At 63.1% G+C, this 55,491-nt stretch carries 51 protein-coding genes, 4 tRNA genes and 3 pseudogenes; 19 read left to right on the forward strand and 39 right to left on the reverse strand.

Going from position 1 to position 55,491, the window contains the following annotated elements:
• The first annotated feature begins 20 nt into the window (after window positions 1–20).
• On the forward strand, window positions 21–1,097 hold the full coding sequence (locus ACIP02_RS14545; RefSeq protein WP_201207636.1) for a 3-deoxy-7-phosphoheptulonate synthase: 1,077 nt from the start codon (window positions 21–23) through the stop codon (window positions 1,095–1,097).
• Between the two features lie 52 nt (window positions 1,098–1,149).
• On the opposite strand, the gene ACIP02_RS14550 is transcribed toward ACIP02_RS14545, so the two are convergent.
• Entirely contained in the window at window positions 1,150–1,431 is a 282-nt protein-coding gene (locus ACIP02_RS14550; protein ID WP_016500542.1) for a GNAT family N-acetyltransferase, read from the reverse strand.
• A 508-nt stretch (window positions 1,432–1,939) separates the two neighbouring features.
• Between ACIP02_RS14550 and oprI the strand changes: the two genes are divergently transcribed.
• Entirely contained in the window at window positions 1,940–2,191 is a 252-nt protein-coding gene (oprI, locus tag ACIP02_RS14555) for an outer membrane lipoprotei OprI (RefSeq protein WP_003259780.1), read from the forward strand.
• 132 nt (window positions 2,192–2,323) lie between these two features.
• On the opposite strand, the gene ACIP02_RS14560 is transcribed toward oprI, so the two are convergent.
• The 3 genes from ACIP02_RS14560 to ACIP02_RS14570 form a co-directional block, all read right to left on the reverse strand.
• The gene (locus tag ACIP02_RS14560; RefSeq protein ID WP_400617489.1) at window positions 2,324–3,301 is read right to left on the reverse strand and encodes a L,D-transpeptidase family protein; all 978 of its coding nucleotides are present in this window, start codon (window positions 3,299–3,301) and stop codon (window positions 2,324–2,326) included.
• Window positions 3,302–3,414: 113 nt separating this feature from the next.
• Entirely contained in the window at window positions 3,415–3,705 is a 291-nt protein-coding gene (locus ACIP02_RS14565) for a hypothetical protein (protein ID WP_110745001.1), read from the reverse strand.
• Window positions 3,706–3,763: 58 nt separating this feature from the next.
• Window positions 3,764–4,369 carry an arylesterase gene (locus ACIP02_RS14570; RefSeq protein WP_400617490.1) on the reverse strand — a complete coding sequence of 202 codons (606 nt, stop codon included), beginning with the start codon at window positions 4,367–4,369 and terminating at the stop codon, window positions 3,764–3,766.
• Between the two features lie 10 nt (window positions 4,370–4,379).
• Here ACIP02_RS14570 and ACIP02_RS14575 point away from each other — a divergent pair, with 10 nt between their 5' ends.
• Window positions 4,380–5,063 carry an ABC transporter ATP-binding protein gene (locus ACIP02_RS14575; RefSeq protein ID WP_400617491.1) on the forward strand — a complete coding sequence of 228 codons (684 nt, stop codon included), beginning with the start codon at window positions 4,380–4,382 and terminating at the stop codon, window positions 5,061–5,063.
• Entirely contained in the window at window positions 5,063–7,570 is a 2,508-nt protein-coding gene (locus ACIP02_RS14580) for an ABC transporter permease (protein WP_400617492.1), read from the forward strand. The genes ACIP02_RS14575 and ACIP02_RS14580 overlap by 1 nt, the downstream gene beginning before the upstream one ends.
• Before the next feature lie 127 nt (window positions 7,571–7,697).
• Here ACIP02_RS14580 and greB read toward each other — a convergent pair whose 3' ends face one another.
• From greB to ACIP02_RS14600, 4 genes are all read right to left on the reverse strand, one after another.
• Window positions 7,698–8,171 (reverse strand): transcription elongation factor GreB, encoded by a 474-nt coding sequence (greB, locus tag ACIP02_RS14585; RefSeq protein WP_400617493.1) that lies wholly within the window; start codon window positions 8,169–8,171, stop codon window positions 7,698–7,700.
• A 10-nt stretch (window positions 8,172–8,181) separates the two neighbouring features.
• On the reverse strand, window positions 8,182–8,490 hold the full coding sequence (locus tag ACIP02_RS14590) for a hypothetical protein (protein ID WP_400617494.1): 309 nt from the start codon (window positions 8,488–8,490) through the stop codon (window positions 8,182–8,184).
• A 213-nt stretch (window positions 8,491–8,703) separates the two neighbouring features.
• Window positions 8,704–9,141 carry a DoxX family protein gene (locus ACIP02_RS14595; protein WP_400617495.1) on the reverse strand — a complete coding sequence of 146 codons (438 nt, stop codon included), beginning with the start codon at window positions 9,139–9,141 and terminating at the stop codon, window positions 8,704–8,706.
• A 112-nt stretch (window positions 9,142–9,253) separates the two neighbouring features.
• Window positions 9,254–10,660, reverse strand: a complete 1,407-nt coding sequence (locus ACIP02_RS14600) for a transglycosylase SLT domain-containing protein (protein WP_400617496.1) — start codon at window positions 10,658–10,660, stop codon at window positions 9,254–9,256.
• A 156-nt stretch (window positions 10,661–10,816) separates the two neighbouring features.
• Here ACIP02_RS14600 and ACIP02_RS14605 point away from each other — a divergent pair, with 156 nt between their 5' ends.
• The 3 genes from ACIP02_RS14605 (at window position 10,817) to ACIP02_RS14615 (ending at window position 13,777) form a co-directional block, all read left to right on the forward strand.
• Window positions 10,817–11,611: a TatD family hydrolase gene (locus ACIP02_RS14605; protein ID WP_400617497.1), complete on the forward strand. Its 795-nt coding sequence runs from the start codon at window positions 10,817–10,819 to the stop codon at window positions 11,609–11,611.
• Window positions 11,612–11,854: 243 nt separating this feature from the next.
• A complete protein-coding gene (locus ACIP02_RS14610) occupies window positions 11,855–13,333 on the forward strand; it encodes a methyl-accepting chemotaxis protein (RefSeq protein ID WP_400617498.1) in 1,479 nt (492 codons plus the stop codon).
• Between the two features lie 75 nt (window positions 13,334–13,408).
• Complete coding sequence (locus ACIP02_RS14615; RefSeq protein WP_400617499.1) at window positions 13,409–13,777, forward strand: Mpo1-like protein; 369 nt, start codon at window positions 13,409–13,411, stop codon at window positions 13,775–13,777.
• Between the two features lie 157 nt (window positions 13,778–13,934).
• Here the strand turns inward: ACIP02_RS14615 and ACIP02_RS14620 are convergent, their stop codons facing one another.
• The 3 genes from ACIP02_RS14620 to ACIP02_RS14630 all read right to left on the reverse strand — a co-directional run bounded on the left by ACIP02_RS14620 (window position 13,935) and on the right by ACIP02_RS14630 (window position 15,882).
• Entirely contained in the window at window positions 13,935–14,732 is a 798-nt protein-coding gene (locus ACIP02_RS14620) for an acyl-CoA thioesterase (protein WP_400617500.1), read from the reverse strand.
• A gap of 89 nt (window positions 14,733–14,821) precedes the next feature.
• Window positions 14,822–15,589 carry a CHAD domain-containing protein gene (locus ACIP02_RS14625; protein WP_400617501.1) on the reverse strand — a complete coding sequence of 256 codons (768 nt, stop codon included), beginning with the start codon at window positions 15,587–15,589 and terminating at the stop codon, window positions 14,822–14,824.
• A gap of 14 nt (window positions 15,590–15,603) precedes the next feature.
• Window positions 15,604–15,882 (reverse strand): hypothetical protein, encoded by a 279-nt coding sequence (locus tag ACIP02_RS14630; RefSeq protein ID WP_056800193.1) that lies wholly within the window; start codon window positions 15,880–15,882, stop codon window positions 15,604–15,606.
• Between the two features lie 177 nt (window positions 15,883–16,059).
• Here ACIP02_RS14630 and ACIP02_RS14635 point away from each other — a divergent pair, with 177 nt between their 5' ends.
• The gene (locus tag ACIP02_RS14635) at window positions 16,060–17,100 is read left to right on the forward strand and encodes a patatin-like phospholipase family protein (protein WP_400617502.1); all 1,041 of its coding nucleotides are present in this window, start codon (window positions 16,060–16,062) and stop codon (window positions 17,098–17,100) included.
• A gap of 165 nt (window positions 17,101–17,265) precedes the next feature.
• On the opposite strand, the gene ACIP02_RS14640 is transcribed toward ACIP02_RS14635, so the two are convergent.
• From ACIP02_RS14640 to ACIP02_RS14690, 11 genes are all read right to left on the reverse strand, one after another.
• Window positions 17,266–19,137 (reverse strand): SurA N-terminal domain-containing protein, encoded by a 1,872-nt coding sequence (locus ACIP02_RS14640; RefSeq protein WP_400617503.1) that lies wholly within the window; start codon window positions 19,135–19,137, stop codon window positions 17,266–17,268.
• Between the two features lie 181 nt (window positions 19,138–19,318).
• The gene (locus tag ACIP02_RS14645; RefSeq protein WP_016485887.1) at window positions 19,319–19,591 is read right to left on the reverse strand and encodes an HU family DNA-binding protein; all 273 of its coding nucleotides are present in this window, start codon (window positions 19,589–19,591) and stop codon (window positions 19,319–19,321) included.
• 153 nt (window positions 19,592–19,744) lie between these two features.
• The gene (gene lon, locus ACIP02_RS14650) at window positions 19,745–22,141 is read right to left on the reverse strand and encodes an endopeptidase La (protein WP_400617504.1); all 2,397 of its coding nucleotides are present in this window, start codon (window positions 22,139–22,141) and stop codon (window positions 19,745–19,747) included.
• Window positions 22,142–22,304: 163 nt separating this feature from the next.
• Window positions 22,305–23,588, reverse strand: a complete 1,284-nt coding sequence (clpX, locus tag ACIP02_RS14655; RefSeq protein ID WP_110744985.1) for an ATP-dependent Clp protease ATP-binding subunit ClpX — start codon at window positions 23,586–23,588, stop codon at window positions 22,305–22,307.
• 108 nt (window positions 23,589–23,696) lie between these two features.
• Entirely contained in the window at window positions 23,697–24,338 is a 642-nt protein-coding gene (gene clpP, locus ACIP02_RS14660; RefSeq protein WP_027593952.1) for an ATP-dependent Clp endopeptidase proteolytic subunit ClpP, read from the reverse strand.
• Between the two features lie 91 nt (window positions 24,339–24,429).
• Entirely contained in the window at window positions 24,430–25,743 is a 1,314-nt protein-coding gene (tig, locus tag ACIP02_RS14665) for a trigger factor (RefSeq protein WP_400617505.1), read from the reverse strand.
• A 247-nt stretch (window positions 25,744–25,990) separates the two neighbouring features.
• Complete coding sequence (locus ACIP02_RS14670) at window positions 25,991–26,290, reverse strand: DUF6388 family protein (RefSeq protein ID WP_400617506.1); 300 nt, start codon at window positions 26,288–26,290, stop codon at window positions 25,991–25,993.
• Window positions 26,291–26,779: 489 nt separating this feature from the next.
• A tRNA-His gene (locus ACIP02_RS14675) sits at window positions 26,780–26,855 on the reverse strand.
• A 36-nt stretch (window positions 26,856–26,891) separates the two neighbouring features.
• Window positions 26,892–26,976 (reverse strand) — tRNA-Leu (locus ACIP02_RS14680).
• Between the two features lie 52 nt (window positions 26,977–27,028).
• Window positions 27,029–27,104, reverse strand: a tRNA-His gene (locus ACIP02_RS14685).
• A 42-nt stretch (window positions 27,105–27,146) separates the two neighbouring features.
• Window positions 27,147–27,223, reverse strand: a tRNA-Arg gene (locus ACIP02_RS14690).
• 270 nt (window positions 27,224–27,493) lie between these two features.
• Between ACIP02_RS14690 and folD the strand changes: the two genes are divergently transcribed.
• Window positions 27,494–28,348 carry a bifunctional methylenetetrahydrofolate dehydrogenase/methenyltetrahydrofolate cyclohydrolase FolD gene (gene folD / locus ACIP02_RS14695; protein WP_201207662.1) on the forward strand — a complete coding sequence of 285 codons (855 nt, stop codon included), beginning with the start codon at window positions 27,494–27,496 and terminating at the stop codon, window positions 28,346–28,348.
• Between the two features lie 133 nt (window positions 28,349–28,481).
• Here the strand turns inward: folD and ACIP02_RS14700 are convergent, their stop codons facing one another.
• The 6 genes from ACIP02_RS14700 to ACIP02_RS14725 are packed head-to-tail and all read right to left on the reverse strand — an operon-like array spanning window position 28,482 to window position 34,401.
• Window positions 28,482–30,221 (reverse strand): carbohydrate ABC transporter substrate-binding protein, encoded by a 1,740-nt coding sequence (locus tag ACIP02_RS14700; RefSeq protein WP_400617507.1) that lies wholly within the window; start codon window positions 30,219–30,221, stop codon window positions 28,482–28,484.
• 39 nt (window positions 30,222–30,260) lie between these two features.
• The gene (locus tag ACIP02_RS14705) at window positions 30,261–30,533 is read right to left on the reverse strand and encodes a DUF2160 domain-containing protein (RefSeq protein WP_400617508.1); all 273 of its coding nucleotides are present in this window, start codon (window positions 30,531–30,533) and stop codon (window positions 30,261–30,263) included.
• Between the two features lie 12 nt (window positions 30,534–30,545).
• Window positions 30,546–31,346, reverse strand: coding sequence for a carbohydrate ABC transporter permease (locus ACIP02_RS14710; RefSeq protein WP_400617509.1), 801 nt, complete (start codon window positions 31,344–31,346; stop codon window positions 30,546–30,548).
• Window positions 31,347–31,349: 3 nt separating this feature from the next.
• Window positions 31,350–32,213, reverse strand: a complete 864-nt coding sequence (locus tag ACIP02_RS14715; RefSeq protein WP_400617510.1) for a carbohydrate ABC transporter permease — start codon at window positions 32,211–32,213, stop codon at window positions 31,350–31,352.
• Window positions 32,210–33,307 carry an ABC transporter ATP-binding protein gene (locus tag ACIP02_RS14720; protein ID WP_400617511.1) on the reverse strand — a complete coding sequence of 366 codons (1,098 nt, stop codon included), beginning with the start codon at window positions 33,305–33,307 and terminating at the stop codon, window positions 32,210–32,212. The genes ACIP02_RS14715 and ACIP02_RS14720 overlap by 4 nt, the downstream gene beginning before the upstream one ends.
• Window positions 33,307–34,401: an ABC transporter ATP-binding protein gene (locus ACIP02_RS14725; protein WP_400617512.1), complete on the reverse strand. Its 1,095-nt coding sequence runs from the start codon at window positions 34,399–34,401 to the stop codon at window positions 33,307–33,309. The genes ACIP02_RS14720 and ACIP02_RS14725 overlap by 1 nt, the downstream gene beginning before the upstream one ends.
• Before the next feature lie 223 nt (window positions 34,402–34,624).
• Here ACIP02_RS14725 and ACIP02_RS14730 point away from each other — a divergent pair, with 223 nt between their 5' ends.
• Entirely contained in the window at window positions 34,625–36,373 is a 1,749-nt protein-coding gene (locus ACIP02_RS14730; RefSeq protein ID WP_400617513.1) for a sigma-54-dependent Fis family transcriptional regulator, read from the forward strand.
• Between the two features lie 104 nt (window positions 36,374–36,477).
• Here the strand turns inward: ACIP02_RS14730 and ACIP02_RS14735 are convergent, their stop codons facing one another.
• From ACIP02_RS14735 to ACIP02_RS14745, 3 genes and pseudogenes are all read right to left on the reverse strand, one after another.
• Window positions 36,478–38,220, reverse strand: coding sequence for a putative bifunctional diguanylate cyclase/phosphodiesterase (locus tag ACIP02_RS14735; protein ID WP_400617514.1), 1,743 nt, complete (start codon window positions 38,218–38,220; stop codon window positions 36,478–36,480).
• A gap of 13 nt (window positions 38,221–38,233) precedes the next feature.
• Window positions 38,234–39,109, reverse strand: a complete 876-nt coding sequence (locus ACIP02_RS14740) for a methyl-accepting chemotaxis protein (RefSeq protein WP_400617543.1) — start codon at window positions 39,107–39,109, stop codon at window positions 38,234–38,236.
• Window positions 39,110–39,469: 360 nt separating this feature from the next.
• Window positions 39,470–39,799: pseudogene (locus tag ACIP02_RS14745) on the reverse strand (PAS domain-containing protein); the annotation flags it as partial.
• Window positions 39,800–40,301: 502 nt separating this feature from the next.
• Between ACIP02_RS14745 and ACIP02_RS14750 the strand changes: the two are divergent.
• From ACIP02_RS14750 to ACIP02_RS14765, 4 genes are all read left to right on the forward strand, one after another.
• Complete coding sequence (locus ACIP02_RS14750; protein WP_400617515.1) at window positions 40,302–41,612, forward strand: C4-dicarboxylate transporter DctA; 1,311 nt, start codon at window positions 40,302–40,304, stop codon at window positions 41,610–41,612.
• Between the two features lie 44 nt (window positions 41,613–41,656).
• Window positions 41,657–42,361: a FadR/GntR family transcriptional regulator gene (locus tag ACIP02_RS14755; RefSeq protein ID WP_201206585.1), complete on the forward strand. Its 705-nt coding sequence runs from the start codon at window positions 41,657–41,659 to the stop codon at window positions 42,359–42,361.
• 16 nt (window positions 42,362–42,377) lie between these two features.
• Entirely contained in the window at window positions 42,378–43,046 is a 669-nt protein-coding gene (locus ACIP02_RS14760) for a GntR family transcriptional regulator (RefSeq protein ID WP_400617516.1), read from the forward strand.
• Between the two features lie 239 nt (window positions 43,047–43,285).
• On the forward strand, window positions 43,286–44,347 hold the full coding sequence (locus tag ACIP02_RS14765; RefSeq protein WP_400617517.1) for a hypothetical protein: 1,062 nt from the start codon (window positions 43,286–43,288) through the stop codon (window positions 44,345–44,347).
• A gap of 105 nt (window positions 44,348–44,452) precedes the next feature.
• Here the strand turns inward: ACIP02_RS14765 and ACIP02_RS14770 are convergent, their stop codons facing one another.
• Window positions 44,453–44,881 (reverse strand): PACE efflux transporter, encoded by a 429-nt coding sequence (locus ACIP02_RS14770; RefSeq protein ID WP_400617518.1) that lies wholly within the window; start codon window positions 44,879–44,881, stop codon window positions 44,453–44,455.
• 104 nt (window positions 44,882–44,985) lie between these two features.
• Here ACIP02_RS14770 and ACIP02_RS14775 point away from each other — a divergent pair, with 104 nt between their 5' ends.
• The 3 genes and pseudogenes from ACIP02_RS14775 to mcpA (ACIP02_RS14785) all read left to right on the forward strand — a co-directional run.
• A complete protein-coding gene (locus ACIP02_RS14775; protein ID WP_400617519.1) occupies window positions 44,986–45,888 on the forward strand; it encodes a LysR family transcriptional regulator in 903 nt (300 codons plus the stop codon).
• Window positions 45,889–46,005: 117 nt separating this feature from the next.
• A pseudogene (gene mcpA / locus ACIP02_RS14780) lies at window positions 46,006–47,037 on the forward strand (methyl-accepting chemotaxis protein McpA); the annotation flags it as partial.
• A 258-nt stretch (window positions 47,038–47,295) separates the two neighbouring features.
• Window positions 47,296–47,892 (forward strand): annotated as a pseudogene (gene mcpA / locus ACIP02_RS14785) (methyl-accepting chemotaxis protein McpA); the annotation flags it as partial.
• A 71-nt stretch (window positions 47,893–47,963) separates the two neighbouring features.
• On the opposite strand, the gene ACIP02_RS14790 reads toward mcpA (ACIP02_RS14785), so the two are convergent.
• From ACIP02_RS14790 to ACIP02_RS14800, 3 genes are all read right to left on the reverse strand, one after another.
• Complete coding sequence (locus ACIP02_RS14790) at window positions 47,964–49,037, reverse strand: hypothetical protein (protein ID WP_400617520.1); 1,074 nt, start codon at window positions 49,035–49,037, stop codon at window positions 47,964–47,966.
• 175 nt (window positions 49,038–49,212) lie between these two features.
• Window positions 49,213–49,590, reverse strand: coding sequence for a RidA family protein (locus ACIP02_RS14795; protein ID WP_400617521.1), 378 nt, complete (start codon window positions 49,588–49,590; stop codon window positions 49,213–49,215).
• A gap of 12 nt (window positions 49,591–49,602) precedes the next feature.
• The gene (locus ACIP02_RS14800; protein WP_400617522.1) at window positions 49,603–50,739 is read right to left on the reverse strand and encodes an NAD(P)/FAD-dependent oxidoreductase; all 1,137 of its coding nucleotides are present in this window, start codon (window positions 50,737–50,739) and stop codon (window positions 49,603–49,605) included.
• A 115-nt stretch (window positions 50,740–50,854) separates the two neighbouring features.
• On the opposite strand from ACIP02_RS14800, the gene ACIP02_RS14805 reads away from it, so the two are divergent.
• Window positions 50,855–51,448, forward strand: a complete 594-nt coding sequence (locus tag ACIP02_RS14805) for a helix-turn-helix domain-containing protein (protein WP_400617523.1) — start codon at window positions 50,855–50,857, stop codon at window positions 51,446–51,448.
• A 187-nt stretch (window positions 51,449–51,635) separates the two neighbouring features.
• Window positions 51,636–52,421, forward strand: coding sequence for a sulfite exporter TauE/SafE family protein (locus ACIP02_RS14810; RefSeq protein ID WP_400617524.1), 786 nt, complete (start codon window positions 51,636–51,638; stop codon window positions 52,419–52,421).
• Window positions 52,422–52,424: 3 nt separating this feature from the next.
• Here ACIP02_RS14810 and ACIP02_RS14815 read toward each other — a convergent pair whose 3' ends face one another.
• From ACIP02_RS14815 to ACIP02_RS14830, 4 genes are all read right to left on the reverse strand, one after another.
• A complete protein-coding gene (locus tag ACIP02_RS14815; protein WP_400617525.1) occupies window positions 52,425–52,964 on the reverse strand; it encodes a histidine phosphatase family protein in 540 nt (179 codons plus the stop codon).
• A gap of 269 nt (window positions 52,965–53,233) precedes the next feature.
• Window positions 53,234–53,566: a DUF3325 domain-containing protein gene (locus ACIP02_RS14820; RefSeq protein WP_400617526.1), complete on the reverse strand. Its 333-nt coding sequence runs from the start codon at window positions 53,564–53,566 to the stop codon at window positions 53,234–53,236.
• Window positions 53,563–55,083 (reverse strand): PepSY-associated TM helix domain-containing protein, encoded by a 1,521-nt coding sequence (locus tag ACIP02_RS14825; RefSeq protein WP_400617527.1) that lies wholly within the window; start codon window positions 55,081–55,083, stop codon window positions 53,563–53,565. The genes ACIP02_RS14820 and ACIP02_RS14825 overlap by 4 nt, the downstream gene beginning before the upstream one ends.
• Window positions 55,080–55,367, reverse strand: a complete 288-nt coding sequence (locus ACIP02_RS14830) for an iron transporter (protein WP_400617528.1) — start codon at window positions 55,365–55,367, stop codon at window positions 55,080–55,082. The genes ACIP02_RS14825 and ACIP02_RS14830 overlap by 4 nt, the downstream gene beginning before the upstream one ends.
• Window positions 55,368–55,491 lie beyond the last annotated feature (124 nt).

Raw genomic sequence — 55,491 nt, forward strand, 5'->3', positions numbered from 1 at the left:
GTGACCTGACGAGTAACACGATGGCTGATTTACCGATCGATGACTTGAACGTTGCCTCCAACGAGACCCTGATCACCCCAGATCAGCTCAAGAAGGAAATCCCCCTCAGCGCCAAGGCCCTGCAGACCGTGACTGCCGGCCGTGAAGTGGTGCGCAATATTCTCGACGGCAAGGACCATCGCCTGTTTGTCGTGGTCGGCCCTTGCTCTATCCATGACATCAAAGCCGCCCACGAATACGCCGAGCGCCTGAAAGTCCTGGCCGCGGAAGTGTCCGATACACTGTACCTGGTCATGCGCGTGTACTTCGAAAAACCGCGTACCACCGTCGGCTGGAAAGGCCTGATCAACGACCCGTACCTGGATGACTCGTTCAAGATCCAGGACGGCCTGCACATTGGCCGCCAGTTGCTGCTGGACCTGGCCGAAATGGGCCTGCCGACCGCCACTGAAGCGCTCGACCCGATCTCCCCGCAATACCTGCAGGACCTGATCAGCTGGTCGGCCATCGGCGCCCGCACCACCGAATCGCAAACCCACCGCGAGATGGCCTCCGGCCTGTCCTCTGCGGTTGGTTTCAAGAACGGCACCGACGGCGGCCTGACTGTTGCCATCAATGCCCTGCAGTCGGTGTCCAAGCCGCACCGCTTCCTGGGTATCAACCAGGAAGGCGGCGTGTCGATCGTCACCACCAAGGGCAACCCTTACGGCCACGTGGTACTGCGCGGCGGCAACGGCAAGCCGAACTATGACTCGGTCAGCGTTGCCCTGTGCGAACAGGACCTGGCCAAGGCCAAGATCAAGGCCAACATCATGGTCGATTGCAGCCACGCCAACTCCAACAAGGACCCGGCCCTGCAACCGCTGGTGATGGAAAACGTCGCCAACCAGATCCTCGAAGGCAACCAGTCGATCATCGGGCTGATGGTCGAAAGCCACCTGAACTGGGGCTGCCAGTCGATTCCAAAGAACCTGGAAGAGCTGCAGTACGGCGTGTCGATTACCGATTCCTGCATCGACTGGTCGGCGACCGAGAAGACCCTGCGCAGCATGCATGCCAAGTTGAAGGATGTGCTGCCGCAGCGTAAACGCGGCTGATTGCTGTAATAAAAAGCGGGGCCGCTACGCGCCCCGTTCTTTATTTACAGATTCAGGCCTTGCTCGAATGCCGCTGCTGGCGCTCCATGTAGCGCTCCACATACGAGCAGGAAGGGATCACCGTATAGCCCATCTGCTCGGCATACTCCAGCGCCCGCTCGGTCAGCGCAGCAGCAATTCCGCGGCCGCGAAGGGCGTTGGGCACGAAGGTGCGATAGATGTCCAGCGTCTGCTTGCCCAGATCCATGTACGTCAGATAGGCACGATGACCGTCCACAGTGGTCTCGAACTGATGACCGGCCTGGTCATGGTGGATGGTCAACGCTTCGCTCATCACTACTCCTCGCAGGTCTTCTTGGCAGACCCATACCTTCACCGATGGTGGTTAATCCGGCACAGAATCCTCTACGCCACCTGTTGCCCCTTCGACCACTGGACGATTGCAATCGTTCGGGTCTTCTGGCACTCACAAGATAGTAGGCGCGGCAAGCGGGATTGCTCAAGGTGGCAGCGGTTAAAAATGGCCAGAACGCCATCAGGGCGACTTTCCCCTGCCCGCCCTAACAGGCGCCGGATGCTCTAGGGCTTAAGACGCCAGAGGACAGTTAAAGTCACCCTTAGTTCACCAAAAAAGTTCCTGTACTACAATCGCTTGCGCACCCTGTACGTTTTTTTCACACCTACGTCGCAAATCTTGTCGGCGCGACGTCAAGCAACATTTTTTTTGCAGTTCTTGCGCTCAGTCAGTTTACTTACTACAAGTAATGAGTACTATGTACGCCGGCCAGTTTCTCTTTTCCGAGAGATGGCTATTTAATAGAAAGTCCTTGAAGGGGAACACGATGAACAACGTTCTGAAATTCTCTGCTCTGGCTCTGGCCGCAGTTCTGGCTACCGGTTGCAGCAGCGTATCCAAAGAAACCGAAGCTCGTCTGACTGCGACTGAAGACGCAGCAGCTCGCGCTCAAGCTCGTGCAGATGAAGCCTACCGTAAGGCTGACGACGCACTGGCAGCCGCTCAGAAGGCTCAGCAGACCGCTGACGAAGCCAACGAGCGCGCTCTGCGTATGCTGGACAAAGCCAGCCGCAAGTAATAATCCTCCCGGATTGTTATGAAGCCGACCCACTTGTGGGTCGGCTTTTTTATTGCCTGCGAACAACACCGGCGCACCTGGCAGATACGAAAAGGCCCGCACTAAGGCGGGCCTGGGTGTGTCGCAAATAGCTTACTGCAGTTCTGGCGGCATACTCGAAACCATCGGCGCAGCCCCCGGGTTCTCGACCGGCACGGCAATTTCTACCGGCATGCCATCTTCGGCTGCCACCACATCACGCACCATGTCCCAGTTCATACGCAGGTTGTTGGCCAGGTCCTCACGCTTGAGCAAGGCATTGATAACTGCTGTGTGCTTGTCGACCACCGACGGGTTGCCCTGGTCGTCCAGTGGCGTGTGCGCCTCCAGGTAGACCTTGCCGCCACTGATGCCGAACTTGTAAGGCTCGTTGATGATGCGCACTGGCGTACCCACCGGCACCATCTTCGACAGCTCCAGCACGTTGTTGTTGAGCATGCGGAAGCAACCGTGGCTAGTGCGCATGCCAATACCGAACTTCTTGTTCGAACCGTGGATCAGGTAGCCCGGCACGCCCAGGGTGAACTTGAACGGCCCCAGTGGGTTGTCCGGGCCTGCCGGCACCACCGCAGGCAGGATGTCACCGTCTGCCGCGTGCTCTTTGCGGATGGATGCGGGCGGCGTCCAGGTCGGGTTAGGCGTTTTGGCGGTGATCTTGGTGTTGGCGATCGGCGAGCCCCAGCCTTCGCGACCGATGCCCAGCGGGAAGGTGTACACCACGTTCTGGCCTTTCGGGTAGTAGTACAGGCGGTACTCGGCCAGGTTGATGACCACACCTTCACGCGGCCCTGGCGGCAGGATATAGCGGGTCGGCAGGATGATTTCGGTACCGGCGCCCGGCAGCCATGGGTCGACGCCCGGGTTGGCCGCGATCATTTCCAGGTAGCCGAGGTCGTTGGCTGTGCCGATGTCGGCGAAGGTGTCCTCGTACTTTGCCTGGATCGTATGCACCTGGCCGACGATGTCTTCACCGGGCGGTGGCAGTGGCAGCTCCAGCGCAGCAGCGGGGCCCGCTACCAGCAGGGCGGCCAGGGTCAGGCTACGGGTGACGGCAGGAAAGCGCGGCAACATCCGGTAAATCCTTCGAAAGGTGGGTCAAGAGGACCGATTGTACACCCACGCCGATGCAAGCGGGAGGCATTGGCGTGAAGCAAGCGTTTCAGTTGATGAAAGGTGGCTGGCGTTCAGCTGCCGTGCAGCTCCGGCCACACCGGGCGCATGCCGCGCCGCTGGGCATCGAGGATGGCACGGCACAGGTCGCACAGGCGGCCATCGCGGTAAATCGAACGCGGCACCCCCGACCAGCGCGGCTGCGCCGGCAGCAGGCCACCGCACAGGGTGCGATCGACCGGCACGCCCAGCTCAAGCTGGCGGGCCACGAGGTGGACGCGGATTTCCTGGCAGGCAAACAGGTCGAGCTGTTCATCAGGCTCGATCAGTTGGTAGGCGTACAGGGACCAGGCAGGGCGCGGCATCGGGGGCACTCGAAACGGGGGGCGCAACATTAGCCGAAAGCGGCCCCCGTTTAAAGCGTCAGAGCAAGGGTTTTATCGCCGGCCAGGCATTTTCCAGCAGTCGCTGCTGGGCACCCTGGGCCGGGTGGATGCCGTCGGCCTGCATCAGCTCGGGTACGCCCCCTACCCCGTCGAGAAAAAACGGCACCAACGGCACCTTCTGCTCTGCCGCCAACTGTTCATACACCTTGGCAAACGCCGTGGTGTAGCGCACGCCATAATTAGGTGGCAGGCGCATGCCCAGCAGCAGCACCTTGGCACCCGCCTGGCGGGCGCTTTCGATCATCGAGGCAAGATTTTGTTGCAATTGCGCCGGCGGCTGCCCGCGCAGGCCATCATTACCGCCCAGCTCCAGCACCACCAGGCTTGGCTTATGCGCTGCAAGCAGCGCCGGTAGCCGCGCCTGGCCACCTGCACTGGTATCGCCGCTGATCGACGCATTGATCACTTTATCGTCGAAACCTTCGTCCTTGAGCCGGGTCTGCAACAGAGACACCCAACCCTGGCGGCTATCCAGGCCAAAACCGGCGCTGATACTATCGCCAACAACCAGCAGTGTTCCCGCCGCCGCGCTCTGGGCCAGGCAATACAGGGCCAGACCGGCACTCAACCACCACACTCGCATCGGATTCTCCATGGGCCCCAGCATTCTCGTTGCGCAGAACCTTAGCAAAGTGGTCCCCAGCGCGGAAGGTGACCTGACCATCCTTCACGCACTCTCCCTTGACCTGGCCGAGGGCGACAGCCTGGCTATCGTCGGCGCCTCGGGCTCGGGCAAGTCGACCCTGCTCGGCCTGCTCGCAGGCCTCGACCAGCCCAGCGCCGGCAAGGTCATCCTTGCCGGCCACGACCTGGGGCCACTGGATGAAGACCAGCGCGCCCGGATACGCGCCGAGCATGTGGGCTTCGTGTTCCAGTCGTTCCAGCTGCTCGACAGCCTCAATGCCCTGGAAAACGTCATGCTGCCACTGGAGCTGGACGGCCGCCGCGATGCCCGCGAGCAGGCACGCACCCTGCTGGAGCGGGTCGGCCTGGGCAAGCGGCTGAGCCACACCCCGCGCCAGTTGTCGGGCGGCGAGCAGCAGCGGGTTGCCATCGCTCGCGCCTTTGCCGCCCAGCCCGCCGTGCTGTTCGCCGACGAGCCCACCGGCAACCTCGACAGCCATACCGGCGAGCGCATCAGTGACTTGCTGTTCGAGCTTAACAAGGAGCGCGGTACCACCCTGGTGCTGGTCACCCATGACGAACGCCTGGCCCGCCGCTGCCGGCGCCAGATCCGCCTGGACGCAGGCCGCCTCGTGGCGCCGGTGGAGGCCTGATGACCCACATGCCGCTGTCCCGCCTGTGCGGCCTGGCCCTGCGCCAGTTGCTGCGCGACATACGCGCCAGCGAAGTGCGCGTGCTGTTCTTTGCCCTGCTGGTGGCCGTGGCGGCCAGCACTGCCATCGGCTATTTCGGGGCGCGCCTCAATGGTGCCATGCAATTGCGCGCCAGCGAATTCCTCGGCGCCGACCTGGTGCTGCAGGGCAGCGCCCCGGCCCGTGAGCAACAGCTTGATGCCGGCAAGGCGCTGGGCTTGCGCCATGCTCAGGTGGTCGAGTTCACCAGCGTGGTCGGTGGTGACAATGGCATCCAGCTGTCCAGCGTCAAGGCGGCCGACGGCGCCTACCCGCTGCGTGGGCAAGTGCGCAGCGCCCCGGCGCCGTATGCCGCAGAAACCCCGGGTGGCGGCCCGGCGCCTGGCGAGGCGTGGGTCGAGCCACGCCTGCTGGCGGCACTGGGGCTGGCGATTGGCGACAGCATAGACGTCGGCATGAAAACCCTGCGCATGAGCCGCGTGCTCACCTATGAACCGGACCGCGCCAATAATTTCTACAGCCTCACCCCCCGGGTCATGATCAACCTGGCCGACCTGCAAGCCACCGGCGTGATCCAGCCCGGCAGCCGCGTAACCTACCGCGACCTGTGGCGGGGCGATACCGAAGCGCTGGCGCAGTACCGCCAGGCCGTGGAAAAAGACCTGGCGGCCAACCAGCGCTTGCGCGACACCCGCGATGGCAACCAGCAGATCGGCAGCGCCTTGGGCAAGGCCGAACGCTACCTGAACATGGCCAGCCTGGTGGCTGTGTTGCTGGCCGGCGTCGCCGTGGCCCTGTCGGCCAGCCGCTACGCCGCACGCCGCCTGGACGCCAGCGCCCTGCTGCGCTGCCTGGGCCTGTCGCGGCGCCAGGCCTTGGGCCTGTATTGCCTGCAACTGGCCATGCTCGGCTTGGTCGCCGCACTGGCCGGCGCCTTGCTCGGCTGGCTGGCCCAACTGGGCCTGTTCCGCCTGCTGCACGGCCTGTTACCCAGCGTGGTGCCTGCCGGTGGGGTTGTGCCGGCTTTGGCCGGTATCGCTACCGGGCTGGTGGCGCTGGCCGGTTTCGCCCTGCCGCCGATCGCGGCACTGGGCCAGGTGCCACCACTGCGCGTACTGCGCCGTGACCTGTTGCCGATACCGCCAAGCAGCTGGCTGGTTTATGGCGCTGCCCTGTTTGCCCTGGGCCTGATCATGTGGCGCCTGAGCCTCGACTTGCTGCTCACTTTTGCCTTGCTCGCTGGCGGCCTGGTCGCTGCGCTGCTGCTCGGCGGCCTGCTGTTGCTCGGCTTGCGCAGCCTGCGCCAACTGCTGGCCGGGGCGCCACTCACCTGGCGCCTGGGGCTGGGCCAACTGCTGCGCCACCCCATGGCGGCTGCTGGCCAGGCACTGGCCTTCGGCCTGATCCTGCTGGCCATGGCCCTGGTCGCCCTGCTGCGCGCAGAACTGCTCGACACCTGGCAAGCGCAGTTACCCAAGGATGCACCCAACCATTTCGCCCTGAATATTCTCCCGGATGACCGTGAACCGTTCGCTCGGCACCTGCAGCAAGTCAACGCCACGGCGGCGCCGCTGTACCCGGTGACACCCGGGCGCCTGGTGCAGATCAACCAGCAACCGGTACAACAGATCGTCAGCAAGGACTCTGCGGGTGAACGCGCCGTGCAGCGCGACCTCAGCCTGACCTGGGCCGCCGAATTGCCCGAGGGCAACCAACTGACTGCGGGTGACTGGTGGCAAGCCCTGCCAAGCGGGGACGAAATCCCCGGCGTGTCGGTAGAGGCAGAATTGGCCAGCAGCCTGAAACTGCAAATGGGCGACCTGCTCACCTTCGACATCGGCGGCCAGCAGCGCCAGGCGCGGGTCAGCAGCCTGCGCAGCGTGCACTGGGACAGCTTCCAGCCGAACTTCTACATGATCTTCCAGCCCGGCACGCTGCAAGGGCTGCCGACCACCTACCTCACCAGCTTCTACCTGGCAGCAGGGCATGACCTGGATGTGGTGGCACTGTCACGGGCATTCCCGGCGGTGACCATCCTGCAGGTGGACGCGCTGCTAGACCAGCTGCGCAGCATCCTCGCCCAGGTGACCCTGGCGGTGGAGTATGTGTTGCTGTTCGTGCTGGCGGCCGGGCTGGCGGTGCTGTTCGCCGGCTTGCAGGCGACACTGGACGAGCGCATTCGCCAGGGCGCCCTGCTGCGAGCACTGGGCGCCGCGCGGCCACTGCTGGTCAGGGCGCGACGGATCGAGTTCGGTTTGCTGGGGGCGGCTAGCGGGCTGTTGGCGGCGGTGGGGTGTGAGCTGATTACCCTGGTGCTGTACCGCTATGCGTTCGATTTGCAGTGGAGCCCGCATCCTTGGTTGCTGGTGCTGCCGCTGGCGGGGGCGCTGCTGGTGGGCGGCGCGGGAGTGCTGGGGACGCGGCGGGCGTTGAATGCCAGCCCGTTGGCAGTGTTGCGGGAAAGTTGAGGGGGTACCTGTGCGGGCCTCTTCGCGGGTAAACCCGCTCCCACAGGAGTTGTACAACCGTCGAGGATGATGCAGCACCTGTGGGAGCGGGTTTACCCGCGAAGAGGCCCGCACAGGCAACATCAATTCACTGGTCGTAAGTGATGCTGTTCACATACCAGGTCGCCTCACCGGTAGGCGTGTGCACCACCACCTCATCGCCCTCCTCCTTTTTCAGCAAGGCGCGGGCCATGGGCGAATCGATCGAGATGTAGTCGTTGCGCCCGTAGATCTCGTCATAGCCGACGATGCGAAACTTCATGGCCTCGCCCTCGTCGTTCTCGATTTCGACCCAGGCGCCGAAAAACACTTTGCCTTCCTGCTCCGGCGAGTAGGCCACCACCTTCACATCCTCAAGGCGCTTGCGCAGGTACCGCACCCGGCGGTCGATCTCGCGCAGCAGCTTCTTGTTGTACTGGTAGTCGGCGTTCTCACTGCGATCACCCAGCGACGCCGCCCAGGCTACCTTCTGGGTGATTTCCGGGCGATACACCCGCCACAGGTGGTCGAGTTCTTTCTTCAGCGCCTCATGGCCTTCCGTGGTGATGATGTTGGTGCTCAACAGGCGCTCCTCAGCGGCGGGTAATCAAGCCCTGGCGCGCGATGCGGGTAAGGTGGCCGATGACTTCGGCGGCCTCTTGCGGTGCCGGCGCCTGGATGACGGCGAGGTCGAAACGATCATTGCCATACTGCGCCAGATTGCAGGCGCTATCGGCGAACTGAATCAGAAACGCGCGCGCCTGGCCCTTGCGCCGTGACAGGCCTTCGAGGTGACGTAAAAGAGTGGGCTGATGCTGGCCGCCGAGCAGGATGCGCGGTGTGCGGGATGCCTGGCTGGCAGGCAAAGGGCTTAGACAGACACTGGTACGTGGGCAACTCATGGAGCTATTCTCCGCCTCGCGAATCCCGCTGGGCAGCGGTGGGAGGCGTCACCGAACCAGCGCTTTAGCGGTATTTCGGATGACCCAGAGGTGGGGCTTTCCTGCGCCCCGCAAGTAGCTGTTTAAATCGGCGCAGGCGGTATGCTAGAGCTACAAGCGGCAAGATACAAGCCTCAATCGGTATGAGGCTTGTATCTTGACATCGGCGGCTTATCAGCGGGCGATCAGGCGGTCCAGCGAGAAGCGGCCAGCGCCTTCGATCATCACCGCAACCGTACCGGCCAGCAGCGCCAAGGCGAACTCGTAGCCGTTGTTGGACATGAACAGGCCATTGCCAATGTGCACCGAGAAGATCGCCACCACCAAGGTCACGCTCAGCGCCAGGGCCGCCGGGCGAGCCAACAGGCCTACCACCAGCGCCAGGCCACCGAAGAATTCGGCGCTACCGGACAACAGGGCCATCAGGTAACCCGGGGCCAGGCCGATGCTTTCCATCCACTGGCCGGTACCTTCCAGGCCATAGCCGCCGAACAGGCCGAACAGTTTTTGTGCGCCATGCGCCATGAAGATGATGCCGACCAGGATGCGGATAACGCTGAGGCCAGCGCCAGCACGGGTGGAGAACGGGGCGTTGAGGGAGCTGTTGTTCATGTAGAAGTGTCCTTGAAGCGAAGCAGTTGTGTTGGGATGGCGCCATCATAATCAATTATGTAGATATGAAAATCGCAAAAAACCCAACATAACAATCGATAGAATCGATTTGTCAGCGCCTGGCGACACGCTCCAGCACGGCACGCTCGCGGTTGAACGCGAGGTAGTACTTGTTGACGCTGTTGACGAAGTTGACCGGCCCCATGCCCACCTGCTCCATGGCAATGCGCTCGGTCTGGAAGAACCACTGGTTGCCATTGAGCCCGCGCCGCCGGGCCTCGGCGCGCATGGCCTGCACGCGCTCGGGGCCAAGGTTGTACGCGGCGAGCACAAAGGCCATGCGCTCTCGCTCATTGATCTTGGCACTGGCAAAGAACTTGCGCCGGATCAGCGCCAGGTAGCGGGCGCTGGCCAGGACATTACCATCCACCGTGGCGGTATTGCTCACCCCCACGCGCTGGGCCGCCGAAGGGGTGATCTGCATCAGGCCGTGGGCGCCCCCGCTACCGCGAGCGCCCGGGTTCAGCGTTGACTCCTTGAACGCCAGCGCGGCCAGGTTGAGCCAGTCGATCTGCTGCGCCTCACCATGCTTCTGCAATACCGCCCGCACCGATGCCAGGCGCTGGCGGTCCTTGCTGGCCAACGGGTTGTGCACCCGGTACTGGCGGCGGTAGATGCGCTCGAACGCGGCATCCTGGTTGTCCGGCGCGCGATAACCCTTCAGGAAGTGATCGACCGCAGCCAGCAACTGCGGCGCATCCTGCCCGACATACCAGCGCATGGCTTGCGGTGCCCCCAGACTCACCCGGCTGTCCAGGCGCAGCCGCGGCATCACCCGCGCCCAACGCCGCGCAATGGGCTGCTCGACCACGGTCAGGTGATAGATGCCGGCCTGCACCATTTCCAGCACATCTTCCACGGCCAGCGTCGCGTCGACCCATTCCACCTTGATAGGTGGCCGCTTGCGCAACGCCAGTTGCTGATTGGCCTGCTGGATCAGCGGGCCAGCGGCACTGGCACTGGTCAACGCCACGGTGCGCCCGGACAGCTGTTCGAGCTTGCTGAAGCTGCGTTCGCCTTTGCGCCCCACCAACGTCAGTGGCACCTGATCAACAATCGGTGCACTGCCGCTGACACCACGCACAGTACCGGGGTCGAGCAATTCGCCCGGCGCAGCCAGGTCACCCTCGCCTCGTGCCAGGGCGCCCAGCAATTGCTCCTTGGCCCGCGGGATCAGCTTCAGCTGGATCTGCTGATCGTCATCGCTGCGGGCATTGAGAAAATGCTCCAGGGCCCGCAGGCGATAGTATTCGATGCCGACCGGTTCGCCTTTGACCTCACCTGAGCTGTTGCGGCTCTGGTTGACCAGTACCCGCAGCACCTTGCTGCTGCGAACCTGCTGCAAGTCACGGACCTTGGCGGGCGGTATGTTCTGCTGCGGCCCCGGGACTCGCGCCTGGGCCGGGGCAGGCAAGGCCAACCCAAGCGTGAGCAAAAAAGTGAGCCAGAATCGCGGCATGCGAAAGCGTGTCCATGGTCGGTGGCGGCATCCATGGGTTGCACCGCCAAGTGATAAATGACGGCAAAAGACCACGGCAACAGCATGAAGTTCTTGGTTTTTTCAGAAAAACCCGGTTTTTGCTATGCTGGCCGCCCCGCGGCACGAGATAACACCATGCAACTGATCGATATCGGCGTCAACCTGACCAACAGCAGTTTCCACGACCAACAGGCAGCCATTGTCGAGCGCGCCATCGAGGCCGGGGTGACGCAAATGGTGCTGACGGGCACCAGCCTGGCCGTCAGCGAACAGGCTCTGGAGCTGTGCCAGCAACTGGATGCCAGCGGCGAACACCTGTTCGCCACAGCGGGTGTACACCCCCATGATGCCAAGGCCTGGGATGCCGGCAGCGAGCGCCAGCTGCGCCAACTGCTGAGCGAGCCGCGGGTACGTGCCGTGGGCGAATGCGGCCTGGATTTCAACCGCGACTTCTCCCCTCGCCCGCTCCAGGAAAAAGCCCTGGAGGCCCAGCTGGCCCTGGCCGTCGAGCTGGGCCTGCCGGTGTTCCTGCATGAACGCGATGCCAGCGAACGCTTGCTGGCGATTCTGAAGGATTACCGCGACCAGCTGACCGCTGCGGTGGTGCACTGCTTTACCGGGGAGCGCGAGGCGTTGTTCGCCTACCTCGACATGGACCTGCACATCGGCATTACCGGGTGGATCTGCGATGAACGCCGTGGCACCCACCTGCATCCGCTGGTGGGCAACATTGCCGAAGGCCGGCTGATGCTGGAAAGCGATGCGCCCTACCTGCTCCCGCGCAGCCTGCGGCCGAAGCCGAAGAGCGGGCGCAACGAGCCGGCGTTCCTGCCGGAGGTGCTGCGCGAGGTGGCCTTGCACCGGGGTGAAACGGCCGAGCACACGGCGGCGCATACCACCGCCACCGCGCGGGCGTTTTTCCAGCTCTGAAGCTGACATCATTCTTTGTAGGAGCGGGCTTGCCCGCGAACCAGGCGCCGCGGTAGATGGCACCGGCTGTGCCGGTGTTCGCGGCTAAAGCCGCTCCTACAAGGGTTTGGGCAAGCCATTGGATATCGCGCATGAAGTGGGGAGATCTTTCTTGATACATATCAAGAAACAACCTGGCTTTGGCTGGCACAATGATGGCACCTTGCCAATATTGTTTCCGCTCAACTCAGAGAAGACCTGCCCATGGGTGCCTGGCTTAGCAATGTTTCCCTGAAGTACAAATTCTGGGCCGTCAACGCGGTGGCCTTTGTCACAACCCTGTTGCTGGTGCTCTACGCCGTGCACCTGGAGCAACGCGCCCGCGCCGAGGCGGCACAAGCCCAGGCCGCCGCGCAAGCCCAGCTGCTGGCTGCCTGGCCAGGCGGGCAAGCGCTGCCGCGCCCGGCCAATGTCATCAGCTGGCCAGCCGGGCAAACCCCGAGCTTCGCCGGCGAACCCCTCGATACCCTGCGCAATGCCCAAGGCTGGGTCGAACTGCCAAGCGCCTGGATTCTTGGCGACAACCCGTTACGCGGTGCGCAGGTACTGCGCAGCGGCGATCAGCAAATGGCCGTGTTGGCCCAGTCGCCCAGCCTGCGCCAGGTGTTCTTCGACCGTTTCAGCAATTACGCGGTGTGTGTGCTGATCCTGATGCTGGCCATGCTCGGCGCCTCGCAACTGCTGATCCGCTTCTTGCTCACCCAGCTCAATACTCTGAAGGATGTCATGCTGCACGTGGAAAAGACCGGCGACCTGGCTGCCCGCGTGCCCTTGGCCTGTGGCGACGAAGTCGGCCAGATGGCCGGCGCTTTCAACGCCATGCAGGCTACCTACCACCGGGTCGTCAGCACCGTCGCCCACACCGCGGCACAGCTTGACTCGGGTGCCGCACGCCTGGCCGCCAGCATGAATGACGTGCGCCACGGCATGCTTGGCCAGCAAAGCGAGACCGACCAGGCCGCCACCGCCATCAACGAAATGTCGGCGACCGTGCACCACATCGCCCAGCATGCCGGCGCCACCCGTGACCTGTCACAAACCGCCGATACCCTCGCCGGCAGCGGCAAAGAGGTGGTCAGCCGCGTGCAGGATTCAATTTCCGGTTTGTCCAGCGGCGTGCAGCAAACCGCCGAAATGATTCGCCAGCTGGCTGAAGACAGCCAGAAAATCAACGGCGTGGTCAGCGTGATCCACAGCATCGCCGAACAGACCAACCTGCTGGCCCTGAACGCGGCCATCGAAGCGGCGCGCGCCGGCGACCTGGGCCGCGGCTTTGCCGTGGTAGCCGACGAGGTGCGCAACCTGGCCAAGCGTGTGCAAACCTCGACCGATGAAATCACCACCATGGTCTCGGCGCTGCAGTTGGGCACCCGCGATGCAGTGGAGTTCATGCAGGAAAGCTCGTACAAGGCCGACAACTGCGTGCGCCAGGCACAGGAAGCCGGCGAAGCGCTGGCAGAAATTACCGGCGCGGTGGCGCAAATGCGCGAAAGCAACACCCAGATCGCCGTCGCGGCGGAACAGCAAAGCCAGGTGGCCGAGGAAATGAACCGCGCCGTGGTGAGCATTCGCGATGTCACCGAGCAGACCGTGCAGCAGACCGTGTGCTCAGCCACCACCAGCAGTGAACTGGCGACCCTGGCCGGCGAGCTGAGCAAGGCGATTGGCCAGCTCAAGCTATAGTCGCCATAGCCAGCCTCGATTGGCCCCTTGACGGGGGCCGCACTAAGCTTTGGGCATGACGATGAGGAACTGCCCATGAGCAAACGCCTGCCCAACCTGCCCGCCTGGCAATGGCGCGGCTACCACCATAACCACCGCCACCCGGCCAACCTGGTGCTGCACCTGATCGCCGTGCCGTTGTTCATCCTGGGTGCGCTGCTGATGCTGTCCGGCCTGTTCGGCCTTGATCTGGGCCAGATCGCGGTGGGTATCATTGCCTTGATTGCCGGTCTTGGCCTGCAGCGCCACGGGCACCGGCTGGAAGCCGAACAACCCGAGCCGTTCGCCAACCGCCAGGATGCCGTGCAACGGCTGCTGACCGAGCAGTTCATCACCTTCCCGCGCTTTGTGTTGAGCGGGGCCTGGTTAAAGGCCTGGCGGGAGCGGCATAAGCATCGGCGTTGATCCAGCAGCCTAGTGCGGTCCCTGTAGGAGCGGCCTTGCGTCGCGATAGGGCTGCGCAGCAGCCCCAGAACTGCAGCTTCGCAGTGGAGGTAGCTGCGGCCGCTATGCGGCCCTTTCGCGACACAAGGCCGCTCCTACAGGGAATTGTGGCTGCCCGTTAAGCAAACACGGTGACCGTCTGCCGACTCAGGGCCAGCAACTCGCCTTGTGCCGTCCACAACGCCGCCGCTGCATGCCCATAACCGTCCCGCGCATGCTCGGTTTCCACACAGTACTGGCACCAGTCCAGCGTCGACAGCGTGGCCGTGGGCTGAATGAACTCGATGGTCCAGGTCAGCGTACTGCCCGCAGCGGGCTGCTTGAGAAACGGCATCAGGCTCGGCGGCCAGGCATCGACCAGCGCCAGCAGGTGCGCTTCGTTGACCTGCTCTTCGGCCACGTCGCGCAAGCGCACCCAGCCGCCCATCTTTCGCGATTGATTGCCACTGAACGGCAACCCACCCACTGCCCAGCGCAAAGCCACGTGGCGCATGAACTCCGGGGTCACGCCCTGGATACAGGGCAACTCGGGCGCCGCGTCTTCAAGCGCCTTCATTTTCATGGCCGGTAGCGCCGGCACCTCTACCACCGAAGGCCGCCCCGCACCGAAGTTGCCCTGTACCAGGGTCACCACCTGGCCATCCTGAACGGCACGACCGAGCAAGGTACTGACCGCTTTGCCTTCGCGCAGCACTTCGACCTCGAAACGGATGGGCACATCCGCAGCCGCCGGCGCTACAAAGCTGATGGCCAGCGAGCGCACCGGGCGGCTGTCGCAGAGTTTCAGGCGCATGGCCTCATACACCATGGCCGCCATCAGCCCGCCAAAAACAGCACGCCCCTGGGCCCAGCTGGGCGGAACACTGACGGCATTCGGGTTGGCCCGCACCGCGTCGAGCAATTGGTTGAAATTCATGGACCGGCTCCTGCCTGCAGCGAAAAGGGTCTGCCCATCCTAGCCAGCAAACCCCGGGCGATCAGCCCGCATTTCGGTCATTGTTCGGGCTAGCGTCGCGCCAACGCCTGTTGCAGGGCGTCCAGGGTCACATCCGACTTGCGCTCGGCCTCGTGCAACTCCTGCTCCCAATCGACCTTGCAGGGCGCCAGGTCGGCGTGGTCCCGAGCTTGCAGCAGCCATTGCAGGCGATCGTGCCAGTCACCCAGGTCGCCCTGGGCCTTTTTCAGCAAGCGTTGCAGCTTTTTCCCGGCGTGGTCGAGCTGCGGGTAGGCCTCATCGCCATAGCGCGCACGCTTGATCAGCAGGCGCAGGCGATGGCGATCGTGTGCCGGGTCCTGCAAGGCTTGGTGCAACTTGCGCCACTGTTTGACCAGGCGCTTGTCGATGCGTTTGTCCAGCGACTTGACCAAGCCTTCACGGCCCGCCGCACGCAGAAACAACGGAAATGCATCGACAATGGCCAACACCCGCGCCAGTTGCGGGCTGGCCGCGATACGGGCGAAGGTTCTGGCGCGCCCTTCCTGGCGCCGCTGACCGGCTTCGGTATAGCCGCGACTGATCAGTTCGCCCGCCAGCACCTCGCGGTCGCGCAGCGGCGTGGTCAGGGTGCCCAGCGAACTGGCAGCGTCCTCCAGCTGCTCCACGCCCGGCAACCCGCGCAGTGGCCGCAGCAGGCTGCGCAGGCGGCGCACGGCGATGCGCAGGTCGTGCAGCGCCTCGCTGTCAGTATCGGCTGCCAGGCGTTCGCGACAGGCCAGCAGGCGTACTTGCAAGGCCAGTATCTGGGCAACGACATGGTCGAGCATGGCAGACATAAGACGCTCCTTGGTCAGCGCCCGGCGCGGGACTCGCGAATGTAGAAGCGCGCCTTCTCGGCTTTGTTAGTGCAGCTTTCGTAACCTTCGAACTGCTGCTGGGTCTTGGCCCCGGTCAACAGCGACAAAGCCTTGGAGTAACTCACGGCACCGGCAAAGCCTTCTGCCTTGGCCAGGTCCAGTTCCTTCCAGGCGGCATCCAGCTGGGTAGCACAACTCTCTCGGTAGGCCGTCTTGCCCGCGCAGCCGGCAAGGGCCAGGGCAATCAGTGGAAGGCAGATCCAGGCTTTCATCAGTAATACCTCAATGGAAAAACGGTGGCTGTTCGACGCCCCGGTAGCAGAAAAGTGCCCTGTCCAGCCGGCTTTGCCTCACCGGCATTATTACAGTAGCTCAGCACGATCAACATTGAAGCACAGGCAGCGATGGGTGCATTGTAGGACCATGGTGGCACTGGCCGGGGAATGTTCATGAGTAAACGCGTGGCACTGGTACTGGGATCGGGCGGAGCCCGGGGGTATGCACATATTGGCGTGATTGAGGAAATAGAGCGCCGTGGCTACGACATCGCCTGCATCGCTGGCTGCTCCATGGGTGCCGTCATCGGCGGGATCTACGCCGCCGGCAAGCTCGACGACTACCGCAACTGGATCGAGAGCCTTGATTACCTCGACGTTTTGCGCCTGGTCGACGTCAGTTTTCGCCTCGGCGCGATACGCGGCGACAAGGTGTTCGGGCAGATTCGCAAGATTGTTGGCGAAATCAACATCGAACAACTGCGCATCCCCTACACGGCGGTGGCTGCCGACCTGACCAACCAGCAGGAAATCTGGTTTCAGGAAGGCTGCCTGCACCAGGCAATGCGCGCCTCGGCGGCCATCCCCAGCCTGTTCACCCCGGTGATGCAGGGCAACCGCATGCTGGTCGATGGTGGCATCCTCAACCCGTTGCCGATCGTGCCGGTGGTGTCCAGCCATTGCGACCTGATCATTGCGGTCAACCTCAACGCCACCAACCAGAAACAATACCAGTTACCGGTGATCGAACGGCCGGCAGCGTTCAAGATGCGCTTCGACGCCTTGCTCAGCTCACTGGGTTCACGCCTGCCGTTCCGGCGCAAGCCGGCGGAGGAGCTGATGCGCATCGAACAGGAAATCGTCGCCGAAGGGCTGGCACCGCCAAGCCCGTGGATGAGCGACGGCATTGCCCCGGAAGGCCAGCAGCCGGCAGCGGCACCGGAGCGCGAGGGCGCGCCGAAGTCGGCGACCGGTTCGTTCATCATCGACAACGTCGGGCCGGCCTCATTGCTGGACTTGATCAACCAGAGCTTCGAGGTCATGCAGACTTCGTTGGCGCAATACAAGATCGCCGGCTATCCGCCAGATGTGCTGATCAACGTGCCCAAGCGGGTGTGCCGGTTTTTCGAGTTCTACAAGGCGCCGGAGCTGATCGCCTTGGGGCGGGAGATTGCGCGGGATACGCTGGACAGTTATGAAGGGGTGAAGCGCTAGAGCTGTACTGCCTGCACTGGCCTCTTCGCGGGTAAACCCGCTCCTACAAGGCCCAGGGTTGACCCATTCCCTTGTAGGAGCGGGTTTACCCGCGAAGAGGCCCGTACAGGTTGCGCAAACGAAACAGGCCGCACAAGGCGGCCTGTTTGTCATGCAGCAATCACCTTAGTAACGGGTGATGTCCGCATTGGCTTCCAGCTGCTTGCGGTAGGCCGCGAAGTCCTGCTGGCCAGCACGCGATGCGAGGTAGCGGCGAATCTGCTGCTTCTCTTCATCGGTGGCGGTCGCGCCTTCGTTGACACCCTTGAGCTGCAGCACCACCAGGCTACCGTCACGCAGCACGACGCTGCCATACACCGGCTTGTCTTTGGCTTGCGGCTTGCCCAGGCGGAACAGCGCCTGCAGTTCGGCCGGGTCGATGCCGTCCTGACCACGGGTGACCGCTTCGTAGGCTTTCCAGCCCTGCCCTTCGTGCGCACTGCCCGCTGCGATGGAACCGTCACGCAGGCCGGCAATCAGCTTGTCCGCCTTGGTCTTGAGTTCGGCAGTCGCCTTCTCCTTGGCCAGGTGCTCACGGATATTCTGGGCTACGGCCTCCAGCGGCAGTTGCTCTGGCTTGCGGTGTTCCTTGACGCGCAGCACCACGGTGGTTTCCGGGTCAAGCTCGATGGCGGTGCTGTTGGCACCCTCGTCAAGCACTTCTTCGGAGAACGCAGCCTGCACCACCGAACGGTTGGCAGTAATGCCTTCACCACCCTCGCGGCCAAAGGCTGCGGAGGTGTGCACCTTGAGGTTCAGGTCCTGAGCCGGTTGGGCCAGGTCGGAAGCCTCGTAGGCAGCATCCTGCAACTGCTTGCTGGCGTCGACGTAACGCTGCTCGACCAGCGGGATCTTCAGGTCGCGGGTCAGCTTGTCTTTCAGGCTGGCGAAGCTCGGCACCTCAGGTGCCTCTACGCCCAGCAGCTTGATCAGGTGGTACCCGAACTCGGTGCGTACCGGCGCCGATACCTGACCATCCTGCAGCTTGTACAGTGCCTCTTCGAACGCCGGGTCGTAGACACCCGGGCCGGCGAAGCCAAGGTCACCACCGTTGCTGGCCGAACCTGGGTCCTGGGAGAATTCCTTGGCCAGTGCGGCAAAGTTTTCACCCTTGGCCAGGCGCTGTTCGATCTCTTCGGCACGGGCCTTGGCCTGGGCGTCGGTGACCTTGTCGTTGACTTCGATGAGGATGTGCGCCGCGTGGCGCTGCTCGGCAAGGTTGGCGATTTCCTTCTCGTACTGCGCCTTGAGCTCTTCATCGGTGACCTTGACCTGGTCGAAGTACGCCGACTTCTTCAGCTCGATGTAGTCGATCACCACCTGGTCAGGCGACATGAACTCCTTGGCGTGCTGGTCGTAGTGCGCCTTGACCTCCTCGTCGCTGACCTTGACCGCAGCCGGGTCGGCCTTGAAGGTCAAGGAGGCGAAGTCACGGGTCTGCTTCTCCAGGCGAGCAAAGGCATCGACCTGCTGGTCGGTGACGAAGCTGCTGCCGGCAAGGCCGGTGCGCAGCTGGCCGATGAGCATTTCCTCGGCGAGCATCTCGCGGAACTGCATGCGGCCGTAGCCCATCTGGCGGATGACCTGGTCAAAACGGTCGGCACTGAACTTGCCGTCCACCTGGAACTCTGGCGTCTGCAGGATCACCTGATCCAGCGCGGCCTCGGAGAAGGCAAACTTGGCGTCTTCGGCACCTTGCAGCAACAGCTTGCGGCTGATCAGGCCCTTGAGGGCCTCTTCACGCAGCAATTTGTCATCCAGCAGCGCCGGGTCGAAATCCTTGCCCAACTGTTGCATCAACTGACGGCGCTGCATGTCGGCCGCCTGGCTCAGCTCGTTCTGGCTGATGGTCTGGCCGTTCACCTTGGCGGCGTCCTGGCTATGGGTGGCGGCCTGGAAAATAGCTTCGAAACCGGTCAACGCCATCAACACGACGATAAGGCCGATGATGGTCTTGGCAATCCAACCTTGTGAATTGTCCCTGATATTTTGCAGCATGCGTCCCCCAGAAACGGCTGTACCACTGCGTCGACAACCGCGGAGCGTGGGTAGAATCCTGATAAAAGAAAGGCGCATCCGAGGATGCGCCTTTGCTTAGCAAACGTGTCAGGCGGGAACGTTTGCGCCCCGCCATCAGCGCGCTCGGACCTGGCCAGGCCGGGTCCGGCTGAAAGACGACTTAGTTGACGGCGTCTTTCAGGCCTTTGCCTGCCTTGAAACCTGGAACCTTGGCGGCTTCAATCTTGATCGCCTTGCCGGTTTGTGGGTTGCGGCCGGTGCGCTCGGCGCGATCCTTGACCGAGAAGGTACCGAAGCCAACCAGAACGACGTCGTCGCCTGCTTTCAGGGCACCGGTTACGGAGTCGATCACAGCGTCCAGAGCCTTACCTGCGGTAGCTTTGGAAATGTCAGCCGATGCAGCGATAGCGTCAATCAGTTCCGACTTGTTCACTCTAAGTCCCCTTATTTCTCTATTGAGTTTGTTTCTAAGTATGTAATGAAAAGCTTATGAAACGTACGTTGGGAGGCTTTGTTGACAATAACGTGCCGCTTTATAGCAAGGCCTCGAAAAAACTGTCAAGGAAAGCCCCCCAAGCAAAAACTACTAATGCGTGCTGATTCTTTCCTTGGCATCGCCGTCGCGCTTTTCTTCTTTCGCGACAATCTCAGGAGCCACATCTGGCAAGGGCTCCGGGGCGTATTGCAGCGCAATTTGCAGGACTTCGTCAATCCATTTGACCGGTTTGATCTGCAGATCCTGTTTGATGTTCTCCGGAATCTCCTTCAGATCGCGAACATTCTCCTCCGGAATGATCACCGTCTTGATCCCGCCACGGTGTGCTGCCAGCAGTTTTTCCTTCAGCCCGCCGATGGCCAGCACCTGGCCGCGCAGGGTAATTTCGCCGGTCATGGCCACGTCGGCACGCACCGGAATCTGCGTCAGCGCCGACACCAGCGCGGTGCACATGCCAATACCGGCACTTGGGCCGTCCTTTGGCGTGGCGCCCTCAGGCATATGGATGTGCACGTCGTGCTTCTCGTGGAAGTCGGCGGCGACCCCCAGGCTGCGGGCGCGGCTACGCACCACGGTCTGCGCGGCGGTAATCGACTCGACCATGACATCGCCCAGCGAGCCCGTCTTGATCAACTGACCCTTGCCGGGGATAACCACGGCTTCGATGGTCAGCAGTTCGCCGCCCACCTGGGTCCAGGCCAGGCCGGTAACCTGGCCGATCTGGTCTTGCTGCTCGGCCAGGCCGTAGCGGAACTTGCGTACCCCCAGCAGGTGCTCCAGCTGCTCGCTGGCCACCTTGACCTTGACCTGCTTCTGCCCGGTATGTTCCTTGACCACCTTGCGGCAGACCTTGGCGATTTGCCGCTCCAGGCCACGCACACCGGCTTCGCGGGTGTAGTAACGGATGATGTCGCGGATCGCCGAAACATCGACCTCCAGCTCTTCCTTCTTCAAACCGTTGGCCTTGACCTGCTTGGGCACCAGGTACTTTACCGCGATGTTGATCTTCTCGTCCTCGGTGTAGCCCGGCAGGCGGATGACTTCCATGCGGTCGAGCAGCGCCGGCGGGATGTTCATCGAGTTCGAGGTGCACAGGAACATCACGTCCGAGAGGTCGTAATCAACCTCCAGGTAGTGGTCGTTGAAGTTGTGGTTCTGCTCCGGGTCGAGCACTTCCAGCAGTGCCGAGGCCGGGTCGCCTCGCATGTCGCTGCCCATCTTGTCGATTTCGTCGAGCAGGAACAGCGGGTTGCGCACCCCCACCTTGGTCATCTTCTGGATCAGGCGGCCTGGCATCGAGCCGATGTAGGTACGGCGGTGGCCACGGATCTCGGCCTCGTCACGCACGCCACCCAAGGCCATGCGCACGAACTTGCGGTTGGTGGCCGCAGCGATCGACTCGGCCAGCGAGGTCTTGCCGACGCCAGGTGGACCGACCAGGCACAGCACCGGGCCACGGATTTTCTTCACGCGTTTCTGTACGGCAAGGTACTCGAGGATACGTTCCTTGACCTCTTCCAGACCATAATGGTCGGCATCAAGGATTTCCTCCGCCTTGGTCAGGTCAAGGCGCACCTTGCTCTGGGCCTTCCACGGCACTTGCACCAGCCAGTCGAGGTACGACCGCACCACGGTGGCTTCGGCTGACATCGGCGACATCTGCTTGAGCTTGTTCAGCTCGGCCTGGGCCTTGGTCAAGGCATCTTTGGGCAGGCCGGCAGCTTCGATGCGTTTTTTCAGCTCTTCGACTTCGTTGTGGCCTTCGTCGCCATCACCCAGCTCTTTCTGAATGGCCTTCATTTGCTCATTCAGGTAGTACTCGCGCTGGCTGCGCTCCATCTGCTTCTTGACCCGGCCGCGAATGCGCTTTTCAACCTGCAGCAGGTCGATTTCGGCATCCAGCAGCGCCAGCACGTGTTCGACACGCGTGGTCAGGTCGACGATTTCAAGGATTTCCTGCTTCTGTTCGATCTTCAGGGCCATGTGTGCGGCCATGGTGTCGACCAGGCGCCCCGGCTCTTCGATGCTGTTCAGCGACGACAGCACTTCGGCAGGGACCTTCTTGCCCAGCTGCACGTACTGCTCGAATTGCGACAGCAGCGTGCGCACGAACACTTCCGACTCGCGCTCGGCGGTGTCGGTTTCATCGATCAGGGAAACTTCGGCACGGATGTGCCCTTCTACTTCGGTGAAACGCTCAACGGCGCCACGCTGCTCGCCCTCGACCAGCACCTTGACGGTGCCATCAGGCAGCTTCAGCAGTTGCAGCACGGTGGCAACGGTACCGACGCGGTACAAGGCGTCCTCGCCCGGGTCGTCATCGGCTGGGTTCTTCTGGGCCAGCAGCAGAATCTGCTTTTCGCCCGTCATCGCTGCCTCGAGGGCTTCGATGGACTTTTCGCGCCCCACGAACAGCGGGATAACCATGTGCGGGTAAACAACGACATCGCGCAATGGCAAAAGAGGCAAGTCGAGGGTGGTCTTCATGATTTCGCCTCTACAGCGGCCTTGTGGCCGGAAACCGGTGGAAATGATGCTTGGACCTAATGTGGGGGCACGCTTGGGAAATTACAAGCGCTAGCGCAGGAAAAGCAGAAAGGGGCCCGTAGGCCCCTTCATGCTTGCAACCGCGAACCGGCCATTGCCTGTATCAGGCGTCTGGCGCGGCTTTGGCTTGCGGCTCGCTGTTCTCGTAGATCATCAGCGGCTGCGAGGTGCCTTCGATGACGCTCTCATCGATCACCACCTTGCTGACATCCTTCTGCGAAGGAATCTCGTACATGGTGTCGAGCAGCACGCCTTCGAGGATCGAACGCAGGCCACGAGCGCCGGTCTTGCGCTCCAGGGCCTTGCGTGCAACGGCCTTGAGTGCATCGCTGCGGAACTCGAGGTCGACGCTTTCCATCTCGAACAGCTTGGCATACTGCTTGGTCAGGGCGTTCTTCGGCTCGGTGAGGATCTGCATCAAAGCAGCCTCGTCCAGCTCGTCGAGGGTAGCCAGAACCGGCAGGCGGCCGACGAATTCCGGAATCAGGCCAAACTTGACCAGATCGTCCGGCTCGACCTCACGCAGGGACTCGCCAACCTTCTTGCCTTCTTCCTTGCTGCGCACTTCGGCGCCAAAACCGATACCACCCTTGGTGGAGCGGTTCTGGATGACCTTTTCCAGGCCCGAGAACGCGCCACCGCAAATGAACAGGATGTTGCGGGTATCAACCTGCAGGAATTCCTGTTGCGGGTGCTTACGGCCACCCTGCGGCGGTACCGAAGCCACGGTGCCTTCGATCAGTTTCAGCAACGCCTGCTGCACGCCCTCGCCCGAAACGTCACGGGTGATGGACGGGTTGTCCGACTTGCGCGAGATCTTGTCGATTTCGTCGATGTAGACAATGCCCATCTGGGCCTTTTCCACGTCGTAGTCGCACTTTTGCAACAGTTTCTGAATGATGTTCTCGACGTCTTCACCCACATAACCGGCTTCGGTCAGGGTGGTGGCGTCAGCAATGGTGAACGGTACGTTCAACAGGCGTGCCAGGGTTTCGGCGAGCAGGGTCTTACCCGAGCCGGTCGGCCCGATGAGCAGGATGTTGCTCTTGCCCAGTTCGACTTCGTCACCCTTCTTGTCACGCTGGTTCAGGCGCTTGTAGTGGTTGTACACCGCTACGGCCAGCACCTTCTTCGCGCGCTCCTGACCAATGACGTACTGGTCCAGGATGCCGCTGATTTCTTTCGGCGAAGGCAATTTGTGCGCGCTGCTCTCGGCCTGGGCTTCCTGCACCTCCTCACGGATGATGTCATTGCACAGGTCGACGCACTCGTCGCAGATAAATACCGAGGGCCCGGCAATCAATTTGCGCACTTCGTGCTGGCTTTTGCCGCAGAAGGAGCAATAGAGCAATTTGCCGCTGTCCTCGCCGTTACGGGTGTCAGTCATTCGATCGATCCAATCCGGTAGGCTTGCAACACAAGATGAAGGCAATTGCGGGCTTTTTCAAGTCCGCAGGTAGGCGCTTTCGGCGCCTACCTGCTCTGGCACCCCGGTTCAGGAGGCCAGTTGCCGCTTGTCGTAGACCGAGTCGATCAGGCCGTACTCGGCCGCGCGCGAGGCGCTCATGAAGTTGTCACGCTCGGTGTCGCGCTTGATGGTCTCGAGGTCCTGGCCGGTGTGGTAGGCCAGCAACTCGTTCAGACGCGCCTTGATATTGAGGATTTCCTGGGCATGGATCTCGATATCGGTGGCCTGGCCCTGGAAACCGCCCAGCGGCTGGTGGATCATCACGCGCGAGTTCGGCAGGCAGTGACGCTTGCCCTTGGCACCTGCGGTCAGCAGGAAGGCGCCCATGCTGCAGGCCTGGCCGATGCAGATGGTCGAGACGTCCGGCTTGATGAACTGCATGGTGTCGTAGATCGACATGCCGGCGGTGACGGAGCCACCCGGCGAGTTGATGTAGAGATGGATATCCTTGTCCGGGTTTTCCGCTTCGAGGAACAGCATCTGCGCGACGACGAGGTTGGCCATATAGTCTTCAACCGGGCCAACCAGGAAGATCACTCGCTCCTTCAACAGGCGCGAATAGATGTCGTACGCGCGCTCGCCACGGGCGGACTGCTCGATAACCATCGGGACCAGGCCGCCTGCGGCCTGGATGTCAGAGCTCTGCTGAATATAAGAATTGCGGGACATGTCCTGCGCTCACTCCCAAATAGTCATGGCTTGATAACGCACAAGCCAGCTCGAAGGCTGGCTTGTGGGGTTTCCTACGAGAGAAAACGTATTACTCGGCTTCGGCAGGTGCCTGGGCTGGTTTTACGGCATCTTCGTACGAGACCGACTTGTCGGTCACAGTCGCTTTCTGCAGAACAGTATCTACAACTTGCTCTTCCAGCACAACCGAACGCACTTCGTTCAGTTGCTGGTCGTTCTTGTAGTACCAAGCGATGACCTGCTCAGGCTCCTGGTAAGCCGAAGCCATTTCTTCGATCATCTCGCGAACCTTGGCGTCGTCCGGCTTCAGTTCGAACTGCTTGACCACTTCGGCGACGATCAGGCCCAGCACCACGCGGCGCTTGGCTTGCTCTTCGAACAGCTCGGCTGGCAGCTGCTCAGGCTTGATGTTGCCACCGAACTGCTGAACGGCCTGCACGCGCAGACGGTTGACTTCGTTTTCCAGCAAGGCTTTCGGCACTTCAATCGGGTTGGCGGCCAGCAGACCGTCCATGACCTGGTTCTTCACCTTGGTCTTGATTGCCTGACGCAGTTCACGCTCCATGTTCTTGCGAACTTCGGCGCGGAAGCCTTCCAGGGTCGATTCCTTGATGCCGAACTGGGCGAAGAACTCTTCGTTCAGTTCTGGCAGTACCGGGGCCGAAACGCTGTTGACGGTGATGGTGAACTCGGCAGCTTTGCCAGCCAGGTCCAGGTTCTGGTAGTCCTCTGGGAAGGTCACGTTGACAACGCGCTCTTCGCCAGCCTTGGCGCCAACCAGGCCGTCTTCGAAGCCTGGGATCATGCGGCCGGAACCCAGTACCAGCTGGGTGCCCTTGGCCGAACCACCGGCGAACTCTTCCCCGTCGACCTTGCCGACGAAATCGATGTTGACCTGGTCGTCGTTCTGCGCAGCGCGCTCAACGGCCTCGAAGCGGGTGTTCTGCTTGCGCAGCACTTCCAGCATGTTGTCCAGGTCGGCGTCAGCCACTTCAGCGGTCAGGCGCTCGACGTTGATCGACTCGAGGCCGGCAACGGTGAACTCCGGGAACACTTCGAAGATGGCGACGAACTCCAGGTCCTTGCCCTTTTCGAAGGACTTAGGCTCTACAGCCGGGGCGCCGGCCGGGTTCAGCTTCTGCTCGACGATGGCTTCGTAGAAGGAAGCCTGGACCAGATCACCGAAAGCCTCTTGACGGGCATCGGCCTCGAAGCGCTGACGGATCACGCTCATTGGCACCTTGCCTGGGCGGAAGCCGGCAACCTTGGCGCGCTTGGCAGTCTGTTGCAGACGCTTGTTGACTTCGTTCTCGACGCGCTCGGCCGGAACGGCGATGGTCATGCGGCGCTCGAGAGCGGAAGTGTTTTCAACAGAAACTTGCATGGATATTCCTCGTTGCACAGACGTTAGCCGGCGTTAGCCCGACTCCAGAATCAAGGGCAAGCATTCTAGTGAGTCGCGCAGCAGAAGTCACCCCACACGGGACGACGGGAAACCACGCCGGTCGATTAGCTTTCAAGGCCCGCACGGCTTGCCGCCGGACCTCCTTCATAAAGAGCCGCACCACGCCCATGGCGCAGTACAGCCGTAATAACTTGTCAAACAACTGCCAGTGGCGAATTCGCTTCCTTTATTCAGGATCGATTTCGTTGAACTGACAGTATTCTTCCCACTCCAGCCCCAGCGCCTCGGCCACCTCGCGGTGCGTTTCCAGGCGCATGGCCTGCAACTGTTCCGGGGTTTCGGCGATCAGCTGCAGCGCCAGTTCCCAGGGCTGAATACCCTGCTCGTCGGCCGCATCTTCGAACGCCCACGCGATCTGCTGGGCCTGCTCACGCGCATCCAGCTCGCGGATCTCCTCGAGCAGCTGCGGATTGGCTTCGGCAAAGCGCTGCAGCGCCAAGGCTTGACGGGCTTCTTTTGCAATCATTGGGTTGTTCCTCTGCCGGCCAACCGGGCCGGTATTTCAACCGGCTGAAATCTAACAGCTTTTATTGGGGTGCCACCAGAGGATTGCAAGGGGTGAGAGGTGATTTGGCCGGGAGGTGGTTAGCCTCAACATTTTCAGCGCCTGGGAGATCGAGCGCCGCCCGCGCGGCGCTTCGCGGGGCAAGCCCGCTCCCACATCTGTTTCAGGCCCATTATTCCTGCGCCAGAGGTGCTCGCACCCTTGGTGCATGGCTGCAGGCGGCGCCGATATCGAAGGGAGCAAACAAGGCGGGCATAGGCGACCTCACAGGGTTGACTGGCCCGAAACAAACTGTGGGAGCGGGCTTGCCCCGCGAAGCGCCGCGCGGGCGGCGCTCGATTTCACAGGCGCCAAATCTCTAAAGGCATGCACACTAAAACCACACACAAATCCAAAAATCCAAAAACAAAAAAGCGCCCGATCTCACGATCAAGGCGCCTTTCAAGAATATGGGGTGGACGATGGGAATCGAACCCACGACAACCGGAATCACAATCCGGCGCTCTACCAACTGAGCTACGCCCACCATATTGCGGTGTTTCGGTACAACCTTACAGAAGCATGGTGCGGACGAAGAGACTCGAACTCTTACAGCTTGCGCCGCTGGAACCTAAATCCAGTGTGTCTACCAATTTCACCACGTCCGCGTAACGCTTAAAACAAAGGCGCCAGATGCTATCGAGGCGCCTTCGAAAAATATGGGGTGGACGATGGGAATCGAACCCACGACAACTGGAATCACAATCCAGCGCTCTACCAACTGAGCTACGCCCACCATATTGCATTACCGCCCACTTGCTTGCCAAAGCTGCCTAAATGGCGCACCCGGCAGGACTCGAACCTGCGACCATCCGCTTAGAAGGCGGATGCTCTATCCAGCTGAGCTACGGGCGCTTAAGCGTGAAGCCTAACCGAACAAGCATTTAACAGGTAACTGCCAAACCACTCATTCTGCCCGACTTAGCCAACCAGTGCTAGGCTGTGCCCGACAAGTGCGGCGAATCTTATAGGCGACCCCGAAAGTCGTCAACACCTTTTTCAAAAAAATTTAAATTATTTAAGGGCTTAGGGGATTTGCCCGACCACCCGCCTTTGCCCTTGGCCCGTGTCGTGCGAGAATGCGCGTTCTTTATTGTTTCCTTCTCGATGGTTAATCACGCGTCTATGACTGCACACCTAATCGATGGCAAGGCAATCGCCGCCAGCCTGCGCCAGCAGATCGCTCAACGTGTCGTGGAGCGTCGCCAGCAAGGCCTGCGTACGCCGGGCCTGGCGGTGATCCTGGTCGGCACCGACCCCGCCTCCCAAGTCTATGTCTCGCACAAGCGCAAGGACTGCGAAGAGGTCGGTTTCATTTCGCAGGCTTTCGACCTGCCCAGCGAGACCACACAAGAAGCCCTGACCGAGCTGATCGACCGCCTCAACGACGACCAGGCTGTCGACGGCATCCTGCTGCAATTGCCGCTGCCGGCACACCTGGACGCCTCGCTGCTGCTGGAGCGCATTCGCCCAGACAAGGATGTGGACGGCTTCCACCCTTACAACATCGGCCGCCTGGCCCAGCGTATCCCGCTGCTGCGCCCGTGCACGCCAAAAGGCATCATGACCCTGCTGGAAAGCACCGGTCAGGACCTGTACGGCATGAACGCCGTCATCGTCGGCGCCTCCAACATCGTGGGTCGCCCGATGGCCATGGAGTTGCTGTTGGCCGGCTGCACCGTGACCGTCTGCCACCGCTTCACCAAGGACCTGGCCGGCCATGTCGGCCGCGCCGACCTGGTGGTGGTGGCCGCCGGCAAGCCGGGCCTGGTCAAGGGTGAGTGGGTCAAGGAAGGCGCCATCGTCATCGACGTGGGCATCAACCGGCAGGAAGACGGCAAGCTGGTTGGCGACGTAGTCTACGAGACCGCCCTGCCACGCGCTGGCTGGATCACCCCGGTGCCGGGTGGCGTCGGGCCGATGACCCGGGCATGCCTGCTGGAAAACACGCTGTATGCGGCGCAAGAGCTGCACAAGTAATAACGCGTGACATGAAAACGGCACCTCTGGCAGGTGCCGTTTTTTTTGCCTGGCGTGGGAGGTGTAGCGCCTGTGAGGTCGAGCGCCGCGCGGGCGGCGCTCGATTCACGCATCAACCTGAATCCTCAGCCGATCACTTCCTGGCCGCCTCCCAAGACTTCAGCAATTCGTTGTAGCTGACTGTCTCGCCCTTGGGCTTTTCGTTGGCCAGTTTGGGCTTGGGTGCACCGGGCTGGTCGAACCAGTACTGGGCATCTTTCTCCGGGTTCAGCTTCGGTGCGCAGGTGGCTTGGGCGTTGGAGCGCTGCAAGCGCTCCATCATCCGGTCCTGGTCGCGCGCCAGGCCGTCCAGGGCCTCCTGCGGTGTCTTCTCGCCACTGGCCACCTCGGCGATATGGCTCCACCACAACTGCGCCAGGCGTGGGTAGTCCGGCACGTTGGTGCCGGTCGGTGTCCACTGCACCCGCGCCGGGCTGCGGTAGAACTCCACCAGCCCACCCAGCTTGGGCGCCAGCTCGGTCATGGCCTGGGAATTGATGTCCGACTCGCGGATCGGGGTCAGGCCGACGATGGTCTTTTTCAGCGACACGGTCTTGGAGGTGACGAACTGGGCGTACAGCCACGCTGCCAGGCGCTGCTTTTCGGGGGTGGACTTGAAGAACGTCCACGAGCCGGTGTCCTGATACCCCAGCTTCATGCCCTCCTCCCAGTACGGCCCTTTCGGCGAAGGCGCCATGCGCCACTTCGGCGTGCCATCGGCATTGACCACCGGCAGCCCGGGCTTGGTCATGTCGGCAGTGAACGCGGTGTACCAGAAAATCTGCTGGGCAATGTTGCCCTGGGCCGGTACCGGGCCGGCTTCGGAGAAGGTCATGCCCTGGGCTTCTTTCGGTGCGTAGGCGCGCATCCAGTCCACGTACTTCTGCGTGGCATAGACTGCCGCCGGGCCGTTGGTATCGCCGCCCCGGGTCACGCTGGAACCCACCGGGTGGCAGTCCTCCACGCGAATCCCCCACTCATCAACCGGCAGGCCGTTGGGCAAGCCTTTGTCGCCACCGCCAGCCATCGAGAACCAGGCGTCGGTGAAGCGCCAGCCCAGCGACGGGTCTTTCTTGCCATAGTCCATGTGCCCGTAGACGCGCTTGCCGTCAATTTCCTTGACATCTTCGGTGAAGAATTTTGCGATGTCTTCATAGGCCGACCAGTTCACCGGCACACCCAGCTCGTAACCGTACTTTTCCTTGAATTTCGCCTTCAGGTCCGGCCGCTCGAACCAGTCGGCGCGGAACCAGTACAGGTTGGCGAACTGCTGGTCGGGCAGCTGGTAGACCTTGCCGTCGGGCGCGGTGGTGAAGGAAATGCCGATGAAGTCCTTCAGGTCCAGGGTCGGCGAGGTGTAGGCCTTGCCCTCGTTGGCCATCAGGTCGGTGATCGATTCCACCTTGCCGTAGCGAAAGTGCGTACCGATCAGGTCGGAGTCGTTGACCCAGCCGTCGTAGATGTTCTTGTCCGACTGCATCTGTGTTTGCAGTTTTTCCACCACGTCGCCTTCCTGCAGCAGGTCGTGGGTCAGCTGGATGCCGGTGATCTCGCTAAAGGCCTTGGCCAGCACCTTGGATTCATATTCATGGGTGGTGATGGTTTCCGACACCACGTTGATCTTCATGCCACGGAACGGCTCGGCCGCCTTGATGAACCACTGCAACTCGGCCAGTTGCTGTTCAGGGGTAAGGGTCGAAGGCTTGAACTCGCTGCCGATCCATTTTTTTGCCGCGTCCTCGTACTGGTCGGCCCAGGCAGTGCCCTGCACGCTGGCCAGCACCAGCAACGCGGCCAGGGTCAAATGTCGCCTGTTGTGCTTGTTATCGAACATTGTGATCTCCCGTTTCAGTTATCCCACAGGGCCGCTCGCTCAGCCCCAGCGCAGCACCAGCACCAGCCACGCCAGCGACAGCAGCGAGGCCCCCCACAACGGCCACTCGCTGACGCCGACCACCAGCAGGTGCAGGTAGGCGCTGGCCAGCAGGCCGATGAACAAGCGGTCACCACGGCTGGTGACCAGCGGCAGAAGGCCCCGCCGCTCCACGCAGGGGCGGCGCAGCTCAAGCAGGGTCATGCCCAGCAGCAGTACACCCACGGCGGCGAAGAACAGCGCCGTCGGCAAGGTCCAGGCCATCCACTCCATGCGTTGCCCTCCTTACACCCGGCCTAGGGCAAAGCCCTTGGCCACATGGTTGCGCACGAACCAGATCACCAGCATGCCCGGCAAAATGGTCAGTACCCCCGCCGCGGCCAGCACGCCCCAGTCGATGCCCGAGGCTGATACGGTGCGGGTCATTACCGCGGCAATCGGCTTGGCATTCACCGAGGTCAGGGTGCGCGCCAGCAGCAGTTCGACCCAGGAGAACATGAAGCAGAAAAATGCCGTGACGCCGATGCCCGAGCCAATCAGCGGAATGAAGATCTTCACGAAGAAGCGCGGGAAGCTGTAGCCGTCGATGTAGGCGGTTTCGTCGATCTCCTTCGGCACGCCAGACATGAAGCCCTCCAGAATCCACACCGCCAGCGGCACGTTGAACAGGCAGTGGGCCAGGGCCACGGCGATATGCGTATCGAACAGGCCGATCGATGAGTACAGCTGGAAGAACGGCAGCAGGAACACCGCCGGCGGCGCCATGCGGTTGGTCAGCAGCCAAAAGAACAGGTGCCGGTCACCAAGGAAACGGTAGCGCGAGAAGGCATACGCCGCCGGCAGCGCCACCAGCAGCGAAATCAGCGTGTTCAGGCACACGTAGTACAGCGAATTGATATAGCCGTTGTACCAGCTGGGGTCCGTGAAGATCACCCGGTAGTTGTCGAGGGTGAACGCCTGCGGCCATAGGGTCAGGCCGCCGAGGATCTCGGTGTTGCTCTTGAACGACATGTTCAGCAGCCAGTAGATCGGCACCAGCAGGAAGAAGAAGTACAGCAGCAGGGCCAGCGATTTGCGTGTGCTCATGGGCTAGTCCTTGTCGGCTTGGGTCATGGCTGTGTAAAAGAGCCACGACACCAGCAGGATGATCAGGAAGTACACCAGCGAAAACGCCGCCGCCGGGCCCAGGTCGAACTGCCCCACGGCCATGCGGGTGAGGGTCTGGCTGAGGAAAGTGGTGGCGTTGCCGGGGCCGCCACCGGTCAGCACGAACGGCTCGGTGTAGATCATGAAGCTGTCCATGAAGCGCAGCATTACCGCGATCAGCAGTACGTTCTTCAGCTTGGGCAACTGGATATGGCGGAACACCGCCCAGCCCGAGGCACGGTCGATGCGCGCAGCCTGGTAATACACGTCGGGGATGGCGCGCAGGCCTGAATAACACAGCAGTGCCACCAGCGAGGTCCAGTGCCAGACATCCATCACCAGCACCGTGAGCCAGGCGTCGAACGGGTCGCCGGCGTAGTTGTAGCTGACCCCGAGCCTGGCCAGGGTGGCGCCGAGCAGGCCGATGTCGGCGCGGCCGAAGATCTGCCAGATGGTGCCGACCACGTTCCACGGGATCAGCAACGGGATGGCCATGACGATCAGGCACACCGAAGCCATGCGCCCCTTGGTCGGCATGGTCAGGGCAATGCCGATGCCCAGCGGGATCTCGATCAGCAGCACGCAGGCGGAATAGATGAACTGGCGCAGCAGTGCGTCGTGCAAGGCCGGGTCGCGCAGCACCTGGCGGTACCAGTCGGCACCGACAAAGTAGCGGTTGGACGGGTCGAAGATGTCCTGCACCGAATAGTTGACCACCGTCATCATCGGCACTACCGCACTGAACGCCACCAGCAGGAACACCGGCAGCACCAGCCACCAGGCCTTGTTGTTCGGCACCTTGTTCATGCCTCGGCCTCCAGCAGCACATCATCGACATACAGCATCAGCCACTGCGTCGGCAGGCTGACCCAGGCCTGGCCCACAGGCAACGGGCGATCTTCGCCCACCCGCGCCTTGAGCGCGACACCACCCAGTTCAAGGGTGACGATGCGGTAGGTGCCAAGGTCCTCGACATCCAGCACCTGCGCCGGGTAGGTATCATCGAACGGGCTGTCCCACAACTGCACGAACTCCGGGCGGATACCCACCTGCAGGCGCCGGCCTCGCGTCGCAGCCAGGCGCTCGCGCAGGCCGTCGGGCAGTGCCAGGTGAACGTCGCCGAATACCACCCCGCCCGCCTCGGCGTGGACCTCGATCAGGTTCATCCCCGGGCTGCCGATGAAGTAGCCGACAAAGGTGTGCCGCGGCCGCTCGAACAGCTCGCGCGGGGTACCGAACTGGACGATGCGCCCGCCGTGCATCACCGCGATCTTGTCGGCGAAGGTCGAGGCCTCCAACTGGTCGTGGGTGACGTAGATCATGGTGATGTTGAACTGCTCGTGGATCTGCTTGAGCTTGCGCCGCAGCTTCCACTTCAGGTGCGGGTCGATCACCGTTAGCGGCTCGTCGAACAGAATCGCCGACACATCGTCGCGCACCAGGCCGCGGCCCATGGAGACCTTCTGCTTTTCGTCGGCACTGAGGTTGCGCGCCTTCCTGCGCAACACCCTGGCCAGGTCGAGTACCTCGGCAATCTCCTCCACCCGGGCACGCACCCGGGTTTCGTCCAGCCCTTGGTTGCGCAACGGGAAAGCCAGGTTTTCGAACACCGTCATGGTGTCGTACACCACCGGGAACTGGAACACCTGGGCGATGTTGCGCGCCTGCGGTGACAGTTGGTTGACCGGCTTGCCGTCGAACAGCACCTCGCCGTGGGACGGCGTCAGCAGCCCGGAAATGATATTGAGCAACGTCGACTTGCCACAGCCCGACGGCCCGAGCAAGGCATAGGCACCGCCCTGCTCCCACACGTGCTCCAGCGCGTGCAGGGCATAGTCTGACTCGCTGGCGGGCTGGCTGCTGTAGCTGTGCGCCAGTTGGCGCAGGCGGATTTCGGCCATCACCCTCTCCTTGCCTGGCGCAGCCCCGGGGCCTGCACCAGCGCCCCCATGCTGTCGAAGATGAACAGCTTGTGCGTGGGGATGAACACGCGGATCGGCGTATCCACCTGGTATTCGTGCACGCCGGGCAGGTGCAGAATCATGCGCCAATGCTCGTTGCGCACATGCAGGAAAGTCTCGGAACCACTGATTTCGGCCAGTTCCACCAGCACCGCCAGTTCCAGGTCATCATCATGCGCCGGCACCAGGGTGATATGGCTGGGACGCACGCCAAAGCGGTACTCGCCCTCGGCAAGCTGCTGCAGGTCGGCATTGCGGGCGAAGTGCACCGCCTGGGCCAGGCTTGCTTCGTTGCCACTGATACGGCCAGGAACCAGGTTGATCGGCGGCTCGGAAAACAGCTCGGCGGCCAGCACACTGCCCGGGCGCTGGTAGACTTCGGCGGTGGGCCCGCTCTGCACGATACGGCCCTCGTGCACCAGGGTAGTGGTGCCGCCCAGCGCCAGCGCCTCGGTCGGCTCGGTTGTGGCGTAGACGGCAATGCACCGGCGCGCCGCAAACAGTTCGCGCAGCTCCTGGCGCAGGCCCTCGCGCAGCTTGTAGTCGAGGTTGACCAAGGGCTCATCGAACAGGATCAGCGAGGCATCCTTGACCAGCGCCCGAGCCATTGCCGTGCGTTGCTGCTGGCCGCCGGACAGCTCCAGCGGCAGGCGCTGCAGGTAGGCGTCGATGCGCAGCATCTCGGCAGTTTCCTGCACCCGCCGGCGAATCTCCGGCTCGGCCATGCGCGCCTGGCGCAGTGGCGAGGCGATGTTTTCGTACACGCTCAGGGTCGGGTAGTTGATGAACTGCTGATACACCATCGACACGTTGCGCTCGCGCACCGGCACCCCGGTGACGTCCTGGCCGTCCACCAGCACCCGCCCGCGATCCGGGCGGTCGAGCCCGGCCATCAGGCGCATCAGGCTGGTCTTGCCCGCCAGGGTGCGGCCCAGCAACACGTTGAACGAACCGGGCTCGAAACGCAGCGAGGCATCGGCGACCCAAGCCTGGTTGTCGACGCTGCGGCTGACCTGCTCCAGCACCAAAGACATGGCGTGGCCTTCTTGTGGTTGTTGTCTCCGGGGTACAGCCAGTTCCGTGCCAGATTCGCCACGCTGCTCTGGCCCGCGGCCTGTGCGCCAGCCCCGGGAAATCAGGGGTTCGCAAGTGAACACAATTAATGAACAACTGAACACTTGCCGGTTTGACAATGAACACCGGTGGACAACACTGAACAGCGGTCCGCCCATAACAACAACCACACAGGACAGGCCCATGGCCGCATCCGCTTCCACCCATGCCCAACTGATCCAGGCCTCCTGGGCTCGCTGCCGCGAACATGGCCTGCAACCCCAGCATGTGCCGGACTTCGACTGCCTGACCCGCGCCGAGCTCAATGCCCTGCTGGAGCGGCGCCAGGCCCTGCTGCAAGTGACCCGCGACGAAGTGCTGCCGCACTATGCACACCTGCTGGGCAACGCCAGCTACCTGGTGATGCTGGCCGATGCCAGTGGCTGCCTGCTCGACAACTGGGGCTCACGACGCTTCATCGAGCCGCGCCAGCAACATGGTTTCAACGCCGGCGCCCATTGGCATGAACGTGGTGTCGGCACCAACGCGCTGGGTACCGCGCTGATCTGCGCCGAGGCGATTCACGTTGGCCAGGACGAACATTTCCTGCGCCAGAACCGCTACCTGTCCAGCGCCGCCGCGCCGCTGTTCAACGCTGCGCGGCAGCTGGTCGGGGTGCTCGACGTGGCCAGCGACGGTTACCTGCCGGCCAGCCAGACGCTAGGCCTGGTGCGCATGATGGGCCAGAGCCTGGAGAACCGGCTGATACTCGCCGAGCATGCCGGGCAGCATGCCCAACTGATCTTCAACAGCGCCTGCGACAACCTCGACAGCCCGTGGGCCGGCTTGCTGGTATTCGATGAGTGCGGGCAGGTGCTGGCCGCCAATCACCGGGCCGACAGCCTGCTCGGCGGCAACCCGCTGCGGCAGAATATCGAGCAGTTGTTCCAACTGCCCCTGCAGCAGCTGCTCGGTCATCCTCGGCAACAGCCCTTCGCCCTGCAAGCCACCGGGCGCAACCGTTTCCATTGCCAGTGGCAACCTGCGCGCGAAGCCAGGCGCAGCTGTGCGACTGGCAGCAGCGAACCGCGCCTGGTGAAGGCCCTGGCCCAGGCCGGCCTGCTGCTGGAAAAGGATATTCCGGTATTGGTGCAAGGCGAAACCGGCGTAGGCAAGGAAGTGTTTGTCGACACCCTGCACCGTGCCAGCAGCCGCGCCAACCAGCCGCTGGTGGCCGTCAACTGCGCGGCGATCCCGGCCGAGCTGGTCGAGTCGGAGCTGTTCGGCTACGACAAGGGCGCGTTCACCGGCGCCCACCACAAGGGCAACCCAGGGCTGATTCGCAAGGCCGACCACGGCATCCTGTTTCTCGATGAGATCGGCGACATGCCCCTGCCAACCCAGGCCCGCCTGCTGCGTGTATTGCAGGCGCGCAGCATCCAGCCGCTGGGCAGTGGCGAGCCGGTGGCGGTGGACATCAGGGTAGTGTCGGCAAGCAACCGCGACCTGGCCGAAGAAGTCCGCGCCGGGCGCTTTCGTCAGGACCTGTACTACCGTATCGCCGGGCTGGCGGTGGTCTTGCCGCCACTGCGCGAACGCAGTGACCGGCGGCAACTGATCGAACAGGTGCATGCCCGCTACTGCGATCCCGGGCAGCCTGCGCGGCTGCCTGCGGGCATTGTCGACTTGCTCGACCGGCACCCGTGGCCAGGCAACCTGCGGGAACTGGTGAGTGTGCTGCAGGTGGCGCTGGCCCTGGCCGGTGATGGACCGGTCGGGGTGGAGCACCTGCCTGCGGGCTTTCTGGCCGAGTTGCAGGGGCCGGTACCGGTGGCGGCTGAGGATGCGGACTTGCAGACGCTGGTGGCGCAGGCCAATGGCAACCTGTCGGCGGTGGCACGCGGATTGGGGATCAGCCGCACCACGTTGTACAAACGCTTGCGTGAGCAATGATTGCCTTGACCTGTACCAGCCCTATCGCCGGCAAGCAGAGCTGCACATAAATCCTTGAGTATGCGGACCGTTTGCGAATTCAGTTCTCTGCGCGACAGCGCAGCCTAAAAGGCTGGATGATCTCCCACAGTGACGGCGCCGAGCTCAGACCCTGCTCCGCCAAGCCCGCGCCACTCGGGTGGCTGCCGGTAAGCCTGCGCCCAGGCTTGCACTTCACTGGCTGGCATCGGCCGGGCAATGCAGTAGCCCTGCGCAAGCTCGCAGCCCAGCCCCATCAGCACCCGGCCGTGTTCGACGCTCTCCAGCCCTTCGGCAATCACCTCGCGGCCAAATGCCCGGGCCAGGCCGATCACCGCCGCCGTCAACGCCAGGTCGTCCTGATCGTGCAGGATGTCACGCACGAACGACTGGTCGATCTTGATCGTCTGGGTCGGCAAGCGCTTCAGGTAACTCAGCGACGAGTAACCGGTGCCGAAGTCATCCAGCGAAAATCGCACACCCAAGGCACGGCAGGCATCGAGGCAGCGGCTGACGTGCTGCAGGTTGTCGATCGCCACAGACTCGACGATCTCCAGGTCCAGCCGCGACGGTTCCACTTCCGGGTACGCTGACAGCAACTGCTGCAGGCGCTCGGCAAAGTCGCCGCGCTGCAAATGCCGCGCAGCGATGTTCACACTCAACGACCAGGGCTGCCCCTGGCGCTGCCAGGCCTGCAGTTGGCTGAGCGCCTGGTCGAGCACCCACTCGCCGATTTCGACGATCAGGTCGGTCTGCTCTACCCAGGGCAGGAAATCACCGGGCGGCACCAGGCCACGGCCTGGCCGTTGCCAGCGCAGCAAACCCTCGAAGCCCAGCACCTGGCCACTGCGCAGGTTGACCTTGGGCTGGTAGTACAGGCGCAGCTCATGGTTGTTCAAGGCCCGCCGTACCCGCGCCACCGTCTGGTGGGTGGCCTTGAGCTCCTGCTCCTGCGACACGTCGAACAGGTGGTAGCGGTTACGCCCGCGCTGCTTGGCCACATACATGGCCTGGTCGGCATGGCGCACCAGGGTATCGGCGTCTTCATCATCCTGCGGGTAGAGGGTTACACCGATACTGGCGCTGAGCGACAGCGTGTTTTCACGCACCACACAGGGCGCCGCCAACGCCCGCAACACCCGTCGCAGGGCCGCATGCAGCTGGCGTTCATCATCGACATCGCGCAGGATCAGCACGAACTCGTCGCCGGACAAGCGGGCTACGGCATCACCACCGCGCAGGATGCGCTTCAAGCGCTGCGCCACCTCCACCAGCAGGAGGTCGCCTACGGCATGCCCGTAGCCATCATTGACCGCCTTGAAACCATCCAGGTCAAGCATGCACACCGCCAACGGCACGTCTTCGCGGCGCGAATAGGCCAGGGCCTGGTTCAGCAAGTCGGACAAATAAGCGCGGTTGGGCAGCCCGGTGAGCACATCGTGGCCCACTCGCCATTGCAAGGTGTGCAGCAACTGGCGTTTCTCGGTGACGTCAAAGCGAATCGACACATACTTGCGTACCAGGCCGGTCTGCGGGTCGACCAAAGGCACCATGGTGCTGTCGACCCAATACAGCGAGCCGTCCTTGGCCCGGTTGCAGATCTCGCCCTTCCACACCCGCCCTGCAGCCAAGGCCTGCCACATGCCGACAAAGAATGCCGGCTCGTGCAGGCCGGAGTTGAGGATGCGGTGGTTGGCCCCCAGCAGCTCCTCGCGGCTGTAGCCCGAGATGCTGCAGAACTGCTGGTTGACGTAGGTGATGTTCCCACGCAGGTCGGTTTCGGAAAAGATCGCGGCCGCGTCCACGGCCGCGCGATAGTTATCATCCATAAAGCATCCTGCCTTAGCGGTTGAAGCGCTCCACCAGGGCACGCAATCCAGCGCACACCTGTTCCAGCTCGGCGCCGCGCGAGGCGGCAGCGTTGGCGCTGTGGGCGCTGTGCTGGGCAATACCGGCCACCCCGTTGATCTGCCGCGAAACCGCTTCGGCCACCGCCGATTGCTGCTGCGAGGCAGTTGCCATCTGCTGGCTCATGTCGCTGATGCGCTGCACCGCATCACGAATGCCATGCAGCGCCTGGCGGGCCTCCTGTACCTGGGCGACGCCCTGCTCGGCACCGTCGATGCCCTGGCTGGCAATCGCCACGGCTTCTTCGGCGCCACTGCGCAGGGCATCGATGATGGCCTGGATGTGCAGGGTCGACTGGCGGGTCTTGTCGGCCAGGGCCCGCACCTCATCGGCGACCACGGCAAAGCCGCGGCCCTGTTCACCGGCACGGGCCGCTTCGATGGCGGCGTTGAGCGCCAGCAGGTTGGTCTGCTCGGCAATGCCGCGGATCATCCCGGTGGCCTCGGCGATGGCACCGGTCTGGCCGGCCAGGTGGCTGACCGCCTGGTTGATCTGCGTGACAGTGCCAGCCAGGGTGCGAATGGCCGCGCCACTGGCATCGGCCACCTGGCTGCCCTGCTCGGCCAGCAGGTGGGCGGTGTGTGCTTCGGCGGCGGTCAGTTGCACGTGGTTGGCCACTTCACCGATTGAGGCGGCCATCTGGTTCATCGCCGTAGCGCTCAGGTCGGTTTCGGCGCGCTGCTTCAGCAGTGCCGACTCAGTGCTGCGTGACAACTGCCCGGCATCGTGGGCAGCCACCGCCATTTGCCCGGCCAGGTCGCTCAGGCGTGTCAACGCGGTTTTCAGGCGCGCCTCGTCGCTGATCAGCATCAATTGCAGTTGCCCGGCGGCACCCGGCAGGTCGCTGTAGGTCAAGGCGGCGATCGGGTCGGCGAAGGTGCCTTCGGCGCCCTGCACAACGTGCTGCAACTGCCGTCCAATGGCATTGCGCACCCACAAGCCGTAGGCCACGAACAGCCCCACGGTCAGCCCCTGCCCTAGCAGGCCAGGCCATAGCTGGTTGGTGCCCAGTGCCAACAGGCCACCCGCCACTGGCAAAGCCAGGCCTTGGGCCAGCAAGCCCAGCCGGCGTGGCGCCGAAAGCGCCGCCTGGCCGTTGCGCAGCCGCGCATACAGGGCCTCGGCGCGCGCCACCTGCTCACGCGTCGGGCAAACCCGCACCGACTCGTAGCCGACCACACGCCCACCTTCGAGGATGGGGGTAACGTAGGCGTTGACCCAGTAGAAGTCGCCGTTGCGGCAGCGATTCTTGACGATGCCCATCCAGCTCTTGCCGGCCTTCAGGTAGCGCCACATCAATTCGTACACCGCCGGCGGCATGTCCGGGTGGCGTACCAGGTTGTGCGGGCTGCCGATCAATTCGCCCTCGCTGTAGCCGCTGATGGCGGCGAATTCGGGGTTGCAGTAGGTGATCAGGCTGGCGGTGTCGGTGGCTGAAATCAGCCGCTGATCTGCGGGAAAACGTTGCTCGACCGGGGTTACCGGCAGGTTGAGGCGCACGATGAGACTCCATTCATTTTTACGCCGGGCGCCTGCGGTTGAGCGATAAACGGGATGTACAGCCCGCGATCGACCTCATATTGACTGCCCGGTCGGGCGCGGATTCTACGAGCTCAGCCAAGGATTGCAAATAAACCTTATGAATCATGTCGTTATCGGGAATACCCGCATCGCGACCTGGTTGGCAGGTTGCTTGCAACACCCTTCGCGGTCCCGGACTGCACGTGCCCCGACTCGCGTACGCGCCCCCTGTAGGAGCGGGTTTACCCGCAAAACGGCCATAAAGCGGCCGATCCAACGGCACGCACCGAACTAGAGCCCGGCGCTCCGGATTGCCCCACAACTGGTCAGACCGGTAAGGCCAAAAACCCTTGCAATATCGGATTTTTCGCGCTTTTATGGCTTCGCGCTGAACAAACCGGTAAGACCACAATAATTAAGTCCTGCGCTCTTTCGCCCCGTGCGGCTACCGAAGCAAGGACACCGATCTGAGACTCCTCCCATGCTCAAATGGTGCTCGCGTTCGATATTCCTGCAAGTCGTGCTCGGCCTTGCCCTCGGCATCGCCTGCGGCCTCAGCTTCCCCGACCTCTCCCTGCAACTCAAACCCCTCGGCGACGGCTTCATCAAGCTGATCAAGATGCTCATCGGCCTGATCGTGTTCTGCGTGGTGGTCAGCGGTATCTCGGGTGCGGGCGACCTGAAAAAGGTCGGGCGCATCGGCCTGAAATCGGTGATTTACTTTGAAGTGCTGACCACCATCGCCCTGGTGATCGGCCTGGTGTTCGCCTTCGGCAGCGGCATTGGCAGCGGCGCCAATATCCACCTGGACCAGCTGTCCAGCGCCGATGCCAACGGCCTGGCCGAGCGCGGCCAGCACATTCACGGTGCCACGGCATTCTTCATGGACCTGATCCCCACCTCGGTGGTCGGAGCCTTTGCCGACAACAACATCCTCCAGGTGCTGCTGTTCTCGGTGCTGTTCGGCAGTGCGCTGAACCTGGTGGGGGATTCGGCAGCCGGCATTTCGCGGCTGATCAACGAACTGAGCCACGTGATCTTCCGCATCATGGGCATGATCGTGCGCCTGGCGCCAATCGGCGTGTTCGGCGCCATCGCCTTCACCACCAGCAAGTACGGCCTGGAATCGCTGCAGCACCTGGGCGGCCTGGTGGCACTGTTCTACCTGACGTGCGCCGGCTTCGTGCTGATCGTGCTGGGCACGGTCATGCGCCTGTCGGGCCTGAAGCTGCTGCCGCTGATCAAGTACCTGCGTGAAGAACTGACCATCGTCCTTGGCACCGCCTCTTCCGACGCCGTGCTGCCACAGATCATGCGCAAGCTGGAGCACCTGGGCATTGGTAGCTCCACGGTCGGTCTGGTCATCCCCACCGGCTATTCGTTCAACCTCGATGGTTTCTCCATCTACCTGACCCTGGCCATCGTGTTCATCGCCAACGCCACCGGCACACCACTGGAAATGACCGACCTGCTGACCATCCTGCTGGTGTCGCTGGTGACTTCCAAGGGGGCTCACGGCATCCCAGGCTCGGCGCTGGTGATCCTTGCCGCCACCCTGACCGCCGTACCGGCGATTCCGGTGGTCGGCCTGGTGCTGGTATTGGCGGTGGACTGGTTCATGGGCATCGGCCGGGCATTGACCAACCTGATTGGCAACTGTGTGGCGACCGTGGCCATCGCCCGCTGGGAGAAGGACATCGACCTGGAGCGTGCGCACAACGTACTCGCTGGCAAACCTGGCTTTGCTCCCGTGCCACGCAAGCAGCCCAGCGCCCATCAACAGGAATTTTGAGCGAACGTGGCCGGCACTGATGCCGGCCCTTCCAGGAGCGAAACGTGATCAGCTCATCGACCGTCGTCAACTCAGTGGTGGAGAAACTCCGCCAGGCCTTGGCCCGCGGCCAGTGGCGCAGCGGTGACATGCTGCCAGGCCAGCGCGAGCTGGCCGAACAACTGGGCATCAGCCGCCCCAGCCTGCGCGAAGCGGTAACCGTGCTGGAAACCCTGGGCCTGGTACGTGCGCTGCCGGGCAAGGGCGTACTGGTGCTGGAGGCCGATGCCACCGCCCAGGAACCGGGGCAGGACACCAGTGCCGCGGCCAGCCTGGCCGATGTACTGGAACTGCGCTACACCCTGGAACCGTTCATTGTCGGCCTGGTGGCGCAATCGGCCAACAGCCAGGATGTCGGCCAATTGCGGCTGACGTTGATGGACATGCGCGAAGCGCTGGAGGCCGATGACAGTGAAGCTGGGGCCAAGGCTTACATCGCCTTCCATGAGGCACTGTTCGCCCTGACCACCAACCCGATCTTCCAGAGCGTGGTGCAGCAGACCGGTAATGCCCTGAAGCAAAGCGCTGACATGCTGCGCAATTCGCCCGAACACCTGGCCGCGCGATTGAAGGAAAACGAAGCGGTGGTACGCGCCATACGTGAGCGCAACAGTGCTCAGGCCAGTGCCCAGATGCGCCAGCACATCCTCGCCGAAGGCTCGCGCATGGGCATATCGCTGAACATCCCGGACGACCATCCGCACCCATGACCCGAGGAGAGCGACCATGAACGCCGCCCCCCACTTGCCAGCCCTGCTCGCGGCCGGCGAAACCCGCCTGTCGGCCGAGCAGATCTACCCGCGGCTGTTTGACGCCATTCTTGAACAGCGCCTGCCACCCGGCAGCCTGTTGCCCGAGCAGGCGCTGGGCCATGCCTTTGGCGTCAGCCGCACGGTGATCCGCCGCGTGCTCGGGCGCTTGTCCGACCAGCAGGTGGTGGTGCAACGCCCCAGCCACACCGCGCACCTTGCGGCGCCCGACCCGGACCAGGCACGCCAGGTGCTCAGCGCCCGGCGCTTGGCCGAAACCACGCTGATTACCCTGGCCGCGCAGCGCGCCCGCCCGGCACAGGTACGGCAGTTGCGGCAACTGGTGGAGCGCGAGCGCCAGCACCATGAAAGTGGCGAACGTTGCGCGGCGATCCGCCTGGGCGGCGAGTTTCACCTGAAACTGGCGCAGGTGGCGGCCAATGCGCCCTTGGCGCGATTCCTCAACGGGCTGGTGCCGATGACCTCGCTGATCATTGCCCGCTACGAGTCGCCGTGCTGCGACCACTGCGCGTGGGAAGAGCATGCTGCGATCATCGATGCCGTGGAACAAGGCGATGCCGAGGCGGCACTGGGGCTGATGCACAAGCACCTTGACCGCCTGGAAGAAAAGCTCGACCTCCAATAATTGCGCGGTCCCTGTAAGAGCGGCCTTGCGTCGCGATGGGCCGCAAAGCGGCCCCAGAATTTCAGCTTCGCAGCAGATTTTGCCGGGGCCGCTTCGCGCCCCATCCGACCGGTCCGGCGCACCGGCAAGGCCGCTCCTACAGGGGACCGCGTTGCCGGGGCGATAGGCTGCACGGCAGCACCTCGCGCCCCGCCCTATACTCGGAACACCACCCCAGCCTCTACCAGGGAGGCGGTCGCGTGAGTTCTCGAACCCTTCTATTGCTGTGCCTTCTGCTGGCGCTTGGCGGTTGCACCGGCAAGCGCCCGCCTGCCCCGCCGCCACCCGCCGTACTTACCCCGGCCGCCTGGCAACGCATCGACCAGGAACTGATCGATGCCTCGGCCGGTGCCGCCGGCTCGGCCAACGACTATGCCCGGCGCTCGATGCGGGTGTGGAAGGAGCAGGTACAGCAACGCACCGAAAGCGACTTCATCCCCTGGTTCACCGGTTACTGGACCCAGCAATGGCTGACCCTCAAGGTGGCCTGGTACAAGCTCGACAGCGGCGAAGGCCGGGAGCCGGCGGAAAAGCGCCTGGCCCTTTACCTGCAGGAACAGTACCACGCCCGGGTTATCGAGCCGGTGGCCGAGCAGATAAACCCCGAAGGCATCCGCGATCGCGCCTGCGAACTGTACCTGCAACTGCTCGGCCAGCAACTGCCGGCCATTATCAGCCGCTACAACGCGCCGCCCGAGCAATTCAGCCAACGGCTTACCCGCATTCCCGCCATCCACCTGGGGCCGCCGGATGCACGCAATGCCAGCTTGTATACGTTGCTGCGGGCCAAGTCACTGGACCAGCAGCCGGCCTGGCAAGCCATGCGCCAGCACTTGCACCAGCAAGCCAGCAAAGGCCCTGGCAGGACCGATGTCGGGTTGAACTCGGTAGCCACCCAGGCCAGCGAAAAGCTGGGGGCCACTCTGGCCCCACGCGGCATTGCCAGTGCCGTGGCGTCGGCAGTGGGCAAGGTGGCGGGGGCGATGATTTCGATTGCCGCTGCCGGTTACGGGATGATGACCCATGACCGCGAACAGCCGCAGATGGTCGAGCAACTGCGGGTGATCCTCAACGTGGCGTTGAACCAGGAATGGCAGGAGCTGATGGAGAACCGCCAGAGTGGGGCCATGGCGGGGGTGTACTACCTGTCGGGGCAGGTGGAGGACAGTTTGCTGGCCAGTGCGCCGCGGCCTGCCGAACAGCCGGTGGAGCCGCAGGTGAGGCAGCAGCAGGAACCGTTGATCATACGCCTGCCGCCTTAGGGGTTGCCTGTGCTGGCCTCTTCGCGGGTAAACCCGCTCCTACAAGGGACCGCGTGTCTTGTTGTAGGAGCGGGTTCACCCGCGAAGAGGCCAGCACAGGCAACATCAGGCTGTAGCCATCGCCGAACTGGGCAACCCGAACACCCGGTCGAACGCCCAGTTGTAGGCAAAGGTGTAGCAAGGCACCAGCACGATGAACGCCATGTCCACCAGCAACGCCTCCATCAAGGTCATGTCCAGCCACCAGGCAATCAGCGGGATCAAGTACACCACCAGCGTCAGCTGAAAGCCGATGGCATGCGCCACCCGCCGCGCCACGCTGCGCCCGCGCTTGGCCTGGCGGCTCTCCCAGTATTCGAACAGGCTGTTGTAGATCAGGTTCCAGAGCATCGCGATGGTCGTGATCATCACGGCCAGCGGTCCGGTATGTGACGCCTGGGTGTCCGACAGGTAGGCCAGCCCGAGTGTCGACATGCACAGCCCGATCAGTTCATAGAAGGTCACGTAGACCAGTTTGCGTTTCAATCCCTGCACCCCGGGGTTACCTCTGATGAAAAATAACGACAGGGCGCAATCATGCTTCACGACGCTTGACAGCAAAAGTCAGCAGCTGTCAGATCTACTGACAGGAGGCTGCCATGAATTTTTCCAGCGACAACATTCAGCTGTTTCTCGCCGTGCTCGACTGCGGTTCGTTCTCTGCCGCCGCACGCGCGCTCAAGCGCGTTCCTTCGGCCGTGAGCATGGCCATCGGCAACCTTGAAGCAGAACTGGGCTACTGCCTGTTTGAACGCGGCCCGCGCGAGGTTCGCCCAACTGCGCAGGCCCTGGCCCTGGAGCCGCATGCCAGGCTGATTGGCGAGCAACTGGGGCTGCTGCAGGTGCATGCCCTGGAGCTGTCCCAGGGGCTGGAGAGCAGCCTGACCCTGGTCGTGGTGCCCGACATCGATCACCGCCCACTGCTGGCTGCCATCGCCAGCCTGGGTGAACGCCACCCGTTACTCGACATCGCCCTGCTCAGTGCCCCTCAGGAAGAAGCCTTGCACTTGCTGGACAGCGGCCGTGCCGACCTCTGCGTAGCGTTCGCCGGACTGCAGGTGGATGCCCGCCGCGGCTTTCAGCACATCGGCATGGAATCGCTGGTGGCCACCCTGTCGCCAACCCACCCGGCGTTGCGCGGGGGGCGCATCCACTACCTGGAAGACCTGACCCGGGTGCGTCAGATTCTGGTACGCAGCCGCGATCTGCCGCTGGCCGACCCGCGTTCGCTGATTGGCGCCACGCACTGGTCCACCGACAGTTTCGACCTCGCCCTGCAAATGGTCGAAACGGGCCTGGGCTGGGGTGACCTGCCGTTGTCACGGGTGGCGCCGCTGCTGGCCGACGGGCGCCTGGTACGCCTTGATTTTCGCAATACGCGCAACGAACTGCAGTTGCCGGTGCACATCCTGTGGCTCAAACAACAGCCGCTGCAGCAGGCTGCAAGGCTGCTGATCGAGCAACTGGCAGTACCTGACAGCCGCTCGTCGAAACATCTGTAAGAAATTTCTGTAAGCGCTTCAATCTTTTACACCTTGAGCCGATATCTCGATCGACAGGCCCAGCAGAACGTCATAAGCGCGCTGCGCCCTCCCCTCCTTGGCTCAAGGTCTCGAAACATGAACCTGAAATTTCGCCACAAGATCCTGCTCAGCGCCTGCGGCGTCGTGGTCCTGGCATTTGCCCTGTTCACGCTCTACAACGACTACCTGCAACGCAACACCATCCGCCAGAACATCGAAGCCTCGGTGCAGCAGTCAGGTGCACTGACCGCCAGCAGCGTGCAGAACTGGATGAGCGGGCGCATCCTGGTACTGGAGAACCTGGCCCAGGACATCGGCCAGCAAGGCGCCGGCGATACGCTGGCCGGGCTGATCGAGCAGCCGTCCTACACGCGCAATTTCCTGTTCACCTACCTGGGCCAGGCAAACGGCGTGTTTACCCAGCGCCCGGATACGCAGATGCCCGCCGGTTATGATCCCCGCCAACGCCCTTGGTACGGCGCCGCCGCCAGTGCCGGGCAAACGGTGCTGACCGCCCCGTACCAGGGCGCCGTCGGTGGCTTGATGGTGACCATCGCCACGCCGGTTAAAAGCAAGGCCAATGGTGAGCTGATCGGTGTGGTCGGCGGTGACGTGACCCTCGACACCCTGGTCGAGATCATCAACTCGGTCGACTTCGGCGGCATCGGCCACGCCTTCCTCGCCGACGCCAACGGCCAGGTGATCGTCAGCCCCAACAAAGACCAGGTGATGAAGAACCTGAAGGACATCTACCCGGGCAGCAACCTGCGGGTAGCCGCCGGCATGCAGGATGTCACCCTCAACGGCCAGGACCGGATCATCTCGTTCGCCCCGGTCGCCGGCCTGCCTTCGGCACAATGGTACATCGGCCTGTCGATCGACAAGGATAAAGCCTACGCCGCACTCAGCCAGTTCCGTACCTCGGCGATCATCGCCATGCTGATCGCCGTAGCCGCCATTGCCGGCCTGCTTGGCCTGCTGATCCCGGTGCTGATGAGCCCGCTGACCACCATGGGCCGCGCCATGCGCGACATCGCCGAGGGCGAAGGTGACCTTACCCGCCGCCTGACCGTGCACAACCAGGACGAATTTGGCGAACTGGCCACCTCGTTCAACCGCTTTGTCGAGCGTATCCATGCCTCGATCAGCGAAGTATCGTCGGCCACCCGCCTGGTGCATGACCTGTCGGAGAAGGTGGTCAACGCCTCCAATGCGTCGATCAGCGGCTCCGAAGAACAGAGCATGCGCACCAATAGCGTGGCAGCCGCCATCAACGAACTGGGTGCCGCCACCCAGGAAATTGCCCGCAATGCCGCTGATGCCTCGCAACATGCCAGCGGCGCCAGCGAACAGGCGCACGGCGGCCGTGAAGTGGTGGAAGAAGCGATCAGCGCCATGACCGCCCTGTCGCAGCGCATCAGCGAGTCGTGTGCGCAGATTGAAACGCTCAACGCCAGCACCGATGAAATCGGCAAGATCCTCGACGTGATCAAGGGCATCTCGCAGCAGACCAACCTGCTGGCACTGAACGCCGCGATCGAGGCCGCGCGTGCCGGTGAGGCTGGCCGTGGCTTTGCCGTGGTGGCTGACGAGGTGCGCAACCTGGCACACCGTACCCAGGAATCGGCAGAAGAAATCCACCGCATGATCACCAGCCTGCAGGTAGGCTCGCGCGAAGCGGTACACACCATGAACACCAGCCAGGTGTCCAGCGAGCAGACCGTGCAGGTGGCCAACCAGGCTGGCGAGCGCCTGGCCAGCGTGACCCAGCGCATCGGTGAGATCGATGGCATGAACCAGTCGGTGGCCACGGCTACCGAAGAACAGACCGCCGTGGTCGAAAGCCTCAACCTGGACATCACCCAGATCAACGCGCTGAACCAGCAAGGGGTGGAGAACCTCAATGAAACCCTGCGCCATTGCGACCAACTGGCCCAGCAGGCCGGGCGTTTGAAGCAGTTGGTGGGCAGCTTCAGGATCTGACCACAAATGCACACCCCCTGTAGGTGCGGCCTTGCCGGGGCGCTCCTACAGGGCCACGCGTCAGCATCAGATCATACGCCAGCAGTGGTTACCGCTTTGGCGGACCTGCCCCGCCGCACCCAGGCCAGCAACACCGCCGCCATCAGCACAAAGCCCAGGTAGCCGAACAGCGGGTATACCTCGCCCACCAGGCTGATGAACCCCACCAGGCTGCAGCCGAATGCCACCACCCCGGTCACCACCGAGCCCCAGCGGAACTTCGCCGTGCCTGCCGGCAACAGCCGCGACAGGAACGAAAACAGCGTGCCCACAGCGGTGTTGACGATCATGCCGAAGATGATCAGGCACATCACCAGCCCCAGCAGCGGCGACACTTCGTTGGCAATCGACAACATCGGCATCGGCAAGTCGGCCACGCTGTCCAGACGCGACAGCAGCCCGGCGCTCATCACCAGCATCAGGCCACCCAACGCCGCTCCGCCGAGCAGGCCACCCCACATTGCGCTTTTCTCGCCCTTGGCCGAACCGCCCAGAATGGCCAGGATCGGCGCACCCGCCACAATGTTGTACGACACATACAGGAACGCGCCCAGTAACCAGTGGTGGGTGCCGGCCTGTTGCTGGCTGGCCAACTGGTCGAGCGCAGCAAAACTCTGTTCACGGCTGAACACGGCATACAGCGCAATTGCCGAGGCCACCAGGATCAGCAACGGCGTGATGGCGCCAATTGCCAGGATCACCTTGCGCACGTCCATGCACACGATACCGACCACCACCAGTGTCACCAGCACGCTGCCGGTCAGCGCCGGGATGCCGAACTGCTGCTCAAGCAGCGCACCACCGCCGGCCAGCATGACCACGGTGACAGCGAACATGAAAAAGGTGATCAGCCAGTCGACGAACAGGCCCAGGTGGCGGCCACAGATGGCCTGGATCACATCCTTGTGCGAAGTAGCCTGCTGGCGGTTGCCCAACCCTGCCAGCGCCATGCCGAGGAAGGTGAACAAGGCGGCGCTGACCAACGCGCCCACCAGCCCCCACAGGCCGAAATCGACAAAGAACAACAACAGTTCCCGCCCTGAAGCGAACCCCGCCCCCACGATCACGCCGACAAATGCGCCGGCAATCTTCAGTTGCTCTTGCATGTGAACCTCTGGATTTATTGTTGTATTTGTTAATGGCCCTTCTGATGCAACGCCGGCCCTGTGGGAGCGGGTTCACCCGCGAAATGGGCAACGCGGTGCATGGCACCGGCTGCGCCGGTGTTCGCGGCTAAAGCCGCACACAGGGACCGGCAAGCATGCGCATCCCCCGGCCCAGTCAGGCGTCGCCGACGAACGCTTGCACTTCGATCTCCACATCAACCCCCAGCGCCAGCGCCGAGGCCACGGTAGAGCGCACCGGCAACGCGGCACCGAAGAATTCCTTGTAGACCTCGTTGAAACCGGCGAAATGGCTCATGTCCGACAGCCATACCGTGACCTTGACCACCTGGTCGAAGCGCGCGTCGCAAGCAGCCAGGCTTTCGCCGATGCGCTCGCAGGCGGCGCGAGTCTGGGCCTGGATGTCACCGCGCACCACTTCACCACTGGCACTCATTGGCACCTGACCGGAGAGAAACAGAAAACCGCCTGCCTTCACCGCGCGGGAAAACGGGAACGGCAGGCTGCTGGGGAAACGCTGGATATCAGTGCTCATGGGGTATTCCTTTCAGGGTTGCTGGAAACGGGCCGGGGACAGGCGCTCGGGCGCCACCCCCTGGCTGACAAGGCTTGGGCACAGGGGTTGGCCAAGCAGCAGGTCGGCGGCCAGGCGCGAGGCGCCCGCTGCCGACTGGATGCCATAACCGCCCTGCGCCGCCAGCCAGAAGAACGCGGGCGCTTGCACATCGAAACCGATCACCAGGTCGCCATCGGCGACGAACGAGCGCAGCCCGGCCCAGGTGTGACTGGGGCGGCGAATGTCCAGGGTGGTCATGGCTTCGATGTTGTAGATACCCAGGGCCACGTCGAACTCCTCGGGCGCGGCATCCTGTGGCTCGACCGGGTCGGCATTGGCTGGCGAACCCAGCAACTGGCCGGCATCGGGCTTGAAGTAGAAGCTTTCATCAACGCCGATCACCGCCGGCCAGCGGGCGAAGTCCTGGTCTGCCGGGCCGGGGAAGGTGAAGGCACTGCGCCGACAAGGTTGCAGGCCAATGGCGGCCACACCGCATTGTTCGGCCACACGGTCGGCCCAGGCACCCGCAGCGTTGACCAACTGGCGCGCCTGCACACGGTTGCCACCGCCCAGCTCAACCTGCCAATGGTCGCCCAGGTAACGCGCCTGGATCAGTTCGGCGTTGCAGCGCAGTTCACCGCCAGCAGCGCGATAACCGCGCAGAAAGCCTTGGTGCAGGGCGTGCACATCGAGGTCCATTGCACCCGGCTCCAGCACGGCGCCAGCCAGGGTTTCACCCCGCAGGCTCGGCACCAGGGCCAGGGCGGCGTCGCGCTCGAGCAGGCTGACCTCGGTGCCGTTGGCCAGGTTCTGCGTGTGGGTCTGCTCAAGCAGTTCGCGTTGCTCGACGCTGGCCACATACAGGCAGCCGCGCGGCTCCAGCAACGGGTGTTCGCAGAAGCCCTGTGGCGGCGTTTCGTAGAAGGCCCGGCTGGCGCGTGTCAGCGCCTGGATCTGCGGGGTCCCGTACGCCTCCATGAACATCGCCGCCGAACGCCCGGTGGAATGGTAGCCAGGCTGCGACTCGCGTTCGAGCAACAGCACCCGCTGCCGACCGGCCAGGCGATAGCCCAGCGAAGCACCGGCAATGCCGGCGCCGATGATGAGGGTGTCGTAGATCGAGGTCATGCACGCTCCTGCCAAGCTAATTATCATTTATGAGAATTCTAATATATGAGAATTTAGGAATACGCAAGGGCCCAAGGTAAGATGCCCGACCAACGCCGCATGCCGAGACCGCTGAATGCCCGCTGCCCTACCCCTGCTTGACCGCGCCGTAGTCGGCCAGCGCCTGCGCCAAGTGCGCAAGGCGCGCCAGATGACCCTCAAGCAATTGTCCGAAGCCAGTGGCGTGCCGCTGTCCACTCTGTCGAAGATGGAACTGGCGCAGGTGTCGGTCAGTTACGAAAAACTCGCGGCCGCCGCGCGCGCGTTGAATGTCGATATCGCCCAGCTGTTTCGCGCCAGCGGTATGGTCAGCGCGCCGGTACCGGTGACGGTGGTGGTCGACTCGTTGCCGGAGGCGGCGGGCTATTCGACCGGCACCTATGATTATCACCCGATTGCCGGCGACTTTCCGGAACGGCGCATGACCCCGGCCTATGCTCGCATCATTGCCCGCGAACGCGGCCAGTTCGACGATTTTATCCGCCACCCTGGGCAAGAGTTCGCCCTGGTGCTGCGTGGGCGTGTGCGTATCGAGTTCGAGACCGGTGAGGCCGTGAGTATCGGGCCGCAGGAGACGGCCTATTTCGACAGCCAGGTGGGGCACATCTACCTGTCGGAAAGCGACGATGGCGGCGATGCGCATGTGATGGTGGTGATGACTGATCGTTGAAATCGCAGATTCGCGCTGGATGGCACAGGCTACGCCCGTGTTCCCAGGTGAACCCGCTCCCACAGAGTGAAGCTGCTCCACTCCCTCTACGGTTATAACCTAATAACGAACAAGTCTATTTGGCTATAAAAAAATCTATATGCTGGCTGCATCCGATAACGGGCGAAGTTGGGCAGTCGAGTAGCGTATGGATGTAGGTTCTTTCGGTTTCACCATTGCTGGCCTGATCGTGGGTTTCATCGTCGGCATGACCGGCGTCGGTGGCGGCTCGCTGATGACCCCGATCCTGCTGTGGTTTGGCATCAGCCCCGCTACCGCTGTCGGTACTGACTTGCTCTATGCTGCCATCACCAAAGCCAGTGGCGTCTGGGTGCATGCGCGCAACAAGAACATCGACTGGAAAATCACCGGCCTGCTCAGCCTGGGTAGCGTGCCTGCCGCAGCGCTGACGCTGTGGTTCCTCAGCACGCTGCATACCGACACGTCTGCCCTGAACGGCATCATCAAGCAAGGCCTGGCGGTGGTGCTGATCCTGACCGCGCTGGCCATCCTGTTCAAATCGCGCTTGCAGGCTTTTGCCAATCGCCATGCCGGTGACCACTACCACCTCAGCGACCGCAGCCTGAATACCCTGACCGTGCTGACCGGTGTGGTACTGGGCGTAATGGTCACGCTTACCTCCATCGGTGCTGGTGCGTTGGGTACCGTGGCGCTGTTCCTGCTTTACCCGTTCCTGGTCACCCGCCGCCTGGTCGGTACCGAAATTGCCCACGCCGTACCGCTTACCCTGGTAGCGGGCCTGGGCCATGCCGGCATGGGCAACATGGACTGGTCATTGCTGGGCTACCTGTTGCTGGGTTCGCTGCCGGGCATCTACCTGGGTAGCCACCTCACCGGGCGAATCTCTGACCGGGTGCTGCGCCCGTGCCTGGCCGCCATGCTGCTGCTGATCGGCTATAAACTGGCGTTCTGACCCTCAGCCCAGGCGCAGGCGCCACTGCCCGGTAAAGCTCAGTTCCAGGCGTGACAGTGGCAACACATCGATACGCTGCCCGGCACTCATCGGGCAGCCCAGCACCTGCACCAGCACGGCGCGCATGACCAGCGGATGGGTCACTGCCAGCCACTCCCCCGGCCTGTCGAAGGCCGCCAGCCAGGTGGCCATGCGCTTGCACAGCGCGGCGAACGACTCCCCCCCATGCACTGCACTGGCAGGATCCTGCAGCCAGTCGGCCAACACCTGGGGTTGCTCGGCTTGCAGCTGCTTCAATGCCATACCCTGCCAACGCCCCAGGTCGCAATCGGCCAATGCCGGCTCGACCGCCACTGCATCCGACAACCACGCCGCAGTCTCGCAGGCCCGGCGCTCTGGCGCCGTCAGCAGCTGCATGCCTGGCAGGTTGACAGCAGGTGGTTGCGCCAGCGGCAGGATGCCATCGTCTACGCGGTGCAGGTGCCCGGTCTTCTGGGCCTGGGTCAGAGCGTGGCAGATCAAGGTCAGGCGGATGGCTTTCACCAAGGCTTCTCGTGGTGGACTGGGGCGCAAGGTTTAGCATGCCATGGTGGTTTTGGCTGCAACAATGTCGGTTGCTGACCGCTATTACGGCGATTGTTCGCCGCGCTTTTAGCATTGCCTATACGATCGAGCGCCGCGCGGGCGGCGCTCGATCTCACAGGCCCTCAACATCTCAAGGCAAGCACCTGCAAGCCCTTACTGCTTAACTGACTGGCATTAGGGCAAGCCCGCTCCACAGGATTGTAGATTGCCGAAGCTTGCGCGCTATCTCAGACAACCTGCTTTATCACTCCCCACACAGGCAGCGCCACCACCAGCCCCACCGCCAGCCTTGGCCAGTAAGGCAGCAGCATCACCAGCAGCATCCCGGCCAGCGACAGCACACCCAGCCAGGCCACTGGCCCCATGGCCCAGCCCCAGGCCTTGGCACACAGCACCAGGCTGGCCAGCAACGCCAGCCACCCGGCACCGCGCAAGCCGACCCGCAATGCACGTGGGCAGGCCCGGTTCCATACCTGCTTGTAATGCCGCTCCAGCCCTTGGCACAGCCCGAGCATGCCGGCGTAGGCAAACAACACGCCGCCTGTAATCCACATCATCATGCCTCGGCCTCTCTCTGCCGCCCTGCCCTGGCCTTCTGCTGCGCCGGCTGCGCTTGCCGAACCTGCCAGGCCGCCAGCCCAAGCAATACCCCCAGCACCAGCGCACAAGCGGCAACCCCCAGGCGCATCGTGTCTTCCAGGCCGCCAAACGCACCCAGGCCAATGCACAGCAATGCCGCCAACAACAGTTGCTCGACCCAGGCCCGGCGCGCCGGCCGGATACCGGCATGCAGCAGCGCCAGCAGCCATACGCCGAAGAATGCGCGCACCTCCCAGCTTTCCCGCTGCAGCAACTCCACCGGCAGCAGGCGGCTGGCCCACAGCAGCCCCACGCACGCCAGCAGCAAACCGCTGATGAAGCCGACGTTGCACACCTCGGCTACCCGGTACCAACGCCGCGCCGACGCCTCGGCGCTGGCAGTGGCGTACTTGCGCCCGCGCTTGACGCAGAACAGCACCAGGCCGCTGGCGATCATCAGGCAACTGACCAGCCCGCAGATGAAGTACAGCCAGCGCATCGGGTAACCGCCGAACTGGGCAAAGTGCAGGCCGACCATGACCCGCTGGGTCAGCGGCACCGCACGCCACGCTGGCACGTCGCTGAGCAGTTGCCCGCTGACGCCATCGAAGACCATAGCCTGGCCTTTGGCTAGCGCAATACGGTTGCCTAGCTCGGGGCGGACTTCGATACGCGCCGCGACGGTGTTGGGGTTACGGATGTTCAAGCCGCCAATCGGCCCCAGCCGTGCCTCGGCCTGGGCCAGCAACGGTGCCACATCGACCAGCGCGGCGGGTTGCCTGGCCAGGCCACGGGGTTGTTCGAGACGGGCATTGCCCTGAGCCTGGAAGTAGGCGCGGGTGTCGCCGGCGAACAGGGCATCAATGCCGGCCGGGATGTAGATGAGCATGAAGATCACCAGGCCGGTGTAGGTGATCATCAGGTGGAACGGCAGCAACAGCACCGCGCTGGCGTTATGGAAATCCAGCCACGAGCGCTGGCCTTTGTTCGGCCGGAAGGTGAAGAACTCCTTGAAGATCTTCTTGTGGATGACAATGCCGGTCACCAGCGCCGCCAGCATTACCAGTGCCAGTGCGCCGACCACGAAAATGCCCCAGTTGCGTGGCAGGTCGAGGGTAAAGTGGAAGCGGAAGAAGAAGTTGCCGCCGACACTGTCACGCACCTCGATCGCCTCACCGGTGCGAGGATCGAGTTGCACCCCCCCACCGTGGCGCCGTTCGCCAGTGGACACCCGCAGCCCGGGCGAACGCTCGTTCGGCAAGCTGATGCCCCAGTTACCGGCCTGCGGCTCGTGGGCCTGCAGGTAGGCGATGGCGCGCTGGGCAGCATCGGCCTGGGTCACCTGAGTGGCCGGGATTTCCGGTTGCATCCAGTGATTGAGTTCCTTGTCGAACACCGCCAAGGTGCCCGTGACGAAGATGGCAAACAGCAGCCAGCCGAAAATCAGCCCGGCCCAGGTGTGCAGCCAGGCCATCGATTGGGTGAAGGTGTTCTTCATGCCAACCACTCCAGCGCTTGCGGCCAGAAGCCGATCAGGCTCAAGGGTGCGGCCAGCACCAGCGGCGCCCAGGCGCGCAGGGCATCACGGCTGGCGAAGGCCCAGAGTATGGCGGCGGTGTAAACGATGAAGGCCGGCAAGGTCGCGACGATGACCGCATCGCCGGCGGGCAGCGGCAGCACGCGGGCCAGGCAGGCGCTGGCGGCGTAGCTGAGGGCATAGCCGCCGAGCAGGGCGGCGGCGCTGCGGGAGAGAATCTGCAGCCAGACGGGGGCTTTGACCATCAGGGGCTCCTTGGCATCTACAGGGAAGGCTTCTGGGGCTGCTTTGCAGCCCGATCGCGACACAAGGCCGCTCCTACAGGGAGACGCGAATCGCCTGTAGGAGCGGCCTTGTGTCGCGATCGGG

The sequence above is a fragment of the Pseudomonas sp. NPDC089408 genome, from assembly GCF_044749445.1.
GTDB lineage: Bacteria > Pseudomonadota > Gammaproteobacteria > Pseudomonadales > Pseudomonadaceae > Aquipseudomonas.

Bases quoted from the DNA above. Each gene is read 5' to 3' on its own strand.
- ACIP02_RS14575 (WP_400617491.1), top strand. From the start codon at position 4,380: ATGGGCCCCAGCATTCTCGTTGCGCAGAACCTTAGCAAAGTGGTCCCC.
- ACIP02_RS14735 (WP_400617514.1), bottom strand. From the start codon at position 38,220: ATGGATGATAACTATCGCGCGGCCGTGGACGCGGCCGCGATCTTTTCC.
- ACIP02_RS14730 (WP_400617513.1), top strand. From the start codon at position 34,625: ATGGCCGCATCCGCTTCCACCCATGCCCAACTGATCCAGGCCTCCTGG.
- ACIP02_RS14615 (WP_400617499.1), top strand. From the start codon at position 13,409: ATGAGCAAACGCCTGCCCAACCTGCCCGCCTGGCAATGGCGCGGCTAC.
- ACIP02_RS14590 (WP_400617494.1), bottom strand. From the start codon at position 8,490: ATGAGTTGCCCACGTACCAGTGTCTGTCTAAGCCCTTTGCCTGCCAGC.
- ACIP02_RS14725 (WP_400617512.1), bottom strand. From the start codon at position 34,401: ATGTCTTTGGTGCTGGAGCAGGTCAGCCGCAGCGTCGACAACCAGGCT.
- ACIP02_RS14705 (WP_400617508.1), bottom strand. From the start codon at position 30,533: ATGGAGTGGATGGCCTGGACCTTGCCGACGGCGCTGTTCTTCGCCGCC.
- ACIP02_RS14750 (WP_400617515.1), top strand. From the start codon at position 40,302: ATGCTCAAATGGTGCTCGCGTTCGATATTCCTGCAAGTCGTGCTCGGC.
- ACIP02_RS14620 (WP_400617500.1), bottom strand. From the start codon at position 14,732: ATGAATTTCAACCAATTGCTCGACGCGGTGCGGGCCAACCCGAATGCC.
- ACIP02_RS14790 (WP_400617520.1), bottom strand. From the start codon at position 49,037: ATGCAAGAGCAACTGAAGATTGCCGGCGCATTTGTCGGCGTGATCGTG.
- ACIP02_RS14805 (WP_400617523.1), top strand. From the start codon at position 50,855: ATGCCCGCTGCCCTACCCCTGCTTGACCGCGCCGTAGTCGGCCAGCGC.
- ACIP02_RS14830 (WP_400617528.1), bottom strand. From the start codon at position 55,367: ATGGTCAAAGCCCCCGTCTGGCTGCAGATTCTCTCCCGCAGCGCCGCC.
- ACIP02_RS14550 (WP_016500542.1), bottom strand. From the start codon at position 1,431: ATGAGCGAAGCGTTGACCATCCACCATGACCAGGCCGGTCATCAGTTC.
- ACIP02_RS14715 (WP_400617510.1), bottom strand. From the start codon at position 32,213: ATGAACAAGGTGCCGAACAACAAGGCCTGGTGGCTGGTGCTGCCGGTG.
- ACIP02_RS14795 (WP_400617521.1), bottom strand. From the start codon at position 49,590: ATGAGCACTGATATCCAGCGTTTCCCCAGCAGCCTGCCGTTCCCGTTT.
- ACIP02_RS14560 (WP_400617489.1), bottom strand. From the start codon at position 3,301: ATGTTGCCGCGCTTTCCTGCCGTCACCCGTAGCCTGACCCTGGCCGCC.
- ACIP02_RS14740 (WP_400617543.1), bottom strand. From the start codon at position 39,109: ATGCTGATCAGCGACGAGGCGCGCCTGAAAACCGCGTTGACACGCCTG.
- ACIP02_RS14775 (WP_400617519.1), top strand. From the start codon at position 44,986: ATGAATTTTTCCAGCGACAACATTCAGCTGTTTCTCGCCGTGCTCGAC.
- ACIP02_RS14570 (WP_400617490.1), bottom strand. From the start codon at position 4,369: ATGCGAGTGTGGTGGTTGAGTGCCGGTCTGGCCCTGTATTGCCTGGCC.
- ACIP02_RS14630 (WP_056800193.1), bottom strand. From the start codon at position 15,882: ATGAAAGCCTGGATCTGCCTTCCACTGATTGCCCTGGCCCTTGCCGGC.
- ACIP02_RS14580 (WP_400617492.1), top strand. From the start codon at position 5,063: ATGACCCACATGCCGCTGTCCCGCCTGTGCGGCCTGGCCCTGCGCCAG.
- ACIP02_RS14605 (WP_400617497.1), top strand. From the start codon at position 10,817: ATGCAACTGATCGATATCGGCGTCAACCTGACCAACAGCAGTTTCCAC.
- ACIP02_RS14720 (WP_400617511.1), bottom strand. From the start codon at position 33,307: ATGGCCGAAATCCGCCTGCGCCAACTGGCGCACAGCTACAGCAGCCAG.
- ACIP02_RS14820 (WP_400617526.1), bottom strand. From the start codon at position 53,566: ATGATGATGTGGATTACAGGCGGCGTGTTGTTTGCCTACGCCGGCATG.
- tig (WP_400617505.1), bottom strand. From the start codon at position 25,743: ATGCAAGTTTCTGTTGAAAACACTTCCGCTCTCGAGCGCCGCATGACC.
- ACIP02_RS14635 (WP_400617502.1), top strand. From the start codon at position 16,060: ATGAGTAAACGCGTGGCACTGGTACTGGGATCGGGCGGAGCCCGGGGG.
- ACIP02_RS14610 (WP_400617498.1), top strand. From the start codon at position 11,855: ATGGGTGCCTGGCTTAGCAATGTTTCCCTGAAGTACAAATTCTGGGCC.
- ACIP02_RS14670 (WP_400617506.1), bottom strand. From the start codon at position 26,290: ATGATTGCAAAAGAAGCCCGTCAAGCCTTGGCGCTGCAGCGCTTTGCC.
- ACIP02_RS14545 (WP_201207636.1), top strand. From the start codon at position 21: ATGGCTGATTTACCGATCGATGACTTGAACGTTGCCTCCAACGAGACC.
- ACIP02_RS14625 (WP_400617501.1), bottom strand. From the start codon at position 15,589: ATGTCTGCCATGCTCGACCATGTCGTTGCCCAGATACTGGCCTTGCAA.
- ACIP02_RS14810 (WP_400617524.1), top strand. From the start codon at position 51,636: ATGGATGTAGGTTCTTTCGGTTTCACCATTGCTGGCCTGATCGTGGGT.
- ACIP02_RS14640 (WP_400617503.1), bottom strand. From the start codon at position 19,137: ATGCTGCAAAATATCAGGGACAATTCACAAGGTTGGATTGCCAAGACC.
- ACIP02_RS14595 (WP_400617495.1), bottom strand. From the start codon at position 9,141: ATGAACAACAGCTCCCTCAACGCCCCGTTCTCCACCCGTGCTGGCGCT.
- clpP (WP_027593952.1), bottom strand. From the start codon at position 24,338: ATGTCCCGCAATTCTTATATTCAGCAGAGCTCTGACATCCAGGCCGCA.
- oprI (WP_003259780.1), top strand. From the start codon at position 1,940: ATGAACAACGTTCTGAAATTCTCTGCTCTGGCTCTGGCCGCAGTTCTG.
- clpX (WP_110744985.1), bottom strand. From the start codon at position 23,588: ATGACTGACACCCGTAACGGCGAGGACAGCGGCAAATTGCTCTATTGC.
- ACIP02_RS14565 (WP_110745001.1), bottom strand. From the start codon at position 3,705: ATGCCGCGCCCTGCCTGGTCCCTGTACGCCTACCAACTGATCGAGCCT.
- ACIP02_RS14700 (WP_400617507.1), bottom strand. From the start codon at position 30,221: ATGTTCGATAACAAGCACAACAGGCGACATTTGACCCTGGCCGCGTTG.
- ACIP02_RS14825 (WP_400617527.1), bottom strand. From the start codon at position 55,083: ATGAAGAACACCTTCACCCAATCGATGGCCTGGCTGCACACCTGGGCC.
- folD (WP_201207662.1), top strand. From the start codon at position 27,494: ATGACTGCACACCTAATCGATGGCAAGGCAATCGCCGCCAGCCTGCGC.
- ACIP02_RS14710 (WP_400617509.1), bottom strand. From the start codon at position 31,346: ATGAGCACACGCAAATCGCTGGCCCTGCTGCTGTACTTCTTCTTCCTG.
- ACIP02_RS14800 (WP_400617522.1), bottom strand. From the start codon at position 50,739: ATGACCTCGATCTACGACACCCTCATCATCGGCGCCGGCATTGCCGGT.
- ACIP02_RS14760 (WP_400617516.1), top strand. From the start codon at position 42,378: ATGAACGCCGCCCCCCACTTGCCAGCCCTGCTCGCGGCCGGCGAAACC.
- ACIP02_RS14600 (WP_400617496.1), bottom strand. From the start codon at position 10,660: ATGCCGCGATTCTGGCTCACTTTTTTGCTCACGCTTGGGTTGGCCTTG.
- lon (WP_400617504.1), bottom strand. From the start codon at position 22,141: ATGAAGACCACCCTCGACTTGCCTCTTTTGCCATTGCGCGATGTCGTT.